We start from the raw sequence: 57,671 nt of genomic DNA on the forward strand, positions 1-57,671 counted from the left end.
CTGATCGACTACGACGAAGTCGAACGCCTGGCTGTCGAGCACAAACCGAAAATGATCATCGCCGGGTTCTCCGCGTATTCGAAGACCCTGGACTTTCCGCGTTTCCGCCAGATCGCCGACAAGGTCGGTGCTTACTTCTTCGTCGACATGGCCCACGTCGCCGGGCTGGTGGCCACCGGTCTGTATCCCAATCCGCTGCCGTATGCCGACGTGGTCACCACCACGACCCACAAGACCCTGCGCGGCCCCCGTGGTGGCCTGATCCTGGCCAAGGCCAATCCTGAACTAGAGAAAAAACTCAACGCGGCCGTATTCCCCGGTGGTCAGGGTGGTCCGTTGATGCACGTGATCGCGGCCAAGGCTGTGTGTTTCAAGGAAGCGCTGGAGCCGGCATTCAAGACGTATCAGGCGCAGGTGATCCGCAACGCCCAGGCCATGGCGCAAGTCTTTATCGACCGCGGTTATGACGTGGTCTCCGGTGGCACCGACAACCACCTGTTCCTGGTCAGCCTGATCCGTCAGGGCCTGACCGGCAAGGACGCCGACGCGGCGCTCGGTCGTGCAGGCATCACCGTGAACAAGAACGCCGTGCCCAACGATCCGCAATCGCCATTCGTGACCTCCGGGCTGCGCATTGGTACGCCGGCGATCACCAGCCGTGGTTTCAAGGAAGCCCAGAGCATCGAGTTGGCAGGCTGGATTTGCGACATCCTCGATCACCTTGGCGATGCCGATGTCGAGGCGCAGGTTGCCCGGCAGGCTGCCGCGATGTGCAGCGACTTCCCGGTCTACCGCGACTGACCTGCACCACACAGCCCCCCTGTGGGAGCTAGCCTGCTAGCGATGGCGGCACGTCAGTCGACATTAATATCGACTGAGACGGCCTCATCGCTGGCAAGCCAGCTCCCACAGGTTCTGCGCTATTGCACAAGGAAAGCATCATGAATGCCATTGTCGAATCGCCCGGCACCCTCCCGGCCAAAATAGAAGTCGGCACCAAACTGCGCGGCGCAGAAAAAGTTGCGCGGATTCCGGTCAAGATCATTCCCACCGAAGAATTCCCGCGCAAACCGGACTGGATCCGGGTGCGCATGCCGATCTCTCCCGAAGTCGACCGTATCAAGCAACTGCTGCGCAAACACAAGCTGCACAGTGTGTGCGAGGAAGCGTCCTGCCCCAATCTGGGGGAGTGTTTTTCCGGTGGCACCGCGACCTTCATGATCATGGGCGACATCTGCACCCGCCGCTGCCCGTTCTGTGACGTGGGCCACGGGCGACCGAAACCGCTGGACGTCAATGAACCGACCAATTTGGCCGTGGCCATTGCCGAGTTGCGTTTGAAGTACGTGGTGATCACCTCGGTGGATCGCGACGACTTGCGCGATGGCGGTGCACAGCACTTTGTCGATTGCCTGCGAGAAATCCGCAAACTGTCGCCGGGCATTCAACTGGAAACCCTGGTGCCGGACTATCGCGGGCGCATGGACGTCGCCCTGGCAATCACGGCATCCGAGCCGCCTGATGTGTTCAACCACAACCTCGAAACCGTGCCGCGTTTGTATAAGGCCGCACGGCCCGGCTCGGATTTCGAGTGGTCGCTGGATCTGCTGCAGAACTTCAAGCAACGTGTGCCACAGGTACCGACCAAATCCGGCCTGATGCTGGGCCTGGGTGAAACCGACGAGGAAGTCATCGCCGTCATGCAACGCATGCGCGAGCACGATATCGACATGCTCACCCTCGGTCAGTACCTGCAACCGTCGCGCAGCCACTTGCCGGTGCAGCGTTTCGTGCATCCGGACACCTTTGCCTGGTTCGCCGAAGAAGGCACACGCATGGGCTTCAAGAATGTCGCCTCAGGCCCGCTGGTGCGCTCGTCCTACCATGCCGATCAACAACTTCATGGAGGTGCAGAGGGTTTCAAGCCATAGTGGGATGACTTGTCATGCCCTGCCGAGGCCCATTGCGATGTTCTTTGCCGCTCGATCCCGCTTCATGCTCCCGTGCATCCTCGTGTCATGTGGCGCCAGCGCCGAACCGCCGCCTGAGCACATGGTGTACTTGCGCACGATCGATCCCGGTATCGAGCAAGATATTCGCTATGCCAGCGTCCATAACTTCACCGGCCATCCGCTGGACGGTTACGAAGCCGCCGAATGTCTGCTGTCACGGGATGCCGCCCAGGCCCTTGCCCGGGTACAAACGGCGCTGAGTGCGCAAGGCTATGGCTTGAAGGTATTCGACTGCTATCGCCCGACCCGCGCGGTGGCGGACATGGGCCGATTCGCCAGCCAACCCGGCGACCCGCTCAAGACCGAGTTCTATCCACGGGTCGACAAGCAGGACTTCTGGCGCCTGGGTTATGTGGCCCGGGTGTCCAATCACTCCCGGGGCAACACCGTCGACCTGACCCTGAACAGTTCCGACGCCCTGCCCGCCGACACCTGGATACCTTCGGCCACTCCTACGGATTGCACCGCCCCTTACGGCCAACGCTGGCGCGACGGTGCCCTCGACATGGGCACCGGTTTCGATTGCTTCGACGAGCGGGCGCACACCGACTCGACGCTGATCAACGCCACGGCCAAAGCCAATCGCCAGCGGCTGACCAGTGCCATGGCCAAGGAAGGCTTTGTGGGTTATTCGGCCGAGTGGTGGCACTTCACGTACAGCGGGAATGCGCAGAAGCCGGACGTCATGGACTTCCCCATTACACCGTTAGCGCCATGAATCGTTTGATCAGAGCCGTGACGTTGCTGGTGCTGTCGCTGCCCGGCGCAACAACTATGGCGCAAGGACTGGACGACAGCCGCCAGCTGATTGTGGTCACCAGCAAAAACTGGGATGACATCCAGGGCATCGCCCAGCGTTATGAACGGCATGGCGACAGCTTCGAGAAATTCGAACCGCCGTTTGCGGTGGTGCTTGGCAAGAACGGAATGGGCTGGGGCAAGGGACTCGACAATCCTGGGCAACAACAAGGTCCGGTCAAACAGGAAGGCGATGGAAAGGCGCCGGCCGGGATCTTCAAACTGGGCACCGCGTTTGGTTATGACGCCAAAGCCGACACCCGCCTGCCCTACCTTGAGCTGACGCCCAACATCGAATGCGTGGATGACGGCCCGAACGCACGCTACAACCAACTGGTCGACAGCGCCGTGATCGTCAAGGACTGGAACAGCGCCGAACAGATGCGGCGCAAGGATGATTTATACCGTCAGGGCATTTTCATCGAACACAACACCCCCGCATCCCCCGCCGCCGGTTCCTGCATCTTCTTCCACATCTGGCGAGGCCCCACGACGCCAACCCGTGGCTGTACCGCCATGGCCCCGGCGGACATCGCACGCTTGCTCAGCTGGCTTGACCCGCGCCAGTCCCCGCGGCTGGTGCAGTTGCCCGAGGCGCAATACGAGCAGTTGCGTGAGCGCTGGCAACTCCCCGAGCGCTGATCAACGCCTTTGCCTTGGCCTGCGGGCGCTTCAGCTGACGCAGCTTGCGGGCGGTCTCCACAAAGGGCGTCACAATCAGGCTAGAGAGGGTCAAATAACGCTCATGGTCAGCTTCACCGGTGCCGAACCGGATGGCTTCGGGTTTCGATTGCGTGACGTACAGCGTGCCGAACATCCAGTCCCAGAGTGACAGGTTGACGCCAAAATTCTTGTTGTAGTGCCGGACAGCGTCGCTGTGGTGAATCTGGTGCTGCGCCGGGCTGTTCAGCACATGCTCGACCACAGGGCCAAACGACAGCCAGACATGGCTGTGCCGTAGATTGGCCGCCAGCGCGTTGAGGATGAACACGATGTAGGTCACGCCGAATAGCGTATAGCGGCTGATTTCCCCACCGCAGGCGTACCAGAAGATGCCGGCAAAGGCGCTGATGAAGACCAGGTCGATCAACCGCTCGACCATTTTCTCGAGGAAATGCACGCGACTGGCCGTCGCCGGAACGAGCACCGGTGCCGAATGATGGACTTTGTGGAACGCCCACAGGTAGCGCGAATGGTAGGCGCGGTGGGCCCAGTAATGGATGAAATCCTGCACCAGGAACACGCCAAGCCCGTAGACCAAGGTCAGCACCAGGTGCTCTTCCACCTGCACCCGCGCACCCCAGAGCTGGGTGAAAAAGCGGATGTAGTCGCCCGAGCCCAGCACGTAGGGATCCACCAGGCCGACGATGGGCACCACCAGCATGACCTTGAGAATGGCGCGCACAAAGTAATAGCGATAGTCGAGCAGCGCCGAGGGATGCAAATGCACGCCGCTGCCGCCGATGAACTGCCAGAACGATTGTGCGTCGGTCAGCCCCCGGGCTTGCCTGAATCGGAACAAGCCATAGGCAACGCCATAGGACGTCAAAAGGAAGGCCACGCAGAGGCGGCCATTGAAGTCGAACAAACCCAGGAACTGCTCGCTGACAGGTGCAATCACCCACCGGAACAGGTACTGGTAGAACAAAACGAGAACATCCATGAACGGCTGCCCCCTCTCGAAGGTAGAGCGTTGTCGGCCAGTTGGGAAACGGGTGAAACCATGGGGAGGGACCAGTCCATTTCCGACCAACATCCGTTCAGCACACCCAAGTGCACAGTTAAAGGAACTGTGCACTCACGCCTTCTCGGTTTCCGCCGTACCACCGAGTGCAGACGCTATTGCGGATGTATCTTATTCAGGTCTTTGAACTTCGACAACTGGCGAAACCCGTGCCGACGTCCTGGCCAGCAGGAAATACAGAAGCCCTGGCACCACCAAGCCCACGATCCAGGAGATGTCCACGCCGCCGAGCTGCGCAACCATTGCTCCGGAATAGAAATGGGTGTCGACGAACGGCAGCTGGACCAGCACGCCGACGACGTAGACGCCGATCCCCAGCAGGTTCCAGCGACCATAGCGCCCCGCCGGATCAGACAACGCCGGGATGTCGTAACGCTCCTTGTTGACGAAGTAGTAATCCACCAGGTTGATCGCACTCCAGGGCGTGAAGAACGTCAGCAGAAACAGGATGAAGTACTTGAAGCTGTTGAGGAACGAATGCTGCCCCAACAGCGCCAGCGTGGTGGACGCCGCGACAATCACCAGCACAAACAGCATGCGCTGGGCTGCAGTGATTTCCAGGCGACGGCGAAAACCGCTGATGATGGTGGCGATGCACATGAAGCTGCCATAGGCATTGAGGGTCGACACCGTGACCTTGCCGAACACTATGCTCAGGTACAGCAACGAGGCCATGACCCCGGTACTGCCCAGGCCAACGATGGTCGCCACTTCATGACCACGGAAATTCACCCCCGCCAATGCTGCGGCAAACACCCCCAGTACCATCGAAGCCTGAGCCCCCAGCACCGTGCCAAGACCGACGGCGGCGAAGGTTTTCCACGATGACGTCTTGCTCGGCAGGTAGCGCGAATAGTCCGCCACATAGGGGCCGAAGGCGATCTGCCAGGAAGCGGAAAGCGAGACCGCCAGCAGGAACGTGCTCCAGGCAAAGTGGCGATTTTCCAGTAACAGGCCGATGTCGTTGAGCTCGATCAGCCGGGCAAACAAATACACGAAGGCGATGACGCCGAGCACGCTGGCCACCCGCCCGACCAGGTGGATCACCCGGTAACCGAACATCGTCAGCAAGGCGATGCAGGCGGCGAAAATCATAATACCGACGCTGTCGCTGACACTGATCAACTGGGCAATCGCCTGCCCCGACAGTACCGCGCCGGTGGCGCTGAAGCCGAGGTACATCAGGCACACCAGCACAATCGGGATGGCCGCGCCGTACACCCCGAACTGCACGCGGCTGGAGATCATCTGCGGCAAGCCGAGTTTCGGCCCTTGCGCCGCGTGCAGCGCCACCACCGCGCCGCCCAGTACCTGGCCGATCAGCAAACCGATGAGTGACCAGAACACATCGCCACCGAGCACCACGGCCAGGGCGCCGGTGACGATCGCGGTGATCTGCAGGTTGGCGCCCAGCCACAGGGTGAACTGGCTATAGAGGCTGCCATGACGCTCGGCCTCAGGGATGAAATCGATCGAGCGGGACTCGATCAGGGAACTTCGTTGTGGACTATCGGTGATCTTGGTCATTGTTTTTGTTCTCTTGGAAAATATCAGACATCACCCATCTCCATTGTGGGAGCTAGCCTGCTAGCGATGGCGTCGTGTCAGTCGATATCAATGTTGACTGTCATGCCGTCATCGCTAGCAGGCTAGCTCCCACATGGACTGCGTCTATCCGGTTTTTATTGTTTGTTCGAGGCCACCTGCCCCACAAACGGCGCCTTGGCCCACACCACCTTGCCGCCGACCACCGTCATCAACACGCTGTTGCGGCCCAACTCGTCCTCCGGCACCTGCATGAAGTTCTTCTCCAGCACAATCAGGTCGGCGAACTTGCCCACTTCTACCGAGCCGACCACCGCATCCAGCTTCAACTGCTCGGCGGCATTGAGGGTAATGGTGCGCAGCACATCGGCACGGGACAGCGCCGGATCGGCGTTGAGCCTGCCTGCATAGTTGGGACCATAGCTGTGCGGGTTCTGCGGATCGCCCGAACGGGTGACGCCGATCTTCAGCGCCAAAAACTCATCCAGCGGGTCGACCGGCCAATCGCTGCCATAAGCAACGCGGCCGCCAGCACGGGCGATGCTGCCCGACGGCTCCATTCGGGCAAAACGCGCGACACCCAGGTGATCGCTGGTGCCGTCGATCGTGGACGGTGCCTGCTGTGCCCACTGGAAAGACATGTTGGCGGTCACGTCCAGGGCCTTGAAGCGCCCGTAGTCGGCGGGGTCCACCGATTCGGCGTGGGTGATGGTTGGGCGGAATGCGTTGCCCGGCAATTGCTTGCGCACGTACTCGATGCCATCGAGGGAATCACGCACCGCGCGGTCACCGGTGGCATGCAGGTGCGGATCGAAACCGGCCTGCACGGCTTTCAACAGCAGTGGATCAAGTACTTGCGGCGGAAAATACAACTCGCCGCGATTCTTGCCCGGCGTCCATTTCGGCGTCTTTTCGGTTCCGGCGTTGTGCAGGTACGGCGTCAGCATGGCGCCGGTGTCGGCCGGTGCGTTGATGATGCCGTCCATGAACAGCTTGACGTGGCGCATGTTCACACCTGGTGCGACTTTGGCCTCGCCTTGGTCGTAAAGGCTGGCCAGCGCCTTGGCCTCGGCGATGGTTTTGTCCGGGTCGGCGGCTGCGGCGGCTGGGTCGAGCTTGATGGCCAACAAGGCCCGGGCGGTCAACTCACCCGATTGCGCAAGCGTGGTGAACGCCTTGCCATTCTCCGGCCCCGACATGGCATCGAAGAAACTGGTGATGCCTTGCTGGCGCATGGCGTCGAGGGCGGCGCGGCTCTGAATCAATTTCTCGGCATCGGTAGCCGGCGGCACCACGGCGGCCATGGTATCGGCCGCGCCGTCCTCGCAGATCCCGGTTGGGTTGCCGGCACTGTCGCGCGCGTATTTGCCATCGCCGGGGTCAGCCGTGTGCTTGTTGATCCCCGCCACCGCCAGGCCACGGGAGTTGACCAGCACAGTGTGGAAGTCGGTGGAACGTACCTGGATCGGACGCTGGGTCTTGAGCGCATCGAGGGTCGACTTGTCCGGATCGCCGTCCAGGCCGTGCATGCCCATGCGATCCCAGCTGCCGACTTCCAGCCAGACGTCAGGCCCCTTGTCCTTTTCGGCATCCAGGCAGGCCTGGATGGTTTCCTGGAAGACTTTGCGGGTCATGGTCTGGTATTTCAGGTCGCACAAGGTCATGGCACGGCCGCCATCCCCCGGATGCATGTGCGCATCGATAAAGCCTGGCATCAACATGCGCCCTGCCAGATCGATCAGTTGCGTCTGCGTGCCAATGTACGAGGCTGCACCTTCGTCGCTGCCGACATACACAATCCTGCCGTCCTTGACCGCCACCGCCTGCTGCACCGAATTTTTGCCGTCGACGGTGTACACGTAGCCGTTTCGCATGACCGTGTCAGCGCCTGTAGTCCCCTGGGACTGACACCCCACCAGCCCCACGCAGGAAACGGCCGTTGCACCGGCAACGGCGATAAACAACCTGGACAATTTCAATTGCCTCACCTCTGTTTTTATAGTTTTGAAGTGGCCCGAACACACTGTCGCGCAAGCCCTTGATATGCAGGGCATACCCTATAGAGCGCGGCGTTCCGATGGACCTCTGCAGATGAGGAGGGTGAGGCAATGAGTGGGCAGCTTCGATCGGGATATCGAATGACGTTTAAGCAACAGCTATTCGGCGTTTAGACACGTTGAAAACCTGCCGAAAAACCCGGAAGCATCCGACGTGTTTTTAAGGTTGGCCGTCGGAAGCGCGAGGGTTAGCGTGGCAGCTCAAAACATTCGACGGAGATTCACCATGTCCAAGCTCACCGACCTCCACTGCGGATCAGAAGTAGAAAGCACGGCGCCCTACGTCTCCACCCCATCACGAAAACTGCACCACGCAGTCAATCGTGCCCTGGATCATTATCTGAAACCGTCCGCTCCCGACATGACCGACACCCACGCGCCCGGCACCCTCTTTGTCGTTGCGCCTGGCATCAACAATGAAACGTTGCTGGCCTACGCCTGTGAGTCGCTGGCATCGGCGAGCGTGTTGGCCAACGAATTTTCCAGCACCCTGGAAGGCACACACCGCAAGACGATGCTGGCCCTGCAACAGGTGATCATGCTGGGAGAACTGGCGGTGAGTCGGGCGCTGGACAATCTGGGCGCGCCACAACGGATATAGGCCTGGTTTCACTCAATGGCGTCGTTCGGTCTGTGCCAACGGATGCGGCGAGCGCAGGAGCGAACCCAGTTCCACCTTGCTCTTCACGCCAAGCTGCAAATAACAGTTGCGCAGATAAGTGCGCACGGTGGCCGGGCTCAGGGACAGGATTCTGGCGATCTCCTTGTAGGAGTGACCCTGCGCGAACAGCATGGCGACCGTCCGTTCCCGAGGCGCCAGCACCGCGCCGCGCGGTTGGGTTTGCAGCGACAGGATCACGTGTTCGGCGTTCGGTGTCAGGGTCAGAGCCGAGCGCCCCAGGCGCATGACGCAAGGTGCCTTGGATAACTGTGCGATGACTTCGGCGGGCAGGGTGGAACCGTTCCAGCCGGGCAGTTCTCGCTGGATCACGGCACACAACCCGGCACCGACGTAGAGCAGCCCGCCATCCTGGCGCGCAACGCCGAAGTCGCAGGCTTCGTTGCCGGTGTCGACACGGATCATGTCTTGCACCTGAAACCGCCACAGCTGCAACAGGTGATCGCAGAACGCCGAAAACAGCGCTGCCTCGCCGTCGCTGAACCCCGATACCTGGGCACCACGGTAGAGACAGACGAAAAACATCAAGCCGCTTTCCGGCAGCTCGAAGGTGATACACATGGGATGGTAGAGATCGTAGCGCCGGGCGAACGCGTCCACTTCGGCATCGGGGTCGGTGAAACCGCTGTCGCGGATGACCTCGCCGGGTTGGCTCAGGGTGTCGTGGGAAAACCTGTCGCCACCGGCGCTTTTCTGCCAATCGGCGGCGAAGGCATCCGGCAGGTCGATACGCCCGTGCATCCAGCTCTGCGGAGGCGCGCTGGCGACCGAGGCGGACATCTCGCCCCACCACGCCGATGCGAAAGGCACCAGTTGGCGCAATGCATGCAGACCGTCAGCGATGAACTCGGCAGCGCCCCGCTCCCGCGCCAGACGTCCCAGCTGCAACACGCAACGGTTGAACGCTTGCAGCGTGGCCAACGACGTTGCGTCGCCGACCTTGTTACCCTCCACCATCGTATCGATCCTGTTCGCTGCACGGTTATCGGGCGGACGATGCCACAGGCGCTGCGATGGCGTCCACAGGGCCATGGCAATGGCTGCTTGCCTGCAATGCGCGGCTTTTAGATCGTGATCAATCAGCGCCCCGCCCCATCCGCGCAGCCAGCCGCGCCACTCGCTCTCCCAGCTGTGCAGCGGTACGGCAATCCTCGGCGGGCGGCGCCTGTTGCGGGGACTGTTCGACATTCGACTGGGCCATGGCGCCCAGCGAGCTGCCGAGGCGATTGAGCTGCCCATCGAACTCCCCGGTAGCGGAGCGCGCGGGCAGTACGTCGAGCCCGACCCAGATCATCGAATGCTGGGCGGCGAACACGGCCATTTGCAGCAAGGTGTTGAGCTTGTCACCGCACAGGCAACCGGAATTGGTGAAACCGGCCGCGAGCTTGTCGCGCCACGGTTGCGCCAGGTAGAACGATGCCGTAGCGTCCATGAACCCCTTGAAGTCCGCTGAGGCGCTGCCCATGTAGGTCGGTGCGCCGAAAATGATCGCGTCGGCCTGGTGCAGGCGGTCCCAGTGTTCGTCGACGTCCTGGACCGCTATCAGGCGACAGGTGCTGCCGGGGTAGCGTTGTACACCGTCGGCCACGGCTTCGGCCATGACCCGGGTATGCCCGTAGCCACTGTGATAGACCACCACCACGTTGCTCATTCTGGTGTCCTTCAGACGAGTTAACTCCTTTAGCTGCCGCGGACGATCTCTCGATCAAAAGATCGCAGCCTGCGGCAGCTCCTACAAAGCTGGAGTTTTGGTGTATAGAGAACGCAGGACGAGTTAAACGTTGTTAATTTTTCAGGGTGCGCTAAAAGCCTCTGCAGCGCCCTTCTCTGCGCCGCGCCCAGTAAACACGGGAGCGTCAACGGGTCGCGAAACGCCGCAGTCGAGACCGGCACCGCGAAGTCATCCGGCCAGCACATTGCGCAGACGAAAAAACCTGAGGAATATGCTCGGAAAACGCGAACTAGACGGATGCAGGCAGGAGTGAAGCGTTGACCTTTCCACCCGAACAGGCTGTGCATTTCGGCCCCTACAGGATCTACCCCGGACAGCGCCTGGTCATGGAGGCCGACCAGCCTCTGCGCCTGGGTCGACGGGCCATGGACATCCTGTTGATCCTGTTGAAACACGCGGGAAACGTGGTCAGCAAACAGCACCTGATCGCCCAAATCTGGCCCGACAGCGTGGTGGAAGAAATCAATCTGCGGGTGCACATGGCGGCACTGCGCAAAGCCCTCGGCGATGGTCAGGCCGGCCAGCGCTACATCGTCACCGTCGCTCAGCGCGGGTACAGCTTCGTCGCGCCCTACTCGCTGGAGCACGTCGAGCAACATCCGGCCTGCGACCCGAAGGTTTCTAGCGGCCACAACCTGCCCTTGCGCCACACGCGCCTGATCGGCCGCCAGACATTGGTCGACAATCTGGTGGCGCAACTGCCGCGCCAGCGCTTCATCACCCTGCTCGGCCCCGGCGGCATCGGCAAGACCACCGTTGCCCTGCGCGTTGCCGAGCAACTGATCGGCCACTACCGCGATGGCATTCGTCTGCTCGACCTGGCGCCCATTAATGACCCGTTGATGATTACCGGTCATCTGGCGACGTTGCTTGATCTGTCCCTGCATGACAACGAGCCAATGAGCAGCCTCTCGACCTTCCTGCGCGAGCGGCAGATGCTGCTGGTGATCGACAACTGTGAACACCTGATCGACACCGTTGCCCTGCTGTGTGAAAGCCTGTTGCGTGCCGCGCCGCAAGTGCACATCCTGGCCACCAGCCGCGAAAGCCTGAGGGCCGAAGGCGAATTCGTGCAGCGCCTGGATTCGCTGGACTGCCCTCCCCCCATTGCCGTGCTGGACCGCGCCCAGTCCCTGAGCTTTTCCGCGTTGCAATTGTTCGTCGAGCGCGCCATGGCCAGCCACGACAGCTTCGAATTGAACGATGCCGAACTACCACTGGTGATCGACATCTGCCGTCGCCTCGACGGCATCCCACTGGCCCTGGAACTGGCGGCGGCGCAGGTCGCCAACCTTGGTCTCGACGGTTTGCTCACACAACTGCAAGACAGTTTTCGCCTGCTCACCCACGAGAGCCAGACGACACTCGGCCGACATCACACGCTGCACGCCACGCTGGACTGGAGCTTCAAACTGCTCAGCACCTGCGAACAAACCTGCTTGCGTCGACTGGGTGTATTCCGTGGTGGCTTCACCCTGGCGTCGGCGGCGGCGGTGATTGTCGGCGAACACATCGAACCCCGGGAGGTGTTTGGCTCGATCACGCAGCTGGTGGCCAAATCGCTGCTCAACGTGGACGTCGGCGACGAAGAGGTGTTCTACCGTTTGCTCGACACCACCCGCAGCTATGCGCTGGAAAAACTGGAACAGTCCAACGAGTTGCCTGGCACCCGCGAACGCCACGTCGAACGCTGCCTGACGGTGATGCAGCAGGCGCAGAGCGACTGGGAGCACATCCCGACCCGCCTGTGGATCGAACGTTATGCCCGCAGCCTGGAAGATATTCGCGCAGCCCTCGATTGGGGATTGTCAACACGGGGGCCGCGGATGTTGGCGATCCGCCTGACCGCGGCGTCCACACCGCTCTGGCAGGAACTGTCGTTGCTCAAGGAGCACGGCGGTTATGTGCGCAAGGCCCTGGCCTTGCTTGATGCCGCCCCCGAGCCCTGCACACAGCTGAAAATGTCCCTGAAGCTGGCCCTTGGCAGCGCCTGTTACCACGCCCAGGGTGGCAGCGCTGAAACCATTGGCGCGTTTGTCACCGCCCGAGCCCTGGCCAGAGATTGCAAAGACGTCATCGGAGAGCTGCGCGCCGTCTCCGGCCACCTGGCCGTCAACCTCAGTTGCGGCAACTATCAAATGGCCCTGGAGCAAAGTCAGCAATTTGACCGGCTGGGGTTGGACGGCGAACCGGTCCTGTCGCTGAGCATGCATCGCTTGCGGGTGTTGACCCTGCATTTTGCAGGGGATCAGCAACGGGCCAGGATGAGTGCCGAAGAAGTGATCCAGCGCATGGCGCATAACGGCCATCTCAACCGTTTCACCCATGGCTTTGGCGTGCAATACGATCAGAGCGTGGCCGCCCTGACCATCCTGGCGCGCATCCTCTGGATGCAGGGGCAACCGGAACAGGCCTGGCGCACGGCGCGGCAAGCACTGGACATCGCGCTGCAGATCAATCACGGCACGTCCATTTGCTACACCTTGGCACTCTCCGGTTGCCTGATCGCCCATTACAACGGCAACACCCGCACCGCTCGGGATTTGTTGCGACTGCTGCTGGAACAGGCACAGAAACACTCGGTTCAGTTATTCCACACCTGGGCGCAACACTATGCGCAAGTCATCGACAGCGCCGACGCGCAGCCGGCACCACGGCCGGCGGTCGGCCTGATCAAGGAAATCATGGTCACCCTGGATCCCGCGTTCGTCGATGACGATTTGCTGCGACGCGCCGACACCGGTGCAGCAGGCTGGAGCACGGCGGAGATTCTGCGAGCCCGCGCCGATGCGCTGCTGACGGCCAATTGCCCGGTGAAAGACTGCACCGCCGAAAACGTATTGATCAAAGCAATCAACGTGGCGAAGTCCCAGGGCGCGTTGACCTTCGAGCTGCGCAGCGCCACTTCGCTGGCGCGGCTTTGGCAACGCCAGGGGCGCGTGCGTCAAGCGCATACGTTGCTGGCGCCGATCTATCAGCGCTTCACCGAAGGTCACGCCACGCCGGACCTGAGGACTGTTCGGCGCTTGCTCGACGAGCTACAGGGCCACCTGTCGACCTGAAGATCGAGGCGTATGGCTGATGTAACCGGCATATCGCATTTCAAACGTGCGCAACGCGCCACTGTGCTCAAGTTTTTCCAAGGCATAGCTGCGCGTGGTGTTGAGGAAGCGGAAGCGACTCACGCCATTGGACTGTTCCAGCGACAACAGTGACTTGAGCACAAGACTGTCCATCACGCTGGTAAAGCTCGCGGGTTGCAGCGTGGCGCAACTGACCACGCCCCTGGCCGCGTCCAGGGTGAACGCCGATTTGAACACCGCCAGACGCTGCAACACGGTTTGCTCCTGCGGGCTCAGCCGTTCATAACTCCAGTCGAGCGCAGCCTTGAGGGTCTGGTGCCGGGGCACGGCAGTGCGCCGGCCCTGGGTCAGCAGTTGAAAACAATTGTCCAATTGAGACTGTAACCCCACCAGCGCCAGCGCATCGATCTGCGCCGCCGCCAGCTCGATCGCCAACGGCAAGCCATCCAGCCGACGACAGATTTCACGCACGACCTTGAGGTCCTGTTCGCGCAAGGCAAAACCTTGCTGGCACCCCCGGGCACGATTGACAAACAATTGCACCGCCGAATAGCCCATGAACTCGTCGATGCTGCGCAGCGCCGACGCGGGCGGGACCACCAGCGGCGGCAATGGCAGCAGGGTTTCACCGGTAGCCAACAGCGGTTCTCGGCTGGTCACCAGAATCGACAAGCGAGGCGCCGAGATCAGCAGCGTTTCAATCAACGCCCGGCAGCGCTCCAACAGGTGTTCGCAATTATCGAGCACCAACAGCGCATGCCATGACCCCAACGCATCCAGAGTCGTACCGACTTCCAGCCCAAGGGTGCGCGTCAGGTGATCAACCACCTGCGCCGGGTCGTCGATCATCGCCAGGTCCACCAGCCACACGCCATCGCGATAGTGCTGCAGTAACAGCTCGGCCACCCGCAAGGCCACCGTGGTCTTGCCGATACCGCACGGCCCAACCAGGGTCATGAAACGCCGCACCGGCAGCTGTCGCACCAGACTGCCCACCACCGCATCGCGTCCGGTGACCGGGGTCAACCGCGCCGGCAAATTGTGTTGGGTTTTGCGCAGACTCTCGAACGGGATCGGTGCCCCCTGCGATGCCGTCTGCACCGAAGCGACAAAACTGTAGCCGCGCTGGGGAATGGTGGTGATATAGCAATGCCCGTCCTGCCCGTCACGAAGCGCTCGCCGCAGGGCGGCAACGTGCACGCGCAGATTGATTTCCTCGACGACGGTTTTTGGCCAGACCTGGGCTATCAGGTTTTCCTTGCTGACCACCGAGCCTGCGTGCTCGACCAACACCTGCAAGATATCCAACGCCCGCCCGCCCAAGCGCAGCGGCTGATCGCCTTCCAGGACCAGTCGCTGATTGAGGTGGAACGCATAGGGACCAAAACGCAGCACCGTGTCGCTGTTTAATTCTCTTAGGCTATTCATGCTTTACCCACCGGGAGTCTGCTCGGCACGCGAGTCCGTCCAGGCTCCGTACCTTCCATGCAATGAATTCACGGCTATCTTGGCAGGCCTTGGCGACGGTACAACTGCCACAGGGGGAGCGTCACGGCCATAACGATGCGCGTGACGGACATGGGTTAGGTGGGTTTCTTCAAATGGAGCCACACCAGGCCACCATCGCTGGCAAGCCAGCTCCACAGGATTGCGGATGCTTGTTGATGATGGATACGTCACAAATCCGTAGGAGCCGGCTTACTGACGATAGCGGTTAAACAGTCACTGCACAGGTGTCTATCAGGCCGCCATCGCTGGCAAGCCAGCTCCCACAGGATTGCGGGATTTTGGTAATGATGAGTACGACACAAATCCGTAGGAGCCGGCTTACTGGCGATAGCGGTTAAACAGTCACTGCACAGGTGTCTGTCAGGCCGCCATCGCCGGCAAGCCAGCTCCCACAGGGTTGCGGGTGCTTGGAGATGATGGGCACGACACAAATCCGTAGGGGCCGGCTTGCTGGCGATAGCGGTTAGGCAGCCACTGCACAGGTGTCTGTCAGGCCGCCATCGCTGCGATGCGGCGACCCGACAAGCCAGCTCCTACAGGTGATCTTCATTGCTTAACTGATCGGCATTAACTCACAGCCTTCTAAACATTCAATATTTAGAAAGATATTCCTCAAAACGATTAACTGAACTGCTCACGATACTGAACCGGCGTCAGCCCAAGCTTCTCCCCAAACAGAAAGCGCATGTGCCGCACGCTGCCGAAGCCGCTTTTGAAGGCCACGGTCTTGAGCGGCAGCTCCGTGGTTTCCAGCAGGTTCCTGGCGCAGTCGATGCGTGCGTTTTGCAGGAACTCCATGGGGGTCATGTTCACTTCCCGGGCGAAAACCCTGGCGAAGTGACGGGCACTCATGGTTGCCAGGCTGGCCATGCGTTCGATGGTGAAGGGTTCGTCGAGGTGTTCGAGCACGTGGTTCTGCACGCGAGTGATGGCGGTTTCGTGGGGGGCAACCGCCGCCATCAGCGGGCTGAACTGTGCTTGGCCGCCCTGGCGCTTCATCACCACCAGCAACACCTTGGCCACATCCTGGGCGACTTTTTTGCCATGGTCCTGCGCCACGATCGCCAGCGCCAGATCGATCCCGGCGGTGACGCCGCCGGAAGTGATCAGGTTGCGGTCCTGAATGAAGATCTGGTCGGTCTCGACCATTGCCTTTGGAAACCCCTTGATGAGGCGCTCGGTGTAGTGCCAGTGGGTCGTGACGCGATAACCGTCGAGCAAACCCGCGTGCCCGAGTACAAACGCGCCGGTGCAGATCGAGCCATAACTGGCGGACCGACCAACGTTGTGTTTGAGCCAGGCGAGCAACGACGGATGTTTTTCGTTGTAGGCCCCAGGTCCGCCAGGCACCAGCAGCAGGTCATAACCGTCACAGGCCTGATCGATGTGCAGATCGGCGTGCACGCTCACGCCGTTGGATGCCCGCAGCGCGCCGGGCTCGGTGCCGATGGTCGTCAACACATAGTGGTTATCGGGTTTGAGGTACCGATTGGCGATGGAAAACACCTCCATGGGCCCGGCCATGTCGAGCAGGAGAAAGTCGGGGAACAGCACCATTGCCACGGTTTTCATGGGTTGGATATCACTGTGATCAAAAGGAGATTGCTGACTGACATCGAATCTTTTGTAGGAGCGAAGCTTGCTCGCGAAAAACGTTTGGACAACGCGTTTATTCAGGCAGACCGTGTAATCGTTTACCTCCTTCGCGAGCGAGCTTCGCTCCTACAGGGGTTGTGCATTATGCAGGAGTGTTGTGGCAGCGTGGCAGAGATTACTGTCAACCTGAGTGAGACAGTGATTCAATTTTCACCTACTTATTGCACCAGCAAGTAACCATTAACCTTCTCCTCACTCGGACGAATCAACGTCCCCACAGGAGATTCCATCATGCTGACCCTTCGCAAAGCTTCTGATCGTGGCATGGCTAACCATGGCTGGTTGAAGTCGTTCCACACCTTTTCCTTCGCCAATTACCGCAACCCGAAAGAACAGGGTTTTTCCGACCTGTTGGTGATCAACGATGACCGTGTCGCGGCCGGTAAAGGCTTCGGCCAGCACCCCCATCGCGACATGGAGATTTTTTCCTATGTGCTCGAAGGCGCGCTGGAACACAAGGACACCCTGGGCACCGGTTCGGTCATTCGCCCCGGCGACGTACAACTGATGAGCGCCGGCAGCGGCGTGGCCCACAGCGAATACAACCACTCGGATTCCCGGCCGGTGCACTTTCTGCAAATCTGGATCGTGCCTGAAGTCAGCGGCGCCAAGCCGCGCTATCAGCAAGAGCACTTCAGCCCGCAGAAAAAACGCGGTCACTTGCAGCTGATCATCTCCCCCGACGGCGCCAAGGGGTCGTTGAAGGTGCGCCAGGATGCACGGGTGTATGCCGGCCTGATCGACGGCAAGGAAAGCGCGACCCTTGAGCTGGCTGCCGACCGCTACGCCTATGTGCATGTGGCCCGGGGCAGCGTTGAACTCAACGGCATGCAATTGCAGGAAGGTGACGGTGTGCGGGTTCGCAAGGAACAGGTGCTGACCTTGAGCAACGGCGTCGATGCCGAAGTGTTGGTGTTCGACTTGCGGGCGCAAGAGTTGCCTGAAATGCCATAACCGTCGATATAAAAAAACTGTGGGAGCAAACGCGCTCCCACAAGTCGTAATTTTCCCCACTCCGGGGGCGCATCTGCTAAAACGCGAACTTCATGTTTGTCTGCGCGGATGCCCCCGATGCGCTCTACCCTTCTTATTCGACTGCACCGACGCTGGCTGCCGCTGCTGTGCATGGCCACGTTGGTCGTCGGCCTGCCGGTGGGTTGCGGCGCACTCCAGTACAAAGAGCGCGAACTGCTGTTTCGCATCGAACCGGGCACTGCCGGCTGGTATCGCGGTTTGCCGCAGGACGTTCATGAGTTCGACATCAAGCCTGCAAGTTTCAAAGCCGGACAAAACCTGCATGCTTGGTGGTGGCCGGCGGCCCGGCGCGATGCACCCTCGATCCTCTACCTGCACGGCGTGCGCTGGAACCTTACCGGCCAGGCATTCCGCATCGAGCAATTGCGCGCCATGGGCTATTCGGTGTTGGCAATCGATTACCGAGGATTTGGCCAAAGCAAAGGCGAATTACCCTCTGAAGCGAGCGTTTACGAAGACGCCCGAGCAGCTTGGGAGCGCTTCACAGTGATGCAACCGGATGCCGGCAAGCGCTTGATCTACGGGCACTCACTGGGTGGCGCGGTGGCCATCGATCTGGCAGCAGACCTGGCCGCGCAGGCAAAAAAGAACCATGAGGCGGTTCCGGTACGCGGCCTGGTCATCGAGTCCACTTTCACCTCACTTGGCGACGCGGTGGCGGAAGTCGCCGACAACAACCTGCCGGTAACCTGGCTGCCGGTACGCTGGCTGCTGTCACAGAAGTTCGACTCCATCGACAAGATCGTCGACATCGACATGCCGCTGTTGGTGGTGCATGGCCTGGCCGATCAGTTCATGCCGTCGCGATTCAGCCAGCAGTTGTTCAATGCGGCCAACCCGCCCAAGCGCCTGTTGCTGATACCGGGTGGTACGCATAACAACAGCATGAGCCTGGGCGGCAACCAGTATCGCCAGGCAATCGAGGGTTTGATGAAAGCCAAGCCGCCACAGATGGCCGGCCCGGCGATGGTTCGTGGACCGCGGGATTCTTGAGAAAGCGAAGAAGATCCCTGTAGGAGCTGCCGCAGGCTGCGATCTTTTGATGTTGCCTTTCAAGATCAAAAGATCGCAGCCTCGTTGCACTCGTCAGCTCCTACAAATGTGCGACAACCCACGATCCAGGGATGGCATTAGCCTTGGTGGGTATTTCAATTTGTCGCGGCGATTTCCGCTGTTTTCAGCTCGCGTGGGCACTCATCGATACCCGTCACGCTGGGGCGAGGTACAAATTGCACCGCTTTGTCCTCTGACCGCCAGGGCCGCACGATGTACATGCCATCGGCTTCAGCAAGAAGTCGCAATCGAATACTCACTCCAGAATTGTCTGGATCTTTGATCGTCGCCAACAGTTGGGCGTCTGGTGCCCATGTCATGACCGTGCAATTGCGAGCACCGGAAGAGGGTATTTGCAAAGTGACTCCCGCCAGCTTTGCACTTGCCTGAGGGATAAGTCCCACTGCGAAAATCACCGCCATCCCGACTAGCGCAGCGTGCGCGACCGGGTGCTCATGACGACGCATGACCACAACAAAATACGCGCCCGCCATCTGGATCAGCCACAGCACAACCAGCTCCAGAAACATGAGCGGCATAAACCACCAGACATCATTCACAAACTCGCTGACGCTACGCGACACAACCACCGTGACATTGAGGATCGCCAGCCACTGGACGAGTGCAGACATCCCGCAGGCAAACCAGAATTCGCTTGAGACTTTGGTTTTCACTACGCGCGTGATGATCCAGGCATGACCGAACAGCGTGAGTATCCCCAGCGCCACTTGGAGAACGATCCACCATCCATGGTTCAGGTCGTACGAAGCGAGGGCGCCGATCAGCCATACGAAGGCGCCCAACAACAGAAGCCCGTAGCCCCAATGCAACACCAGGCGCCGATGAAGAGTAGTCAGCTCAGGCTTGCCCTGATCAAAGTTCAAGTGATCACTCAGTCGCTCGCCGGACTTATTCAATCGATGAAAGATGATGAATACCGGCATTACGATTAACGCCCCCAACATCGCAATCACGAACACCAGCATTGCAAACATCGCCGGTAAAGCAGCGATGACGGCGGAAGAAGTAATACTCAAAGGTATTTTTTCTACCTGGATGTACTGGAACAAATAAATCCCGGCGATAAGCAAAATACTTCCGCCCAATGGCCAGGCGCGGTCATTCAGCCAGGACAGGCCGCGGCTCAACTGTTCATAGTGGTTTGGTGTGGAAGGGGTTGCTGTTTTTTTCAGATCGGCCACGTCGAGGGGTTCCATTTCCATGCACAGAGTCCTTGTTCCAACGGCATTGAACAGAGAATGCGAATGCCGAATGTACAGCCCGACCGTGCCAAAAACATCAGACCAGCCAAGAATCAGTCGCATCTGACAGACCCTTCCTACTGCCCTCCCTGATACCGCGCCCGATACCGCCCCGGGCTCTCCCCCGTCCACTTCTTGAACGCCCGGTGAAACGCACTGGGCTCCTGAAAGCCCAAGTGTTCGGCAATGTCGCTGATGCTTGCCCGGCTCTCGCGAAGTTGCTCGAAGGCCACTGCGCGACGCACTTCGTCCTTGATTTCCTGATAGGAACAGCCTTCTCGCTCCAGCTTGCGGCGGAAGGTGCTGGGGCTAAGGTGCTGTTCAAGGGCAAAGGCCTGCAACGTTGGCCATAGGCTGTAATGGCTGTTGCGCAAGCGCTGGTGCACTTGCGAGGCCAGGCCGTGCTGGTTGCGAAAACGGATCACCAGCCATTGCGGCGCGGTGCGCAGGAACACTTTAAGCGAGGCCAGGTCCTGGACCACCGGCAATCGAAGGAAGTGGCTGGCGAACTCGATTTCAGTACGCTCGGCACCAAAGGTCAGGTTGGGCCCCCAAAGCAGACGGTCATCGCTCAGGGACAGTCGTTCATGGCGAAAATCCGCTCGGTCGATGGGGATACGCCGACCGCCCAGCCAACACAGCAAACTGATCATCAGCACCAAAAACGTTTCTTCGCCGTAACGACTGGCATCGGTGTCGTGCGAATGAGTGTCCAGGCTGATCACCGCCCGTTTGCCGCGTACGGTCAGCGTGCCGCGAAAGTCGCGCAGGAACAGGGCGAAGTTGGCCAGGCATTGGCGCATGGCTTTATGCAGATCGGGTTCCTGGATCAATGCCCGGCAAATCAGGGCAAAGGCGCCCTGTGGCATGCCGTGGGAATCCAGGCCGAAGAACTCGTCGTCCAGTTCACGGATCTGAATCAGCCACAACGCTGCGAAGGCATTGGCCGGCACCCGCGCTGTCGGCTGCCCGATCACCGCAGGATCGACGCCAGCCTGTTCCAGCACCGCACGCACACGCTGCGGATCGTCCCCCAGCCCGTGGATCATTGCCTGCACGAAGTAGGCGGCCACTGAATCCTTTTCCCGCATGTGAACGCTTCTCTCCCAATCACCCGAAATGGCAAAAAACATCAGTCCCGTTGAACAGTTTCGGCATAGGACAACCGCCCTGCCAGTTCTAGACTCGCCGGCAATAGTACGCTTTCGGCCGCCACGGCGGCGAAGGTATCGCAGGGATTATCGGAAGGACGGCTACATGAATCTGCAAAACATTGGCGTGATCGGCGCCGGCACCATGGGCAACGGCATCGCGCAGGTCTGTGCGCTGGCCGGCTTTAACGTGACCTTGATCGACATCTCCGAAAGCGCTTTGCAAAAAGCCCTCGCAACGGTCGGCAAGAATCTCGACCGGCAGATCGCCAAGCAAACCCTGACGCCTGAGCAAAAGAACATCGCGCTCGACAAAATCCGCATCAGCACCGATTACAGCAGCCTTCAAGACGCGCAGTTGGTGATCGAAGCCGCCACCGAAAATCTCGAACTGAAATTGCGAGTGCTGCAACAGATTGCCGCGCAGGTCAGCGGCGAGTGCGTGATCGCTTCCAATACGTCGTCGCTGTCGATCACGCAACTGGCCGCCAGTGTCAGCCAGCCTGAGCGCTTTATCGGCCTGCACTTCTTCAACCCGGTGCCGGTGATGGGCCTGATCGAAGTCATTCGCGGCCTGCAAACCAACGATGCCACCCACGCCCTGGCGCTGGACATGGCGACCAAACTGGGCAAAACCGCGATCACCGCCGGCAACCGTCCTGGGTTTGTGGTCAACCGGATCCTGGTGCCGATGATCAATGAAGCGATCCTGGTGTTCCAGGAAGGTCTGGCGAGCGCCGAAGACATTGACGCCGGCATGCGCCTGGGCTGCAACCAGCCCATTGGCCCGTTGGCACTGGCGGACCTGATCGGTCTCGATACGCTGCTGGCGATCCTGGAAGCGTTCTACGACGGCTTCAATGACAGCAAATATCGCCCGGCGCCGCTACTCAAGGAAATGGTCGCTGCCGGGTACCTGGGGCGCAAAACGGGGCGCGGCTTCCATGCCTATGCCTGAGCGTTGTTCACGTTTCGCCGAATACCGGGACAAGGTGCTGGAGCTGTTCGCCTGCAAGGGTTTCGGTCAGGTCGGCATGCGTGAACTCGCGACGTGCCTGGGGCTATCCCCGGGCTCGTTGTATCACCACTACCCGAGCAAACAGCACCTGTTGCTGGATCTGATCGAAGAGTTCTACGAAGAGCTGCTGGCGACACTGGGGCGCATCCAGCAAAAGGCCCCGGCAAAACGCGATCGCCTTAACAGCCTGATCCGTGCGCACCTCAATCTGCATCGCGAAATGCCGTGGCATTTTCGCCTGGTGGAACGCGACAGCGGCTGCCTGAATGAAGAGCAGCAGGCACGGGTTCAACAGTTGCGCGAACAATACGAGCGCACGCTGCTGAAAGTGCTTGGCGCCCGCTCGCGCTTCAGTGATTCGGGGCAACTGGCGGCGGGTCATGCCATTGCCTCACTGCTCAATAACGCGCCGAGTTGGCTGACGACCCATTCGCTGGATGAACACGAGCACAATGAATTGCTGGAGAGCCTGGTGAGCGGCGCTATCGAGCGTTTGCTCGCGCCACGGCGTACACCTGAGGCAATAAGCATCGCTCGATCTATCGAAAAAACATCTAACAACACTCAGGCAGCCTCTGTGTTTTAGCGCTTTGCTTGCCCGGTCAGCCTCATCAGAATTCATCGCCCAAAACGATGTCGGAATAGATGTGCACCTTCACAGACCGGGAGCAGCACCATGAAAATCAATCCCTACCTCATCTTCAACGGCGACTGCCGCGCCGCCTTCACCTTCTATGAGCAATGCCTGCAAGGCAAACTCGAAGCGATGATGACGTTCGGCGAAACACCCGCCGCCGAGCACGTACCGAAAGAACATCACCCTCTAATCATCCATACCTGCCTGAAAGTGGGCGATCAAATGCTCATGGCTTCGGACACCACGCCGGACCGTCCGACGCCAGGCATGAGCGGCTGCTCGATTTCGCTGAATGTCGACAGCATCGCTGAAGCCGAACGGGTATTTAACGCGCTGGCTGCTGGCGGCAAAGTCGAGATGCCACTGGAGGCTACTTTCTGGGCGGCGCGCTTTGGCATGCTGGTTGACCGCTTTGGGGTGGCGTGGATGGTCAACTGCGAAAAAGACCTGTAGGAGCGAGCTTGCTCGCGAAGGTGGTTAACGATACCGCGTATTTACTTTGATAAACGCGGCGCTCTTGCGTCTTTCGCGAGCAAGCTCGCGCCTACAGGGGGTTATTCATCGTTCAACAAGAAGCCGTCCTGTTCGACGATGTTAAGCGCATGAAACAGGCCCAATTTGAATGATTGGGCTTTCTGGCAACTCCGGATCCGTCTGCTACCGTCAAGATGGCAGCCACCCGGAGGAACCCACCATGCCTGCCCATGCCGCGTCCTGGTCTACCCGTTTCAAGTTGTCGCTATTGGCTGGCGGGCTTGCCGTCACTTTACTGACGCTTGGCGGTTGCACGAGTATCGATGCCCAGACCACCGCCTACGTTGGCGTGGAGCACCCTGCCCCAACGCTGCCCAGTGAAGTCGTGGTCCTGCGCAGCGAACCCTTGCGTCCACATGTTCGCCTGGGTGAAATATTGATCGACGCCAGCGTCGACCCTGCCCCGCCCATCACAGAGGTCGAAGCGAAACTGCGAGATGAAGCCGCCAAACTCGGTGGCGATGCGGTGGTGGTGGTTTATGACCATATCCAACCGGTGGGCGCCTATCTGAACGGGCCGCTGTGGGCGCGCGATGTGCAGACCGTTAACGGCCGCAAACTCAAAGGGATCGTCATCAAATACCAGTGAGCTGCTCCCGTCGCGCCTCATCGCACAACCTTTCGTCGCAAACCGAAACCTGGGGTGCGATACACAGCGATGTCTGGCTTACGGCTTGCACAGGCGGGGCGTAGCGGCCACAGAACGACATAATTCTGACACGGTTGCACTTCAAACTAACGCTTAAGGACTCCAGCGCAACGCTTGGTCAGTCACCGGAGATGTAACGTGTCAACGCTCAATGAAATCGCAGCAAATCACGCGAGAATGGCCAAGGCAAAAGAACTGGAGGCGATCGGGTTGAAAGAGCGACAACTTCAGATCGTGGGTGGTTTCGAGATCCCGTCCCTGGAGAATCAACACCAGGTTCCGCTGCACCTTGTTGCTGTAGCGCAGGAAAACACTCATGGACAAGCGGGTAGCTATCTTCTCTGACAGCCGCTGCACACGGAATCGATACCAAGCTGGCCAACAGCTATCTCAGAGCTGAGCCGGCACGGGGTAGCTCGGTGATCGCCTTTCAGGCTCATGGTCCTGCCCCAACCTCTCGACGGCACTGGCGTAATGCCTGGTCGCCTGCAAGATCAAGTCGTTGCGTTCACCTACGCTGATAAGTCCGGCTCGTTGGTACTTGTCGGCAACACTCAGCAATTGCTCATACTGCTCCTGAGCACTGGCTGTGACTTCCCATTTCATCAGTAGCTCATGCCAGGCAGCCAACGCCTGCCCCCTCGTATCGCTGTTCATGATCAGCACTCATAGGCCGTGTTACGGTAGAGGTCGCTTAAGTTCACAGGGTTCGTCGAAACAGACATACGGTATGCAAGTCGCCGCCTTGAATGCCTGTGCGGGTTGCTACGTTTTGCTCATTCAAAGGAGGATCTTTCAATGGCCAACAAAGACCTGCTCCCATCGATGCTGTTCAACCTGGAGTTCATCACGCAAGGGGTTGCGCAGTTGATGAATGATTGAGGTCGGGGTACGACTTGATCGCAAATGAACGCATTCTTTGTGTAGGAGCTGCCGAAGGCTGCGATCTTTTGATCTTGCCTTTTATATAATCAAAAAATCGCAGCCTCGTTGCACTCGACAGCTCCTACACGGCTCCACTTACACCCGCTTTGCCAAAGCCACTCTCCCGGAATTCGAACAGTCCAATAGCTCCCGCCTCCAGCCATTAGCGCTACACAATTTTTGTGACTACGCTTCTGTTCGGGGAGACTGTTACGGAGCATGGGAATGGGGGCAAAAACATTTGTTATCGGGCCACGCATGGGCGTTCCCATGGCTGTCCTGTTGGGACTTTCGAGCCTGTTGGGGGGCTGTGGAAAAGAGCCTGTTGCCCCAACCCGCCAAGCACCGGATGTGACCGTCATGACGGTCACTTCAAGCGATACACCCGTCACCTTCGAATTCGTTGCCCAGACCCAGAGTTCCCGGGAAGTGGAGATACGCGCACGCGTCGCCGGCTTCCTGGAAAAGCGGCAGTACACCGAAGGCGATCTGGTGAAAACCGGGCAAGTCCTGTTCCAGATGGATCGAAAACCTTTCGAGGCCGCGCTGGCCTCGGCTCAGGGTCAGATGGCCCAGCAACAGGCACGCTGGGAAGTGGCCAAGGCCACCCTCGCCCGCGTCCGGCCACTGGCGGCGCAAAATGCGGTCAGTAAAATGGACCTGGACAATGCCGTCGGCTCAGAGCGCGAGACCAAGGCCGCCGTATTTGCCGCAGAGGCTGGAGTTCGCACTGCGCAACTGAACTTGAGTTACACCACGATCGCCTCGCCCCTTAACGGCCTTTCCAGTGATGCCAAAAAACAGGAAGGCAGTTACATCACGCCCGGTGAATCAGGACTGCTGACGTCCGTGTCCCAAATGGACCCGATGTACGTCAACTTCAGTCTTTCGGAAAACGAAACCCTCAAATACCGCGACGAGATTGCCGCCGGACGCCTCAAATTCCCCTCTCGCAGCGATTTTGTCGTAGAGGTGGTGTTGGCTGACGGTACGGTGGTGCCTGAGCGCGGCAAGGTGAATTTCCAGGCACCGTCCTATAGCCAGGACACCGGCACCTTCCTGGTCAGGGCCGTGCTCGCCAATCCCAATGGCTTGCTCCGTCCGGGCCAGTTCGTGCGCGCCCTGGCCAAGGGCGCCAGCCGGCCGAACGCCATTCTGGTGCCGCAGAAGGCCGTGCTCGAAGGTGCCAAGAGCCACTTCGTCTGGGTCGTCAATGGCGAAGGCAAACCAGAGCAACGGGTTGTAGAAGTGGGTGAATGGCAAGGCGACAACTGGTTTATCAGCAAAGGATTGCGTGCTGGCGAGCGCATCGTGGTCGATGGCGCACTCAGGGTCACGCCTGGAGGGCCGCTGAAAATCGTCGAGGCCTCCGTCCCTGCCCCGACCGCCCCTGAAACCGGACAAACGATAAAAGCCGGCCCGGCGAGCGCACCCAGCGGAAAAACCCCATGAGCATTTCCCACTATTGCATTGACCGACCGATCTTCGCGTCGGTGATTTCGATCATCATCACCCTGGCCGGTGCGGTGGCGATGCTTGCGCTCCCCGTCGCCCAGTACCCGGATATCACGCCACCGCAGATCACGGTGGCGGCGACCTATCCGGGCGCCGATGCCCAGGTCGTGGCCAATAACGTCGCGGCGCCCATCGAGCAGCAGGTCAATGGCGCCGACAACATGATCTACATGAACTCGTCGAGCTCGGCGACGGGCAACATGACCCTCAACGTATTCTTCGAGATCGGCACCGACCCATCCCTGGCCCAGGTGGACGTGCAGAACCGGGTCAACCTGGCGTTGCCGCAACTGCCCTCGGCGGTGCAGAGCCAGGGTATTCAGGTGCAGAAGAAGTCCTCGGCATTCATGATGGTGCTCGCCGTGTACTCCGCCGGCGAGCGCTATGACAGCACCTACGTCGCCAACTACGCCAACCTTTATATTCTGGATGCGATCAAGCGCATCCCCGGCGCCAACCAGGCCAGCATCTTCGGCACGCCAGACTACGCCATGCGGATCTGGCTCAAACCTGATCGAATGGCTCAGTTGGGCATCACCGCCGCCGATGTGCAGAAAGCGGTGGCCAACCAGAACCAGCAATTCGCGGTGGGCCGCGTCGGCCAGTCGCCCACGGGTGCGCCGGTGGAGCAGTCGTTTGCCGTGACCACCAAGGGGCGCCTGACCGAACCTGCGGAGTTCGAGAACATCATCCTGCGCGCCAGCAATGAAGGCGCGGCCATCGTTCGACTCAAGGACATCGGCCGCGCCGAACTCGGGCAGAAGGACTACTCGCTGCGCAGTACCTACCAGGGCAAACCGGCGACGCTGATTGCGGTGTATCAACAGCCCGGCGCCAATGCCCTCGACGTTTCGGCGGCGGTTACCAAGACCCTGGCCGACATGAAGGCCACCTTCCCCGAGGGCATCGAATACAAGATCGTGATGGACACCACCGCGTTCACCCGTGCGTCGATTTCCGAGGTAATCCACACCTTCTTCGAAGCGCTGGTGCTGGTGGTCATAGTGGTGTTCATCTTCCTGCAGAGCCTGCGGGCCACGTTGATCCCGGTGATTGCGGTGCCGGTGTCGATCGTCGGCACCTTCATCGGCATGTCGGCCCTGGGGTTTTCCGTGAACATGCTGACGCTGTTCGGCATGGTGCTGGCCATCGGTATCGTGGTGGACGACGCGATCGTGGTGATCGAAAACGTCGAGCGCAACATGCACGTGCACAAGATGAATGCCAAGGACGCCGCCAAACGCGCGATGGACGAAGTGGCAGGCCCGGTGGTGGCCATCGTTCTGGTGCTGTGCGCGGTGTTTATCCCGGTGGCGTTCATGGGCGGGATCACCGGCCAGCTCTATAAACAGTTTGCGATCACCATCGCCATTTCCGTGGTGATTTCCGGCCTGGTGGCCCTGACCCTGTCACCGGCCCTGGCGGCGATTCTGCTCAAGCCGCAGCACGGCGAAAAAAACGCTTTCTTCCGCTGGTTCGAACGCAGCTTCGAACGGATGACCGAGGGTTACTCGCGTTCGGTGGCGTTCATGATCAAGCGTTTTGTGCTGGCACTGTTGTTGTTTGCGGGCATGATCGTGCTGATCCTGTTGATGGCGCAGCGCATACCCAGCGCCTTCCTGCCACCGGAAGACCAGGGCTATCTACTCGGCGCGATCATCATGCCCGACGCCGCCAGCCTCGATCGCACGGGAGCGGTCGGCAGCGTAGCCAGCGATTTCTTCATGAACGACGAGGCCGTCGAAGGTGTGGCCATCGTCAACGGCTACAGCCTGTTGGACGGCCAGAACAAGAACAACGCCGGTGCGTTTTTCGTCGGTTTCAAGGATTTCGAAGAGCGCTACAAAAACTCCGACACCATCGCACAACAAAGCGCCCCGGCGGTGATCCAGAAGGCATTCCACGCCTTTTCCACCGTGCAGGAAGGCATCATTCTGCCGGTCAACCCGCCGTCCATTCCCGGCCTGGGCACCACCGGCGGCATGGAGGTGTGGGTGCAGAGCAAGGGCGACGGCAACGTCGAACAACTGGCGGAAATGGTCGGCACCTTGATTGCCAAAGCCAAGGAACGCCCTGAACTCGGCGCCATCACTTCGACCTTCAACGTTCATTCCCGACAATTGATGGTCGATGTGGATCGGGAAAAGGCAGAGTCACTGGGCGTGCCGGTGGAGGACGTCTACAGCGCCATGCAGACCATGTTCGGCTCGCTGTACGTTTCACAATTCAACAAGTTCAGCCGGTTGTGGCAGGTGATCCTGCAGGCGGAACCGTCCTACCGACTCAAGGCCGAAGATCTGCAAGAGATCTACGTGCGCAGCAAAAACCTCGGCATGGTGCCGCTCAAGTCCGTGCTCACCACCCGCTACGTCACCGGCCCCGACCTGCTGACCCGTTTCAACAATTTCCCGGCGGTCAAGCTCACCGCCAACGCCGCCCCCGGCTACAGCTCCGGGCAGGCGCTGGCGGCCCTGGAAGAGATCAGCGCCGAGATCATGACCAACGACTATGCACTGGCGTTGAGCGGCGAGGCATTCGAGGAGAAGAAGAGCGGCGGCGCCTCGTCCCAGGTGTTCATTTTCGGCCTGGTGATGGTGTTCCTGATTCTGGCGGCTCAATACGAGAAATGGTCCCTGCCCGTTGGCGTGCTGCTGGCGGTGCCCTTTGCGTTGTTTGGCGCCCTGCTCGCGGTACTGATCCGTGGCCTGAGCAATGACGTGTACTTCCAGATCGGCTTGACCATGCTGGTGGCCCTCGCCGCCAAGAATGCCATCCTGATTTTCGAGTTTGCGGTGCTCAACCGGGAAACCGGCATGTCGGCCTACGACGCTGCGATGACCGCCGCCAAGGAGCGACTGCGCCCCATCGTGATGACCTCGCTGGCATTCATCCTGGGCTGTGTACCGCTGGCCATTGCCGTCGGCGCCTCTGAAAACAGTCGCCACTCCATCGGTACGGGGGTGATCGGCGGGATGTTGGCGGCAACGGTGATCGCGATCTTCTTTATTCCCTTGTTCTACTACCTGGTGGAACGGATATTCGGGGGCAAAGACGACGCGAAAACCGCTGCTACGCCTGCACAGGCGCAGATTCCCGACGGTGCGGCGCAGCAACGACATGAGGGGGATTAACATGCGTGAGCCCTCTCTTGCGTTGCTACTGGCTCTGGGTTTGGGTGTGGGCTTGGCCGGCTGCATGGTCGGCCCGGATTACCAGGCGCCGAAGATTGATACCCCGGCGGCCTATCGCTATGCGGACAAGGAAACGAAGGACCTGTCCAACACGCTGTGGTGGGAGCAGTTCCAGGATCCCGTACTCAATGAGCTGATCCGCAGCGCCTTGCTTGAAAACAAAGACATCAAGATTGCTGCCGCACGGGTAGAGGAATTTCTCGGTCGCTACGGTGTAGCCCGCTCGCTGTACTACCCCCAGGTTGGGCTGGACTCCCAGGGTCAACGCAGCCGCTCACCACGGGACAACGGCCCGGTGCCTCTGGATTCGTCGGTCGATCCAGTGTTCAACAATTATCAGGCCATCCTCAGCGTCAATTGGGAGCTGGACATATGGGGCCGTTTACGGCGCCTCAACGAATCCGCTCGCGCCGATCTGCTGGCATCTGAAGAGGGGCGCCGTAGCGTCATCCTCAGCCTGGTGTCTTCGGTGGCGACCAGTTATGTGACGTTGCGTGATCTTGACCGGGAACTGGAAATTGCCCGCACGACCGCCAAGGTCAGGGGTGATTCCTACGAGATCTTCAAGCTGCGCTTTGGTGCCGGGACCATCTCCGAAATGGAACTGGCGCAGAACCTGTCCGAGTACCAGCGAACCCTGGCGTCGGTCGCGCAATTCGAACCCCTGGTTGCGCAACAGGAAAACGCGCTGGCCGTGCTGCTCGGACGCAACCCCGGGCCGATCCTGCGCGGGCGTGACCTGGCTCACTTGACGCTGCCGTCGGTGCCCGCCGGGTTACCTTCGGATTTGCTGGAACGACGCCCCGATCTACGTCAGGCCGAGTTGAACCTGATCTCGGCCAATGCGCAGATCGGCGCTGCCAAGGCCCAGTATTTTCCTACCATTTCCCTGACCGGGTTGCTGGGTTCGGTCAGCAATCAACTCTCGGACCTGTTCACCGGGCCTGCCGCCGCCTGGTCTTATGGCGTCGCCGCGAGCATGCCGATTTTTACCGGCGGCGCTATTGCAGGCCAGGTTCAACAGGCAGAAGCCGTCCAGCAACAGACCCTGTTCACTTACCAGAAAGCCATTCAATCGGCCTTCAGCGACGTGGAAAATGCCCTGGTCGCGTCCAGCAAATCCCGCGAACAAATGGCTTATCAAGCCGGCCAGGTCGAGGCACTGCGCACCTATGCTCACTTTGCGCGGCTGCGTTATGACAATGGCTACACCAGCTACATCGAGGTGTTGGATGCAGAACGCAGCCTCTTTGACGCCGAACTGAACTACACCCGCACACGGGGCTCGGTGTTCACGTCCATGGTTGATCTGTACAAGGCAACCGGCGGCGGCTGGGTGACCAAGGCTGACGAACTGACAGCCACCGGGCCTTGAAGGAGAAAGGAACGTTTGAGGGTCAACTTACTGCGGGCGCAACAGCCTGAGCATAGTTGTCGATGAGGGTTTGTACTATTTCCAGCACTCCATTGATGGCGAACTGGACGCCCATGCAGACGAGCAAGAAACCCATCAGGCGTGCCGTTGCATCAACCCCCGATTCGCCGATTGCTTTCATGATGATTCCTGAACTGCGCAAACATAACCAGAGTATGAGGGCCGTCAATAAAAAGATTAAAGGAGGCGCTGTCAGTAAAACCCACTGCGGAAAATTCGTGCTGTGTTTAATACTGGAAGAAGAGCTAATGATCATTGCAATCGTACCGGGCCCCGCCGTGCTGGGCATGGCCAATGGCATGAATGCAAAGTCGGCTTTTTCTTGAATGGACGAGGCCTGAACCGGTTTGGGAAACAGCATCTTCAGGCCAATGATCACGAGAATCCCGCCACCGGCAATACGCAAGCCTGGAATGGAAATATTAAAAGCTCCCATCACAAGCTCGCCGATGTAATAGGCACAAGCCATGATTATAAAAACGTAGATCGATGTTAAGAGCGCCTGCCGGTTTTTTTCCTTTTCATTAAGTCCCTTGGACAGGCCAAGAAACAGAGCCACGGTCGTGGGAGGATTAATCAATGGCAGCAACGCCAATAGTCCTAACACGATAGCGTTGAATAAAGCTGTCATTGCGCACTCCCTGAATTTACGCCACTCGATAGCTTAGCCCACCGCGGCGTGGAGTAAATGCGCTCACCAGCCGCCAGGTTCAATCGGCGAAGACTATTTGTGCTTCACGCGAACGGCGAGTCAGCCGAGACACCGATGGACGTCATACGCCGGGAAATTCCTTTGCTACCATTAACGAGCGGCATGTCTGTGGCACTGACTCACTCACTTCAAGCCTGCCTGACCACATAGGGGGTGCAATGCGCATTCCATTTACTTACGCGTTGTCAGCCGTACTGTTCCTGAGCGGTTCTTCCTGCCTGACACAGGCAATGGATACTGCCCCCGCCGCACCCGCACCGTTTGCCCAGGCGGCGCCCGTCACTGCGCCGGCCAAAGATCCCGTGTTCACGCAGGAGCAGCTGGATCAAATGCTGGCGCCCATCGCGCTTTACCCGGACCCGCTGCTGGCACAGGTGCTGATGGCGACCACGTACCCCGGTGAAATCGCTGAGGCGGTCACCTGGTCCAAGGCCAATCCAAAAGCCAAGGGTGATGATGCGGTAAAACAAGTGGCGAACCAGACCTGGGATCCGAGCGTTCAGGCGCTGGTCGCTTTCCCTCAAGTGCTGGCCACGCTGGGGCAGGACCCCGTCTGGGTACAACGCCTGGGGGATGCCTTCCTCGCGCAACCTGACGACCTCATGAATGCCGTGCAACGCTTGCGTCATCAGGCGCAAGCGGCAGGCAACCTGCAGAGCAACCAATACCAGAACGTCACGGTGCAGGCGGCACCGGCACCCGCTCCTGCGCAAGGCGCCGCCCCTGCCCCAGCCAGCAGCACGTCCACGATCATCATTCAGCCCGCCGATCCGCAGGTGGTGTACGTGCCCACCTACAACCCGACGACCACCTACGGCACCTGGGCCTATCCGGCGTCGCCTCCGGTTTACTACCCACCGCCACCCGCCTATTACCCAGGTTCGGCATTGATGGCGGGCCTGGCGTTCGGGACCGGCGTCGCGATCGTCGCCTCATTGTGGGGGGATTGTGACTGGGGCAATAACGACATCGACATCGACGTCGATCGCTACAACAACATCAATCGCAACAACCAGATCAATCGCAACAACCAGTTCAACAACAATCAGAACAAGTGGCAGCACAACTCCGCTCACCGCGATGGCGTTCCCTATCGAGACAACCGAAGCCGCGAACAGTACGGCCGACAACTCAATGGTGCCACTCAACGTGATGCTTACCGCGGGGACACTGCCCAACGCGCCCAGGCACGGGAAAACGCCCGCAGCTCAATGGACAGGCACGGTATCGAACGCCCGGCCACCAGTAACCGCCAGGCTCAGGATCAGGCACGCAGAGCGCAATCCGATACGTCAGCAGGCAATCGGATGCAAGCAGGCGCAGACAGACCGAGGACGGCAGACAGGAGCCAGGGCACTGCCAGAAATACTCGGGAAAACCAGCAGCCCAGAAGAGAAAACGCTCAGGTGAACCAGCGCAGCCAGGACCGTTCCCAGGCACGCCAGACCGCGCAACAACGGCCGACCGCCGCCAAGGGCAGCGCGCGCAACAACGCCTTCGCCGGCGCGCGCTCACCCTCCCAGACCAACGCACAAGCCGCTCGCGGCCGGGCCAGCCAGGCATCCGCCATGCGCCCCAGTGCCGCACGATCTTCCGGCCAGCAGATCAGTCGGCCATCCGCACCAGCGCGTCAAAGAGGGGGGGGCCGCCGTTGAAAAACCATCTTCGAGTGAAGACACTCCTGGGTTTACTCCCTCAGGCCCTGGCGATCACCGTCAGCCTGGCATGGTCGTGCATGGCGCTGGCTCAAGAGGCATTTCCCACTCCAGAGAAGGCCGCGCAAGCGCTCGTCGAGGCGCTGGGTACGGAGCACGCCGACCAGGAGCGCCTGACAAAACTGCTGGGTGATGACTGGCGCACCTACATCCCCCGTGAAGGTGTGCAGCGCAGTGATGTGGATGCATTTTTGAAGCAATACCACGCGCAGCACAGCATTGAAAAACCCAACGACCGCAAGGCAATCCTGTCGGTCGGCAGTGACCAGTGGACGTTGCCGATCCCCATGACTAAAAGTGCGAACGGTTGGCGCTTCGACCTCAAGGCCGGCAGCGTGGAGATCCGTGCCCGTCGAATTGGCCGCAATGAACTGGCGGCGGTCCAAGCAGTGCTGACCTATCACGACGCGCAGATGGACTATGCCTCAGTGGATCGTGACGGTGACGGCGCACTCGAATATGCGCAGAAAATCTTCAGCACTCCCGGCAAACACGACGGACTGTATTGGGCTGACGACGATAGCGGCCAGATCAGTCCGTTGGGGCCGTTTTTTGGCGAACCCGCTGACGGCGAGGATTGGCATGGCTACCACTTCCGCATTCTCGATGGCCAAGGCCCTTCGGCACCAGGTGGCGCTTACAGCTACCTCATCGGCGACAAGATGAACCGTGGTTTTGCACTGATCGCCTGGCCATCGAAATACGATGACACCGGGGTAATGAGTTTCATGATCAGCCATGACGGACAAGTGTTCGAGAAGGACCTGGGACCCGAAAGTGAAAAACGGGCCAAAGCGATGAAACGCTTTGACCCGGATGATAGCTGGCAAGAGGTGAATGAAGATCAACCGCAATCCCAACCCTGATACGAATATTTGTAGGAGCAAGCCGGGCGGTCCATTGATAGCCAATCAGGGTGAGCCAAGGAGGTCGCTCAGGCAGACTTCAGGGCAAACCGCGAAACCGGACGACTCAACCCATAATGCTCGCGCAGCGTACTCCCCGCATATTCACTGCGGAACAAACCACGCTTGCGCAAAATTGGCAGCACTTCATCGAGAAACACCTCAAAGCCCTCGGGGAACGCTGGCGGCATCACATTGAAACCATCGGCAGCCCCACTGCGGAACCACTGCTCGATCAGGTCGGCAATCTGCACCGGCGTACCCACCGGCACCCAATGCCCGCGAGCACCAGCCAGCCGATTGATCAGCTGACGCAGCGTCGGCTTCTCCCGGTCGACGATATCAATGATCAGCTTGAAGCGACTGGACTGACTCTCGGTGCCGTCAAAGTTGACCAGGTGACGCGGGAATGGCGCATCCAGATCCTGATCGGACAGGTCGACACCCAACAGGCGACGTAGCTGGCCCAGTGAGACGTGCGGCAGCACCAGATCGTTGAGTTCATCGAACTTGCGCTGGGCTTCGGCTTCGGTGCTGCCGATGTAAGGGCTGATGCCCGGGAGAATTTTCAACTGGCGCGGATCGCGTCCCACCGCCCTCGCCCGCCCACGAATATCGTTGGCGAATTCAGTCGCGCTTTGCAGGGTCTGGTGCGCGGTGAAGATCGCTTCGGCATGCCGGGAAGCGAAGTCACGGCCATCCTCGGAAGAGCCCGCCTGCACCTGAACGGGTCGACCCTGCGGGGAGCGCGGCGAGTTGAATGGGCCTTTGACCCGGTAGTGAGTGCCCACGTGGTTGATCGAATGCACCTTGTCACCGTTGGCGAACACCCCGGCTGTCTTGTCCAGCACCAGCGCATCATCTTCCCAACTGTCCCACAGGTCACCGATCACCTTCACGAATTCTTCGGCCTGGGCATAACGGTCATGGGCAGAGGGATGTTGGTCCAGGCCAAAATTGGCGGCTGCAGCCGCCATGGACGTGGTGACGATGTTCCAACCGGCGCGGCCCTTGCTGAGGTGGTCCAGCGCACTGAACGAACGAGCCAGGTTGTAGGGTTCGCTGTAGGTGGTGCTGGCCGTGGCGATCAGGCCGATGCGTTGGGTGACCGCGGCAATGGCCGCCAGCCAGGTGATGGGTTCGAAACGAATGCGCAGGCCTTCACGGTCGTTTTCGGCCAACGACGGCGAATCCGCGAAGAAAATCGCATCCAGCTTCTCCCGTTCAGCCCGTAGCGCCAGTTGCTGGTAATAGCCGATGTCCATGGACGCTTCCGGCACCGACTGCGGGTGACGCCAGGCGGCTTCGTGATGACCATTGGGATAAATGAAGAGGTTGAGGCTCAGTTGGCGTTCGGACATTTTTCGGTTCCCTGAAAAGCGTGAGTTTGAAAAACAGGCTTAATGCAACTCGGCAAAATCGCTCAACACATCGTCGCGCAGGGCAATGAAGCGGCTGTCGCTGCGGTTGCGCGGACGCGGCAAATCGATGTCGAGAATGCGCCGGATGCGGCCGGGATTGGGCTGCATCACCACCACCCGGTCGCCCAGGAAGACCGCCTCATCCACGTCGTGGGTGACCAGGATCATGGTGATTTTTTCCTTGGCCCAGATGTTTTGCAGCTCGCCTTGCAAGCGCGCACGGGTCAAGGCATCGAGGGCACCCAGCGGTTCATCCAGCAGCAGCACGCTCGGTCGATTGACCAGGCCGCGGGCGATGGCCACGCGTTGCGCCATGCCGCCGGATATCTGATGCGGATAGGCGTCGATGAAATCCTGCAGGCCTACCAGCTCAATGTGCTCGCGCACGGTATCGCGCTTCTGAGCGGCGCTCAGAGGCGAGTTCTTGAGGCCAACAGCGACGTTCTGCTCGACGTTGAGCCAGGGGAACAATCGGTGGTCCTGAAACACGATGCCGCGCTCAAGGCCTGTGCCTTTGATGGGTTTGCCATCGAGCAGGATGTGCCCGTCGAACTCTTCGTCCAGGCCGAGGATCAACCGCAGCAACGTGGACTTGCCGCACCCGCTGGCACCGACGATGCTGATGAACTCGCCAGGGGCGATGTCCAGATGAATATTGTCGAGTACCTGCAATTGCGTCGAACTGCCCGGTCGGGAGGCGAAGCGCTTGCTGATGTTTTGCAGGGAGAGGCTGTTGTTGTGCATGTCGCGATCCTTTTCAAATTTTGTCGATCAACAAGGGCATCAACGAAGAGCATCAACGAGCAGCGATGCCGTACAAACGCTGCATCCGCCGCTCAAGTGAACGCGCCAATGCGTTGAGGCCCCAGCCCACCAGGCCGATGATCACCATTCCAAACAACACCAGGTCCATCATGAAATGCTCGCTGCCATCGATCAGCGTGTTGCCGATCCCCTCCCCCGATACCAGCAGGTATTCAGCACCGATGGTCGCCAGCCAGCTGTAGACCAGCGCCAGGTAAATCCCGGTGAAAATCGACGGCAAGGCGGCGGGCAGCATCACCCCGACGATGGTTTGCCAGCGGCTGAAGCCATACACCCGCGCCACTTCCAACAGGTTGGGCGGGACGTTGCGCAAACCGTCGCAGGTGTTGACCACCACCGGCACCAGTGCCGCCAATGACAGGAACACCACCTTGGCCACATCGCCCAGGCCGAACCACACCGAGATCAAGGGGATCCAGGCGAACAGCGAGATTTGCTTGAAGGTATTGAAGCTCGGGCCTACCAACCGCTCGAAATGCCGTGAAAGGCCCAGCAGACAACCCAACACCAGGCCCAGCGTGGTCCCGATGAAAAAACCACTGAGGTTGCGCGCCAGGCTGGCCGAAATGGCCCGCCAGAATTTGTCCGAGGTGATCTGATCCCAGGCCGTGGCTGCGACTTTTTCCGGCGTAACCAACAGCCCCGATTCGCCCCAGCCCAGATTTGAAGCCAGCCACCACAGGGCAATCACCGAGAGGGGCAAGACCCAACCGCGATACCGGTGGCTCCGATTACTTAATGACAGAGTCGCACTCATCACCGCTGCCCTCCGACCGTTGGCCGACCACGATTGAGGCGCTTCTCGGCGTAATCGAAACCGCGATCGATCAGCAGACCGAGCGTCCCCACCACCACTACGGCGGCCATCACCAGATCCAGTTGAAACAGCTGGCGCCCATAGACGATCAGGTAACCCAGCCCCTCACTGGAGGCCACCAACTCCACCACCACCAGCGACAGCCAGGCCTTGGTGAAGCCCAGGCGAAACCCGGTGAACAGCGTCGGGATAGCCGCCGGCAACACGATCGAAACAACGCTTTGCCGAGGGCTGAAACCATAGGCCCGGCCGACTTCCAACAGGTTTTTCGGTGCCTGACGGAAAGCCTGCAAGGTGCACAGGGTAATCGGCACCAGAGCGGCCTTGGCAATCAGTACGTACTTGAGCGTCTCGCCGATGCCAAACAGCAGCAAGGCGAACGGCAGCCAGCCCAGTACCGGAATTTGCACCAGTGCGTTGAAGGTCGGCAGCAGATAATCCTCCACCGTCCGGGAAAGCCCCATGGCCAGGCCCAGCGCCACACCGAGCAATGCACCGAGACCGAATCCGACGACCACCCGCTGCAGGCTGGCAGACGCGTTCAGCCACAGATCCCCACTGGAGACCAGATCCGACAGGGACTGATAAACGTAGGCCGGCGGTGGCAGCACCTGCTCTGAAAGCCAGCCGCGTTCCACCCCCAAATACCACAAGCCCAGCAACAGCAGCGGCAACAGCCAGGGCAAGGCCTTGTCACCCAGGTTCAGGGACCAGGCCGAGGCGCGTTGCACCTCGACCTTGCGAACCGGGCGAACGGGTGACGGTGGAAGACGTTTGACGTTGTCGCTCGGCAGCGCCGGCGCCCCATACTTCTCGAGTCTTGCAGTCTGTGCCCTGGCCATGTGCCTAGCTCCCTTGCTTGCTGGTCGTCGTGGCCGCTACCGCATTACCGGCAGGCTGCTTGCCATCCGGGCCATAGGGCGTCCAGTAGTTTTCCAGTCCTTTGGCCTTGAGGGACTTCTGCAAGTAACTGGTCTCGAACCAACCATCGATACTCACGGGGCGACGGATGAGTTTTTCTTCCTTGGCTTGTTCCGCCACGGCCTGATAGCGGCTGATCAGGAAGTTGTCGACCAGAGGCGAAGCCCGGTCCCTGAGGGGAACTCCGGTAAAGTCGGCACGCAGTGAGTCCGCGGGGTCATTGCTCTTGGCCCATTCGGCGAAGACTTCATCGCGGTGGCTGTCGTCCGACGTCCACTTCGCCGCATCCACCAGCGTATCGACGACCTTTTGCACGTTGGCCGGGTGTTCCTTTTCATAGGCCCCGCGAACCACCAAGGCCGTCTGCCGGGTGTAGCGCACGTTCTGCTCGGGGTTGTCGTAAACGATGTCGATCAAGCCCTTGTCGCGCAGTTTGAACAACTCGCGACCGCCGAATGCGGCGTCCACGCCGTTGGAAATCAGGGCCGCCTGGGAGCTGCCGGTATCGAGGTTGATGACCTTGATATCGCGCTCGGTCAGCCCGTGTTCCGCCAGCAGATTGATCATCACCAGGTGGCCGTTGGTGCCACGGAAGATCGCGACCTTCTTGCCTTTCAGGTCCTCGATACTTTTGAGATCGGAGCCCTTGGGCACCGCCAGGTAGAGGTTGGCGCGTACCCCCAGTGCCGCCAGCAACTTGGTGTCCAGTCCGTTGGACCGCCCGACAACCGCGGGCAGATCGCCCTGGTAGGCGAAATCCAGTTGCTGATTGGACAAGGCTTCGTTGACCGCAGGCCCAGCGCCCTTGAAGAAGAACCACTGCACTTCGGTGCCGGTTCCGGCGAAGGCTTTTTCCAGCAGCTGCTGATTACGCACGATGCCCAGAGGCGAACCGCTGAAGGTCACCGGATCACCGCCACCGGCTGTCGCGACACCGATGCGCAACACATCTGCTTCAGCCACGGGAACCGCCAGAACCGCAGCCAGTGCTGCAGCGATGCTGCCTTTTTTAAACAGACGAATGCCATTGAGCTTCATGTCAGCCTTCCTTGTACCAGTGAGATTCGCTTGTCAGGCAGCGAGGTGTTTTTTGTCGGCTTCGGTTTTCGGTGAACGCGCATCCGGGCTTGGTTTGAGCGCTTCACTCAAGCGACCATCCACCCCCACCGGCACGTCACCGTCGATGGTGGTGCGGCGCACAATGCGCTGGGCATCGCCGTAATCGTTGATCGCGATGTGCTGTGTGGCGCGGTTGTCCCAGATCACCACATCACCCTCTTGCCAGCGCCAGCGCACAGTGTTGTCAACATGGGTAATGCGGTCGTGGAACAGGCGAATCAGTTGTTTGGAATCGTTTGTGCTTACGCCCTGGATTTGTTTGACGAAGTGCCCCAACAACAAACTTCTTTCACCGGACTCCGGATGTACTCGCACTAATGGATGTTCGGTTTCGTAGACTTCAGCGGTGAATTGTTCGCGATAACGCTTGAGTCCCGATTCGTCGGTATTACGCGGTGCCGCATAGTCATATAAGTTGGTATGAAGAACACGCAGGTTATCGGCCAGTTGCTTTATAGGCTCAGGCAAGTCGGCGTAGGCCGTTGCAGTATTAGCCCATACGGTGTCACCGCCGAAAGGTGGAATCACCACACCGCGCAAGATGGATACTTTTGGGTAATTGGCAACGAAGGTCACATCGGTGTGCCAGGAATTGGCCCGCGTTTCCTTGGCGTCCAGATGCAGAATGGCAGCGCTCTGTTCTGCGGATCTTACGGTGGGATGGGGTACCTGATCACCGAAACGGCGGGAGAAAGCCTCGTGCTCGGCGTCGTCCAGATGCTGGTCGCGAAAGAACAGCACTTTATATTTCAGCAGTGCATGATTAATGAATTCGAATTGCTCGGCGCTGATATCACCGCCCAACTTCACACCTTCCAATTGCGCCCCAATTCGACCTGCAACCGGTTTGATTTGAATAGTCATCGAGTTACCCCCTGTCTCACGAGATGTTGTGGGACAGATCATAAAGTCATAAAAGTAGTGATGACTAATCACAAATTAGTCTAAAGATAGAAGAGGCGATGTATAACTGATTCATTACCCGAAGCAGAAAAAAGCTATAAGCGGGCAGTTATTAGCTAATAACTTCTTTCGACTTAAATAACATCGATGGGAATTGGACTAACGTACAAACTTTTGCAAGACGGCCCGCCCTCTCGCAGGACAAATGCCGCAGGAGGACGCGCCTATGAAGAAAAAGCGCCAAACAACATCACGACAGCCAGTTGTTAACTGTCTGAACTCAACTATAAACGCGCGTCGGGGTGTGATCTGACGTCACCCTCCTGCGATGTGTTCGGCTTCTGCCGATCTGCTCGACAGCTTCTGCACAATACCGGCAAAGGCGTCCAGCTGTAGTGATATCTGAATAACCTATGACAAGCCTGACACGTTGCCTCCGGCCATTCCCTATCCCTGCGATCCTTGGCCAGCGAAGCTTTAAGCTTGCGCAACGAGTCGTGCGTATTTGAGCTCATGGGGCGCTCCAGTGTGTTCCCTTATCGTTTGATACGCCCACATGGAAGAGGTTCAGGCCCGTTTGCTTTCGAGTACATCTCTTGACGCCAGTAACCCTTGACGCAAATAACCTGAATGGCCTGCCCCTGCGTACGGATCTTGATGCTTTGAATCAAGCCCCGACAATCCGTGCAGCACCCTTTTAGTGCCCACGATCTACACAGGCCTCGTGAAGCCGTTAGATGCTGCCGTGTCAGTCCTCTTGATCTATCTGATCAAGAAAATCAACGTCATCATCTTCTTCAGCTTCTTCGTCAAAAAATCCTTGAGCGTCTTCTTCGGCCCATGACTCGTCATCATGGAATTCATGATCAAGCAGGTGGTCGTGCTCGGGCTCGGGGACATCTCGTTCTTCGCTCATGATTTACCGAAACAGAAATGGAAAGAACGGACTGTATATGCAGATCCTTTCCCTCAGTCAACGATCACGAAATAACGACGTGCTCACCTTGATTAAGCAGCAGACGCGATAATTGACGAGGGCATTCAAAGAATGCTCGGGAGAGCGGTGTTCTGCTCTACGAGAGTCCAGTAACGATGGCGTGGCCATGCTCGGATCGCCGATTGTTCGTTCAACCAGATGACGCGCCGCTGTCATAGATTTCACCTGACGCGTTCTTCCTGCATCCATTTGCTCTTGAAAAATCCTAGAGGTATCGCGAAGCGATGAACTGTGCGCCATTGAGCGTCACTTCTTCTCATGTCGAAATCCCATCCGCTGCACACCTTCTGATGTCATCAAGCTGTCGCGTTCGATTCGGTCAAATGGACTTCAGTGGCACTACGACCCGCTAGCCAGGCGAGTAAAGAAGCTGCGACCAACACGGCTGCGCTTAGCTCGAAAGTGGCTTTGTAACCACTTAGATCAAATGCCAGGCCGCCGATAATTGCGCCTCCTGCAATAGCCAGTTGGACAATGGCCACCAGCAAGCCTCCACCGGCTTCGGCATCATCAGGGAGCGTCTGCGCCAGCCATGTCCACCAGCCAACGGGAGCAGCTGTAGCGACCAGCCCCCATAGACCGAGCAGCACTGCGGTCAGCAACGGCGATGCGCCGAAGTTCACCAGCGCCAGCGCGATGACCGCCATTATCAGAGGGATCACCGTCAGCGTGCGGTAGAGGCCATTGCCGATGAATTTTTCAATCAGAAAGGTCCCGATAAAACCTGCAAGGCCCAGACCCAGCAGCATGAAAGACAACGTCGAAACGCTGACGCCGGTGACGACCTCAAGAAATGGGCGCAGGTAAGTGAACAACATGAACTGCCCCATGAAGAATACGCTGACGGCGACCATTCCCAATGCGACGGGCGACTGTTTCATCAGACGCAGGGCGTTGCCGCTCCCCGCCTGGCGCTCGGACTTGAAGGACGGAAGGCTTATCAGCAGCCACACGGCCGCAAGCGCTGCGACTGGAACAATACAGAAGAATGCGCCGCGCCAGCCAATCAGCGAGCCAAGGAAGCTGCCAGCTGGCGCGGCGATTACCGTAGCCAGAGCGTTACCTCCGTTGACGATGGCCAGCGCTCGGGAAACTTGATCAGGCGGCACCAGGCGCATTGCTGTCGCCGCCGACAATGACCAGAAACCGCCGATGGCGATGCCGATCAAGGCACGCCCGAACATGAATGAGGGGTAGCCCGGCGCGAATGCGACGACCGTACCAGACACGATCATCAGCAAGGTCAGACACAGCAGCAGCTTCTTGCGTTCAACGCGAGCGGCAACCGCGGCAATGACCAGACTGGTGAGCAAGGCGAATGCACCGGAGACGGAAATCCCCTGCCCGGCCTGGCCTTGCGTGATGTGCAGTTCTGCCGCAATGGGCGTCAGCAGGCTGACAGGCATGAATTCTGAAGCGACCAGGGCGAATGCGGCCAACGACATGGCCAGCACGGCGCTCCAGCCGCGTTTTTCTGAAGAACGAGAAGTCATTGGACCTACCTGTGGTGCGAAAAGCGTGATGGTTTTGCTGGCTGAAAAAAGAAGGAACGAGTCGTTCGCTTCGTTTACGCGAATTGCCGAAATCGGTAGGCGTCCGGACAAGCACCCGGACGCGCTGTCTTTCACTGCGCCAGTGTCGCGTTGTCGATCACGAAACGGTATTTGACGTCGCCCTTGAGCATGCGCTCGTACGCCTCATTGATTTGCTCGGCGCGTACCAGCTCGATATCCGAAACGATGCCGTGTTCGGCGCAGAAATCGAGCATCTCCTGGGTCTGCGCGATGCCACCGATCATCGATCCCGCCAGGGTGCGACGTTTCATGATCAGGTTGAACACGTTGGGCGATGGATGCGGCGAGGCCGGCGCTCCGACCAGTGTCATCGCGCCGTCGCGCTTGAGCAGTACCAGCAAGGCATCGAGGTCGTGCGGGGCGGCGACGGTGTTGATGATCAGGTCGAAGCTTTTCAGGTGCGCGGCCATTTGCTGCGCATCGCTTGAAACCACCACTTCATCGGCGCCAAGGCTTTTGGCAGCCTCACGTTTCGACTCGGACGTGGTGAAAGCCACCACATGTGCGCCCAGCGCATGGGCCAGTTTGATCCCCATATGTCCCAGGCCACCGATGCCCACCACGCCGACTTTCTTCCCGGGCCCCGCATTCCAGTGGCGCAGCGGCGACCAGGTGGTGATGCCCGCGCACAGCAGCGGCGCCACGGCGGCCAACTGTGCCTCGGGGTGACGAATACGCAGTGCGTAGCGCTGGTGCACAACGATCGCCTGCGAGTAGCCACCGAGGGTCCAGCCGGGTGCGTCCGGCGTCGGAAAGTTGTAGGTGCCGATCATGCCGTCGCAGTAGTTCTCGAGGCCTTCAGCACACTCCTCGCAATGCTTGCAGCTGTCGACGATGCAGCCCACGCCGACCAGATCGCCCGGGGCGAACCCGCTGACCTTTTGGCCTACCGCAGTGACACGACCGACGATTTCGTGACCGGGCACACAAGGATATTTTGTACCTTCCCATTCTGCGCGCACCTGGTGCAGGTCCGAGTGGCAGATACCGCAATAGGCGATCTCGATCTGCACATCTTCCGGGCCTGGATCGCGGCGAGTGATGCGCAGAGGTTCAAGCGGTTTATCGCCCGCATGGGCGCCATAAGCGAAGACTTGCATAGTGGCTCTCCTGTAACAGTTCGACACATTCTCCCGGTCGATCCGCCTCTGCCCTAGTGCATTCCTCTTGAATGCTTGCCTGATCCTCTGAGGATGCAGGGTGGTGGATAGGAAACGCCTCTGCAGCGGATTAGAGTTCGGTCAACAGGAGCGACCCCACATGATCCCTAACCCCCTGCGCCATGAATCGCCTCTGGCGTTGAACATTGACCCGCGCGTGAGCGTACCGGGCGACTTCGCCACGTCTATTCCCGGCCTGTCACTGTTTCGTCGCGATCAGCCGGCGCCCCCCGCCGTGTGCATGATTGAACCGAGCCTGATTCTGGTGGGCCGTGGTGAAAAGCGCTTGTGGGTCGGTGGTGAAGGCTACAGCTACGACCCGTCGCGGTTTCTGGTCACGTCACTGGATCTGCCCGCCAACTCCGAGGTGATGCTTGCCAGTCCCGAACAGCCCTGCGTCGGGCTGGTGTTGAAACTGGATGTCGGCATGCTCGCCGAGGTCCTCAGCAAGGGTGGTTTACCTGCGAAGCGCCATCCCTCCATGAGCACAGGCGCTGGCATTGGCAGCATGTCGCCTGCCCTCGAAGGCGCCCTTGATCGCCTGCTGGCCTTGCTCGATGAGCCCGAAGCGATCCCGGTGCTGGCGCCGCTGATCCTGCGGGAAATCCACTATCGGCTGCTCAATACCGATCAGGGGGCGCGGCTGCGACAGATCATTGCCGTGGATGGCCAGGGTTATCGCATCGCCAAAGCCATCGACTGGCTCAAGGTCAACTACACCACTGCGTTGCGCATCGATGAGCTGGCGGCGCGGGTGCAGATGAGCACTCCCACCTTCCACCATCATTTCCGCCAGCTCACCGGCATGAGCCCGCTGCAATACCAGAAATGGCTGCGGCTGAACGAGGCCCGCCGGCTGATGTTGACCGAGCGCCTGGACGTCTCGCGGGCGGCGTTTGCGGTCGGGTATGAAAGCCCTTCGCAGTTCAGCCGTGAATATGGTCGCCTGTTCGGCACCGCGCCCAGTCGTGACATGGCGCTGCTGCGTGGACAGCCATTCGAGGCAGAAGCGCTCGGCCACGCGGCCAGTTAAGTAAAAGACAAGGTTTACCAGTGAGGCGCCTCGCTGCGTGTCACCGCTTATAAAAATGCACGTCAACCGATGATCAAACGGGTGAGCCATGGAACTACGAATCAACCAGAAGACCTATCAGGTCGATGCCGACGCCGATACGCCCCTGCTGTGGGTGATCCGCGATGATCTGGGCATGACCGGGACCAAGTACGGCTGCGGGCTTGCGCAGTGCGGCGCCTGCTCGGTGCTGGTGGACGGCAATGTGGTGCGCTCGTGCGTCACGCCGGTGGCTGGCGTGGTCGGTCGGGAGGTCACCACCATTGAGGCCATCGAAACCGATGAAGTGGGCAAGCGGGTCGTCTCGACCTGGGTCGATCTTCAGGTCGCCCAGTGCGGCTACTGCCAGTCCGGGCAGGTGATGGCTGCCACGGCACTGCTCAAACAAAACCCCAAGCCGAGCGACGCGCAGATCGAGACGGCGATGGTCAATCTGTGCCGCTGCGGCACTTACAACGCCATTCATGCCGCCGTGCATGAGCTTGCCGGCAAGGGAGAGGCATGATGAACGTTCCTATCGACCCTTCTCTGCAAGCATCAGCGCTGGCTCTGCACGATCCAGTCAATCTATCGCGCAGACGTTTCCTGACCGGTACCGCCGTGGGCGCACTGGTGCTCGGCTTCGGACTGCCGCTCGGTGCGACACGCGTGCAAGCTGCAGCAGCGACTGCGACTGCGACTGCCGAGCGCGGCACGCAGGTCCCGGCGTTTCTGGAAATCCGCCCGGACAATCGCGTGCGCCTGCTCTGCCCGTTCATGGAAGGCGGACAAGGTACGTTCACCGCCATGGCACAGATCGTCGGTGAAGAGCTGGATGCCGACCCGGCGACCTTCCTGGTTGAAGCCGCCCCGCCTGGCGAGGCCTATGTGGTCATGGACAACGGCATGCGCATCACAGGCGGCAGCATGTCGGTACGCATGAGTTACCCGGTCATGCGCCGCCTCGGCGCCCTTGCCCGCGCCATGCTGCTGCAGGCGGGCGCGCAGAAGCTCGGGGTGCCGGTGAGTGAATTGAGCACCGAGCCTGGCAAAGTGCTGCATGCCGTGTCGGGCCGCTCGCTGACGTATGGGGAGTTGGCCGAGCGTGCGATGGATCTGCCGGTTCCCGATCCTGCCTCTGTGCAACTGCGTGATCCGAGCCAGTTCCGCTGGATCGGCAAACCGGTCAAGCGCGTCGATGCCTACGACAAGTCCACGGGCAAGGCGCTCTACAGCATCGATCTGAAGGTCGACGGTATGCTGCACGCAGCCGTTCAACATGCCCCGCGCCTGGGTATGACAGTGGGCAACCTGCGCAACGAGGACCAGGTCAAGGCGATGAAAGGCGTGCATTCCGTGCATCGTCTTGCGGGTGCCGTGGCCGTGGTCGCCGAGCGCTGGTGGCACGCAAAACGTGCCGTCGAGGCGATTCAGGTCGACTGGCAAGAGCCAACGGGCAACAGCAACGTGCGGACGATGCCGGCCGACTTTTCCAGCGATGCCTGGCTCAAGCGACTCGCTGAAGAAAAAGCGCCCGCCAGAGATGATGAAAAACAAGGGGACGTTGCTTCGATTCTGGCGGGTGCCAAGACCCGAATCGACGCCACTTACCACAATCAATACCTGAACCACGGGCAACTGGAGCCGCCTTCTGCGCTGGCCAGATTCAATCCGGACGGCTCGCTGGAGGTCTGGCTGCCTAATCAGGCGCCGGACATGTTCCGTGCCGACATCGCCAAACGCACGGGCCTGGATCCGTCGCGCATCACCTTGCATTCACCGCTGCTGGGTGGATTCTTCGGTCGGCATTTCCTCTACGACTCAGCCAGTCCCTATCCGCAGGCGATCGCGCTGTCCAAGGCGGTTGGCCGCCCGGTCAAACTGATCTGGAGTCGAGAGGAAGAGTTCCTGCGTGACGTGCTCCGTCCCGTTGCAGCGGTGAATTTCCGCGCCGCGCTGGACAACGATGGCTGGCCGCTGGCAATCGAAGCAATCAGCGCCACCGAAGGACCGACCGAGGCCATCGCCGGCAAGCAGGGGGAAAAGCTCGACCCTACGGCGCTTGAAGGGTTGTCGGGCAAGTCCTACGCGATCCCCAACAAGCGCATCGCGCAGATCTACGTCAAAGGTCCGGCCATGTTGGGTTACTGGCGTTCGGTGGGCAATTCCCTCAACGATTTTTTCTATGAATCGTTCCTTGACGAACTCGCCGACAAGGGCGGCAAGGACCCGTTCGAACTGCGCCTGCATTTGCTGCGTGACAACAAACGGCTGACCACGCTGTTGCAGGCGGTAGGGGAACTGTCCGGAGGCTGGCAGCGCGGGCCGTTTACCGCTGAGGACGGCACCAAACGTGCCCGAGGCGTGGCAATGGCTTCGCCGTTCGGTACCCAGACGGCCGTGATCGCCGAGGTGTCCATCGAAAACGGCCAGGTCAAGGTGCACGACATCTGGCAGGCGATTGACCCGGGCAGCATCGTCAATCCGGCGATTGTCGAAGCTCAGGTCAATGGCGCCGTGGCGCTGGGGCTGTCGCAGACCCTGGTGGAGGAATCAGTGTGGGTGGATGGCAAGCCTCGGGCGCGCAACTACGACTTGTATCCGATCCTGCCACCTGCGCGGATGGCACGGGTGCACGTTCGTGTCGTCGAGAGCGGGGAAAAAATGGGCGGCATTGGCGAACCGCCGTTGCCCGCCGTTGCACCCGCCGTCGCCAATGCGGTGGCAACGCTAACCGGCCAGCGCGTTCGCAGCCTGCCCATGAGCCGACACACCTTCACCTGATCAGCGCCGGAGCGTCCATGAATGACAGCCGATTCGCAAGAACCGCTGGCTGGCTGGCAGTGCCGCGCCTGGATTCTCCTGGCGCCCACACCTACGTGACGCGCTGTGCCTCGTGCCACGGCCTGGACGGCAAGGGGCAATCGCAATGGATGCCGCCGCTGGCGGGGGCCACCTCTGCACTGGCCAAGGAGAGCGCCTCGGCGATCAACATCACCCTGAATGGCTCACAGCGTGTGGTGGCGGCCGGTGTGCCGACGATCTGGCACTGCTCGAAGCCCTCCACAGCCCGGCTTTCTATATCGGAGCCATCGGCTCACGGCGCAACAGCCAGCTACGCCGCGAACGCCTAATCGAACATTTTGGTGAGACTCAAGCGTCGCTTGAGCGTTTGCACGGACCGATCGGCCTCTACATTGGCAGCAAGACGCCTGCGGAAATCGCCGTCAGCGTGATGGCCGAGATCCTTGCCGCCAAGAATGGCGCCAGCCTTCCAAAAGCGTTTTCAATCGCCAGGGCCAAAGCGCGCGCTGAATGAGCCGCCCTTCTACACCGCGTCCACGTCATCGACCGGCAACGAAGCCAACATTTCAGCGCGGCACACCTCAAGGATCTCGTCTGCCAGCGCGCAATCATCCGGGCAGGCACGCGACAGGATAATCGCGCCGACGGCCCGCGACAGCAGGTCGATCATCTTCTTTCGCCCCTCACCCGCCTCGGCATCCGATCCCGCAGGATATTTTTCTCCCAGGGTTTGCAGGGTGTGTTCAATGCCTTCGGCAAACGTCGCTTTCACATCGTCCGACTGACGCGCTGCATCGCCACACAACGCGGCCATGGTGCAACCGCTGCCGCGTCCGTCCCGGTGCTCTCTCGTCACATAGACCTCGATGAAGCCCGGAACATCGAGTGCCTGGGCGCCTGTCAGCGATTTGCCAAGACTGCAGGCCGAGGCTTCGGCCATCAGGTCGGCCTTCGACCCGAAATGTTTGTAGAACCCTCCATGGGTGAAACCGGCAGCCGCCATGAGATCCGCCACACCGACGCCGTCAAAGCCGCGCTCACGGAACAGCTCAGAGGCCGTTTCAACGATGTGCTCTCGATTGGCCTGCGCCTGGGCCTTGGTCACTCTCACGTGCAATACCTCGTGTCCACTGGGAAATCCTGCGTCCAATCATACATAGATGCTGATCATAATCAAAACCGTTGACAGTTTAGATTTCGATCATCATCCTAATTGTACGCATCATCGATCTCCATCAACGGGCACGGAAGAAATACCAGATGAGCAACCAGAACCTGTTCACCCCCTACACCCTTGGCAGCCTCACGCTGTCGAACCGAGTCGTCCTCGCGCCGCTGACACGCAACCGCGCACGCCAAGACTTTGTCCCCAGCGAGTTCGCGGCCACCTACTACAGCCAACGCGCCAGCGCCGGCTTGCTGATCAGCGAAGCCACGCAGATTTCCCGGCAGGGCCAGGGCTATCAGGACACCCCCGGGATCTACACGCAGGCGCAGATAGACGGCTGGCGCGCAGTGACCGATGCCGTCCATGCCAAGGGCGGAAAAATCTTTCTGCAACTTTGGCATGTCGGCCGCGTGTCGCACGTTGATGTGCAAGAAAACGGCGTTGCGCCCGTGGCTCCTTCTGCGCTGCGCGCCGCCACCAAAGTGTTCGTCAACAACCGTTTTGAAGACGTCTCCGAGCCGCGCGCACTGGACATCAGCGAACTGCCGGGGATTGTTTCCGATTTCCGCCAGGCCGCGGCCAACGCGATCGCCGCCGGGTTCGATGGCGTGGAGATTCACGGTGCAAACGGCTACTTGCTGGATCAATTCCTCAAGGACAGCGCCAACGTACGCACCGATGCTTACGGCGGTTCGATTGAAAATCGTGCGCGCCTGCTGCTCGAAGTGACGACGGCCGTCATCAATGAAATCGGCGCGGATCGCACCGGTGTGCGCCTGTCGCCGGTGTCACCCGCCAATGGTGTTTCCAGCAGTGATCCGCAGGCGCAATTCGATTACGTCGTCGAGCAACTCGACGCCCTCGGCGTGGTTTACCTGCACGTGGTCGAAGGCGCGACCGGTGGCCCGCGCGATGTGGCGCCTTTCGATTTCGGCGCCCTGCGCCAGCGCTTCAAAAACACCTACATCGCCAACAACGGCTATGACCTGGACCTGGCGACTGCGAAGCTCGCCGAAGACCAGGCCGACCTGATCGCGTTCGGTCGCCCGTTTATTGGCAATCCGGATCTGGTGGAGCGCCTCAAACGTGGCGCGCCGCTGTCCGCCTTCAATCCCGCCACTCTCTATGGCGGCGGTGCGGCTGGCTACATCGACTACCCGACGCTGGCTGAATCGGGCGCCACAGCGAGCTGAACCCTCAGTGATCGCGCGTTCTGTTTCACACATCCTGAAAGAGAGTTAACCCATGAGCACTCACCCTACTGTTCTCATCACTGGCGCCTCCACCGGCATTGGTGCCATCTACGCCGAGCGCTTCGCGCAACGGGGCCACGATCTGGTACTGGTCGCTCGAGACCAGGCACGCCTGGACGCACTTGCGGCCCGCTTGCGCAGCGAACACGACGTCGCCGTCGATGTCATTGCGGCGGACCTGACCCAACTCGGCGATCTGACCACCGTTGAAAGCCGCCTGCGCGACGACGCCCGTATCGGCATCCTCGTCAATAACGCCGGCGCCGCGCTGTCCGGTCACTTCGTCGATCAAAGCACCGACAGCGTTGCGCAACTGGTCGCCCTCAACACCACGGCACTGGTACGGCTCGCCAGCGCCATCGCCCCACGCCTGGCCAAAGCAGGCGACGGTGCGATCATCAACATCGGCTCGGTGGTGGGCCTGGCGCCGGAGTTCGGCATGTCGGTCTACGGTGCGACCAAGGCATTTGTGCTGTTCCTTTCCCAGGGCCTGAGCCTGGAACTGTCGCCTCAGGGCGTCTACGTGCAGGCCGTGTTGCCCGCCGCCACCCGCACGGAGATCTGGGATCGCTCCGGCGTCGACATCAACACCTTGAACGACATCATGGAAGTGGACGATCTGGTGGATGCCGCACTGGTCGGTTTCGATCGTCGCGAACCCGTGACCATCCCGCCGCTGCAAGAAGCTGAACGCTGGGATGAACTGCAGGGCGCACGTCAGGGCCTGCTGGGACAAATCCGCCAGTCTGCGGTTGCCCAGCGCTACCAGACCCCACAGTGATCTTTTGGTAGCGAGCATTCGCGCCGGATTCGATGCAGGCGCAAGGCACTGCATCTAATCCGACCGCTGTCCGGAGTAGCAATGAATCCAACGCAGACAAATCCCCCTTCGGGTTCGCCGACGTCGTTCATCAACGCGGCGAACCAGTCGATCACGGCCAATGGCGTTCGCTTTGCCTATCGCGACACTGGCCCCGCAACTGGTGTACCTCTCGTACTGTTCAACCATTGGGGCGCAGTGCTGGACAACTTCGACCCCGCGATCATCGATGGCCTGGCACAAACCAGACGCGTCATTACCACCGACTATCGCGGCATCGGCGGCTCGGGTGGAACCGCACCACTGACCGTCGGCGAAATGGCTGACGATGCCATCCAGCTGATCCAGGCGCTGGGGTTGGAAACCGTTGATGTGCTCGGTTTCTCCCTCGGCGGCTTCGTCGCTCAGGACATCGCCCTGAAAGCGCCGGGCCTGGTGCGCCGGTTGATTCTGACCGGCACCGGGCCGGCCGGCGGCACCGGTATCGACAAGGTAGGCTCGGTGTCGTGGCCATTGATCCTCAAAGGCTTGCTGACCCTGCGCGATCCCAAGTTCTACCTGTTCTTCACTTCGACGCCCAATGGCCGGCGAGCCGCTTCGCAATATCTTCAGCGTCTGCAAGCACGCAAAAGAAATCGCGACAAAGGCCCGACGCCCAACGCTTTCCTGCGGCAGTTGAAAGCCATCACCGCGTGGGGCAAACAGGCGCCGCAAGCCCTCGGGCGCTTATGGACGCCGACACTGATCATCAACGGCGACAACGACATCATGGTGCCCAGCGTTAACTCGCTTGAGCTGGCCAAGCGTATCCCCAACGCACAACTGGTGATTTATGAGGATGCCGGGCACGGCGGCATTTTCCAGCATCACGCTGACTTTGTGGCCAAGGCACAGACGTTCCTCGATGCCTGACCACGCCACGCAGCAACACCGCAACGCGCTACCGGGCGTCTGGATCGCTACAGCGGGCTCCAGGCTGCCGAGTTGTCAGTAGACCTGACTGGTCGGCAACGGACGAAACGTTGATGATGTGGCCGCTCTTCTGCTGCTTCGTCACTGGCAGGGCCGCACCAATGCCGTAGAGGACCCCGCCAGCGGGTGATGCCTGACCGTTCAACAAGTTGCCTATGGAGGGGAACCATGCAAAGGGAAATTTGTTTCATCGCGTTGGCGGCTCTGCTCACGGCAGGCTGGCCAAATGCGTTTTCAGCGATGGCGTTTTTCAAGGACGTCTTTGCCAAGCGCAACGGGTTGGTCAGCAACACTAACTTGCCAGACTGATCGCCCATGACCTGAAGAAATGAACAGGATCGTGTGTCAGTTCAGCTGCGGGATGAGAAGTATGGGGCCGACGCCCAAGAGGTGTTTCGGCGCGAGCGGTACATGAAGAACCAGTACGGTGCGCCATGTACCAAGCTGCTCAAGCGCAGATTGCTCGACACATGGAAACATTCCGGGCAATCCGCCAAGACTTCCCGGATCAGTTCGAGGGGCTGTGCCGGATCCAGGACGACTTGGGCGAAGGCTCCTACCTGTTCCGCAACCGAACTACCAATGTGCGTTTCTCCCTGCGCGACCTCGGCGACGGCCCAGTGCGGTGAAACGAGAAGATCCCGGCCTGTTCGTTCTTTTGCGAGATGGCCGAAGCCGACATCGCAGACAACGCCTAACCCCTACCCCACACAAGAGCCTGCCGGTGTACGGCGGGCGGCAACATCAATTGTTCCTCTGCATCCATCCAATCAGCAACATAGTGCACCCTGAGACAAAAACACCAAAAGCCAAGTAACCGACACTCCGACCCCACAGTAGTTGGTTCAGGCAAACGCCGAGTCCAACTATTGCCATTGGAAGCCCGACGACGAACACGGTGTTTCGAAAAGCCCTTCGCATCACCACCCCCACTCAAAATCTGTTTGTTTAAACCATAGACCTGGTTGTAAACGGCGGGGAAGAATTCCTATGTCCAATCGCCGCGCGGCCCAGGTCGCGCCAATCCTCCCACGCTTCATTCGCGCCGGCGAGGCTTACGGTTACCTCGGCATGTGCCGGGATGATTCACCGCCTGGAAAAGCTCAGGCAGGAAAAGGTCTATGGTGTGCGTCAGGTGCGAACCTGGCGTGAGGCCGCCACCCGATTTTTGGTGGAGTTCAAGGACCAAGCCTCAATCGGCCTGTCCGCCTCGCACATCGAGCAGTTGGACCCGTACATCGGGGATCTGCCGATCACCCATATAGATGATGGAACCCTGGCTGCTTTCAAGCGGGACAGGCAGAAGCCGACGATGAACGAAAAGGGGAAGGTCAAACCAGGCGTCTCAAAACGGACGGTGAGCATCGCGTTACAGCGTGTCGTGCGGATCTTGAACCTGTGCCACAGGAAGTGGCGAGACGCACAGAAGCGGCCGTGGCTGGATAGCGTGCCGATGATCTCGATGCTGGAGGAAAAGAAGTCGAGCAGGAAGCCCTACCCCATGTCATGGGCGGAGCAGTCGATGCTGTTTTCGGAGATTCCTGATCACCTGTTGAGAATGTCGCTCTACAAGGTGAACACGGGTTGCCGGGAGCAGGAAGTCTGCAAGCTTCAATGGGATTGGGAAATCCGAGTGCCGGAGCTTGGAGCAAGTGTGTTCCTAATCCCGGCTGACTTCGGCGGGAGAAATGAAAAATCTGGTGTGAAGAACGGTGACGAAAGGTTGGTGGTGCTGAACAAGGTGGCGATGTCTGTCATCGATGGTCAGCGCGGCCTGCATTCGAAGTATGTCTTCCCGTACAAGCAGCCGGACGAGCGCGGTCCGCCCCCAATGCACCGGATGAATGACACAGCGTGGAAGAAGGCCAGGGTGAGAGCGGCGGCGAAGTGGGAAATGGAACACAAATCACCGGCACACCATGGGTTCAGATCGATCAGAGTTCACGACCTCAAGCACACCTTCGGCAGAAGGCTTCGTGCAGCGGGCGTGACACTGGAAGATCGGAAGGCGCTCTTGGGGTACAAGAATGGCAGCGTTACGAGCCACTATTCTACAGCAGAGCTTGAGCAGTTGATTGTGGAGGCAAACAAAGTGTCAGCGACGGATTCACGCGGGCCGGCTCTGACCATTCTGAGGAGGAAAACAGGATGAACCCCCGCAAAACTCCCTGCGCATGAAAAAGCCCAACCTGAAAAGATTGGGCTAAGTCATTGAAAAATATGGTCGGGACGGAGTGATTCGAACACTCGACCCCTAGCCCCCCATCTCCTTTTTCATACTTCTTGAAAGACTCCGAAATTTCACTCTGGATTTTTCTAAGCTAGTATTTACTTGAGCTCCAGCGGTGTTCTGCTCTACGAGAGTCCAGTAACGTCCATCAAGAGCCGACGTTTTTGTGGGGGTAAAAGTAGGGGGAGTCCATTTCATGGCCAAAATCACCATCAAAGAACTCGAGTCGCTGACCGCCAATGATGCCGGCCGGATCCTCCGGGAGGATGGCAATCTCGCGGGTCGAATTTCCCTGCGTAAGGACGGCGTGTCGGTCAGCTTTTTCTATCGCTATCGGTGGGGCGACCAGAACAAAGAATACGCCTGCGGGTCCTGGCCACGCAAATCCCTGACGGACATCCGCAAGGCCCGCAACCAGGCTAGGGCGCTCATCGATGAGCAGATCAATCCCAACGAGCAGAAGAAAACCGCCAAGGCACAGGCATACGCCGCAGCTAACGTAGAGGCCGAACATGCAATAACGACGAAGGTGCAAACGCTGACCGTCCAGGATCTGGCCAGCGCCTGGCTGTTGGATGGCGTCGCGCGCAAAGACGGCAATGCCGAGTTGCAGCGCCGTTTTAACAAGGACCTATTCCCGGCACTTGGCAGGACCGCGGTGAACAATGTTTCCGAACACGATGTTCGGGCGCTGATCCGGGCCGTGATCAACCGCGGCGCTCACCGGCAAGCCATCAGTTTCTTCGCCGACCTCACTCAGATGTTCAGCTGGGCTAGAAAGCGCCAACCTTGGCGGGCGTTACTGGTTGAGGGTGATCCGACTGAGCTGGTCGACATCTCCCCCCTGATCCCTGCCGACTACGAAGCGGAAAGAAGCCGGATCCTTTCCCCGGCTGAGCTGTTGGAACTGCACACCCGCTTCCAGCAAATGACTGCCGATTACGACGCCCTCCCCGCGGGCCAAAAATACGACGGCATTCGACCGCTAAAGAAGGAAACACAGCTTGCGCTCTGGATCAGCCTGGGCACCTTGTGCCGGATTGGCGAGTTGCTGCAGGCCGAATGGAAAAATGTCGATCTAGACCAGCAGACCTGGTTCCTCCCCAGCGAAAATGTCAAAGGCACCCGTGGCAAAAAACAAGACCACCATGTCTTCCTCTCCCCCTTCGCCCTGCATTTCTTTCAGGAACTCAAAATCCTGACGGGCGACTCGCAATGGTGCTTTCCCAGCAAGCAGGATGATGGGCATGTGGACGTAAAGGTGGTGAGTAAACAGGTCGGTGATCGCCAGGCTCGGTTCAAAAACCGCAAGGCCCTCTCCAGACGGTGCCATGACGATACCCTGGTCCTTGCCGACGGCCAAAACGGCGACTGGACTCCGCATGACCTGCGCCGTACGGGGGCGACCATGATGCAAGCCTTAGGCGTTAGCTTGGATGTCATCGATCGCTGCCAAAACCATGTGCTGGCCGGCTCTCGGGTGAGGCGCCATTACCTGCATCACGACTATGCCGACGAGAAGAAAAACGCCTGGAACCTGCTGGGCGATCGACTCAGTGCGGTGCTGTCCTCGACCTACGAGCACACGCCAAACGAGTCGAAGTTGTCTTTTCCAGCGTACGCGGCGACATAGACGCGAACACCCTCATAGGGTTGTTGCACCCAGCGCTCTCAGGAACTTAACATCCGCGACAACCGGCGTTGTGACCTTAAATTCGCGATGAGCAAAGGTGACCGACTGCATGTACACATTCGTGAGCTTCACCGTTGCGGAACTGTTCGAAAAAGTATGGCAAACACCCATGAGCTTTCATTCTGCTTTTCCTAGGGAAACCTTCGAACCTCGAACTCTCCGCACTCAGTATGTTGGCGCTGATGCGATATTGACCCAGGGGGCCGGAAATAATTGACCCTACCGAATACTTAGTAAACGATGTCTTTGCGCGGGATCTCAGAGACCGAATTTAGGTCAGTCAAAATCAGCAGCCGGAACTCATTAACCCACCGAGTACTCAGCAGACAATGGTCATGCGTGGGATTTCAGAACCGCCATATGGGTCAGTCAAAATCAGCAGCCTGGGTCAAAGTCATGTCAGCGCCAACAGCTTGCCGCCAGCCAGCTTTGCGAAGGCCTACCCATTCATCTTGTTATGGTTAGTGTTGACTCGGAAGGAAATCGAGAGGCGCTGGAAAAAGCCAGAAGCATGCTTCTCTCATCAGGCTTCGTAGTCCATGCAGAGATCCGACAAGGAGACGTTGAGTCGGCTCTGCACGGTTATCAAGCAGAGCACGGCATTGATTTGCTGGTCATGGGTGCCTATGGGCACTCACGCATCAGGCAGTTTTTGGTAGGCAGTACGACCACAACGATGCTGCGAACAGCCACTCTACCCGTATTGCTGCTTCGCTGAGCCAGTTCCACTGGCCACGGTATTTCCAGAACTGCGGAAATGCCATGGCCACCCTGGACGATGACTAGCTGATCTTGCCGTAACGAGACCACATGCAACTCATAACCGAAATTGTTCACCCCGAGCTGAAATCCAAACAGGGCAGAGTATTCCGTCGACATGCAGCACGCGGCATCGTGATGCGGGATGAACAGATCCTGTTGCTGTTCACCGAGCGCTATAACGATTTCAGCTTTCCTGGAGGCGGCCTTGATGGTGACGAGGACATTGTCACAGGCCTGAAGCGTGAGCTTGAGGAAGAGACTGGTGCTCGTGAAATACAGGTGCTCCAGCACTACGGTTACATCGAGGAGTACCGGCCCTACTGGAAACCAGAATATGACCTGATGCACATGACCTCGCATTTTTATCAATGCGAAGTAGCGCCCGAACTAAAGTCCGTGAGAATGGAAAGCCACGAGATCGCTAATGGTATGCGGCCTGTCTGGATCAACCTGTATGAGGCCATATCGCACAACGAAGCAGTGATGCAGCGTCAGGAGTCATCGATGGGGCAGTCAATTCAGCGCGAAACGTTCATGCTGAAAAAAGTCGCGTCCGAGTTGATGCCGCCAATCAGCCTTTGAGGGGCTATCTCAGCAGCTTGTGGCGTAAAGCACGATGACCTCACTTC

Annotated in this window: 49 protein-coding genes and 4 pseudogenes; 32 read left to right on the forward strand and 21 right to left on the reverse strand. The window is 59.5% G+C overall.

All coding sequences use genetic code 11. The annotated features are described in order from the left end of the window. The 4 genes from glyA to ACRESJ_RS28880 form a co-directional block, all read left to right on the forward strand. The coding region (gene glyA, locus ACRESJ_RS28865) for a serine hydroxymethyltransferase (RefSeq protein WP_431760917.1) at positions 1–801 on the forward strand (801 nt) is incomplete at its 5' end. Positions 802–941: 140 nt separating this feature from the next. Beyond that, positions 942–1,931, forward strand: coding sequence for a lipoyl synthase (lipA, locus tag ACRESJ_RS28870; protein ID WP_431760918.1), 990 nt, complete (start codon positions 942–944; stop codon positions 1,929–1,931). 64 nt (positions 1,932–1,995) lie between these two features. Further along, positions 1,996–2,730, forward strand: coding sequence for a M15 family metallopeptidase (locus ACRESJ_RS28875; protein ID WP_431760919.1), 735 nt, complete (start codon positions 1,996–1,998; stop codon positions 2,728–2,730). Continuing rightward, positions 2,727–3,452: a L,D-transpeptidase family protein gene (locus tag ACRESJ_RS28880; RefSeq protein ID WP_431760920.1), complete on the forward strand. Its 726-nt coding sequence runs from the start codon at positions 2,727–2,729 to the stop codon at positions 3,450–3,452. Before ACRESJ_RS28875 ends, ACRESJ_RS28880 begins: the two co-directional genes overlap by 4 nt. Here ACRESJ_RS28880 and ACRESJ_RS28885 read toward each other — a convergent pair. The 3 genes from ACRESJ_RS28885 to ACRESJ_RS28895 all read right to left on the reverse strand — a co-directional run bounded on the left by ACRESJ_RS28885 (position 3,355) and on the right by ACRESJ_RS28895 (position 8,078). Continuing rightward, positions 3,355–4,473 carry a sterol desaturase family protein gene (locus ACRESJ_RS28885; protein WP_431760921.1) on the reverse strand — a complete coding sequence of 373 codons (1,119 nt, stop codon included), beginning with the start codon at positions 4,471–4,473 and terminating at the stop codon, positions 3,355–3,357. The genes ACRESJ_RS28880 and ACRESJ_RS28885 overlap by 98 nt on opposite strands. 192 nt (positions 4,474–4,665) lie before the next feature. Then, entirely contained in the window at positions 4,666–6,081 is a 1,416-nt protein-coding gene (locus ACRESJ_RS28890; RefSeq protein WP_431760922.1) for a purine-cytosine permease family protein, read from the reverse strand. 155 nt (positions 6,082–6,236) lie between these two features. After that, positions 6,237–8,078, reverse strand: coding sequence for an amidohydrolase (locus ACRESJ_RS28895; protein ID WP_431760923.1), 1,842 nt, complete (start codon positions 8,076–8,078; stop codon positions 6,237–6,239). A 304-nt stretch (positions 8,079–8,382) separates the two neighbouring features. On the opposite strand from ACRESJ_RS28895, the gene ACRESJ_RS28900 reads away from it, so the two are divergent. Next, positions 8,383–8,757 (forward strand): DUF6124 family protein, encoded by a 375-nt coding sequence (locus ACRESJ_RS28900; protein WP_431760924.1) that lies wholly within the window; start codon positions 8,383–8,385, stop codon positions 8,755–8,757. A gap of 12 nt (positions 8,758–8,769) precedes the next feature. Here ACRESJ_RS28900 and ACRESJ_RS28905 read toward each other — a convergent pair whose 3' ends face one another. Together ACRESJ_RS28905 and ACRESJ_RS28910 are read right to left on the reverse strand one after the other, a co-directional pair. Next, the gene (locus ACRESJ_RS28905; protein ID WP_431760966.1) at positions 8,770–9,792 is read right to left on the reverse strand and encodes a response regulator transcription factor; all 1,023 of its coding nucleotides are present in this window, start codon (positions 9,790–9,792) and stop codon (positions 8,770–8,772) included. Between the two features lie 118 nt (positions 9,793–9,910). Then, positions 9,911–10,486 carry a flavodoxin family protein gene (locus ACRESJ_RS28910; RefSeq protein ID WP_431760925.1) on the reverse strand — a complete coding sequence of 192 codons (576 nt, stop codon included), beginning with the start codon at positions 10,484–10,486 and terminating at the stop codon, positions 9,911–9,913. A gap of 338 nt (positions 10,487–10,824) precedes the next feature. Here ACRESJ_RS28910 and ACRESJ_RS28915 point away from each other — a divergent pair, with 338 nt between their 5' ends. Further along, positions 10,825–13,629 (forward strand): ATP-binding protein, encoded by a 2,805-nt coding sequence (locus ACRESJ_RS28915; RefSeq protein WP_431760926.1) that lies wholly within the window; start codon positions 10,825–10,827, stop codon positions 13,627–13,629. On the opposite strand, the gene ACRESJ_RS28920 is transcribed toward ACRESJ_RS28915, so the two are convergent. Together ACRESJ_RS28920 and ACRESJ_RS28925 are read right to left on the reverse strand one after the other, a co-directional pair. Next, entirely contained in the window at positions 13,606–15,078 is a 1,473-nt protein-coding gene (locus ACRESJ_RS28920) for an ATP-binding protein (protein ID WP_431760927.1), read from the reverse strand. The genes ACRESJ_RS28915 and ACRESJ_RS28920 overlap by 24 nt on opposite strands. 702 nt (positions 15,079–15,780) lie before the next feature. Continuing rightward, complete coding sequence (locus tag ACRESJ_RS28925; protein ID WP_431760928.1) at positions 15,781–16,731, reverse strand: GlxA family transcriptional regulator; 951 nt, start codon at positions 16,729–16,731, stop codon at positions 15,781–15,783. 315 nt (positions 16,732–17,046) lie between these two features. On the opposite strand from ACRESJ_RS28925, the gene ACRESJ_RS28930 reads away from it, so the two are divergent. Continuing rightward, positions 17,047–17,769, forward strand: coding sequence for a pirin family protein (locus ACRESJ_RS28930; RefSeq protein WP_431760929.1), 723 nt, complete (start codon positions 17,047–17,049; stop codon positions 17,767–17,769). Between the two features lie 117 nt (positions 17,770–17,886). Then, entirely contained in the window at positions 17,887–18,843 is a 957-nt protein-coding gene (locus tag ACRESJ_RS28935; protein ID WP_431760930.1) for an alpha/beta hydrolase, read from the forward strand. Between the two features lie 155 nt (positions 18,844–18,998). Here the strand turns inward: ACRESJ_RS28935 and ACRESJ_RS28940 are convergent, their stop codons facing one another. Both ACRESJ_RS28940 and ACRESJ_RS28945 read right to left on the reverse strand, forming a co-directional pair. Next, complete coding sequence (locus ACRESJ_RS28940) at positions 18,999–20,126, reverse strand: hypothetical protein (RefSeq protein WP_431760931.1); 1,128 nt, start codon at positions 20,124–20,126, stop codon at positions 18,999–19,001. Positions 20,127–20,242: 116 nt separating this feature from the next. Continuing rightward, positions 20,243–21,256 carry an AraC family transcriptional regulator gene (locus tag ACRESJ_RS28945; RefSeq protein ID WP_431760932.1) on the reverse strand — a complete coding sequence of 338 codons (1,014 nt, stop codon included), beginning with the start codon at positions 21,254–21,256 and terminating at the stop codon, positions 20,243–20,245. Positions 21,257–21,422: 166 nt separating this feature from the next. Between ACRESJ_RS28945 and ACRESJ_RS28950 the strand changes: the two genes are divergently transcribed. From ACRESJ_RS28950 to ACRESJ_RS28970, 5 genes are all read left to right on the forward strand, one after another. After that, a complete protein-coding gene (locus ACRESJ_RS28950; protein ID WP_431760933.1) occupies positions 21,423–22,274 on the forward strand; it encodes a 3-hydroxybutyryl-CoA dehydrogenase in 852 nt (283 codons plus the stop codon). Continuing rightward, complete coding sequence (locus ACRESJ_RS28955) at positions 22,261–22,920, forward strand: TetR/AcrR family transcriptional regulator (protein ID WP_431760934.1); 660 nt, start codon at positions 22,261–22,263, stop codon at positions 22,918–22,920. Before ACRESJ_RS28950 ends, ACRESJ_RS28955 begins: the two co-directional genes overlap by 14 nt. A gap of 90 nt (positions 22,921–23,010) precedes the next feature. Further along, a complete protein-coding gene (locus ACRESJ_RS28960) occupies positions 23,011–23,424 on the forward strand; it encodes a VOC family protein (RefSeq protein ID WP_431760935.1) in 414 nt (137 codons plus the stop codon). A 241-nt stretch (positions 23,425–23,665) separates the two neighbouring features. After that, the gene (locus ACRESJ_RS28965; RefSeq protein WP_431760936.1) at positions 23,666–24,094 is read left to right on the forward strand and encodes a hypothetical protein; all 429 of its coding nucleotides are present in this window, start codon (positions 23,666–23,668) and stop codon (positions 24,092–24,094) included. 198 nt (positions 24,095–24,292) lie between these two features. After that, on the forward strand, positions 24,293–24,499 hold the full coding sequence (locus ACRESJ_RS28970; protein WP_431760937.1) for a hypothetical protein: 207 nt from the start codon (positions 24,293–24,295) through the stop codon (positions 24,497–24,499). Between the two features lie 45 nt (positions 24,500–24,544). On the opposite strand, the gene ACRESJ_RS28975 is transcribed toward ACRESJ_RS28970, so the two are convergent. Next, positions 24,545–24,811: a hypothetical protein gene (locus tag ACRESJ_RS28975; RefSeq protein WP_431760938.1), complete on the reverse strand. Its 267-nt coding sequence runs from the start codon at positions 24,809–24,811 to the stop codon at positions 24,545–24,547. Between the two features lie 627 nt (positions 24,812–25,438). On the opposite strand from ACRESJ_RS28975, the gene ACRESJ_RS28980 reads away from it, so the two are divergent. Genes ACRESJ_RS28980 through ACRESJ_RS28990 form a run of 3 tightly spaced genes read left to right on the forward strand, consistent with a single transcriptional unit; the run spans position 25,439 to position 31,159 of the window. After that, positions 25,439–26,530: an efflux RND transporter periplasmic adaptor subunit gene (locus ACRESJ_RS28980; RefSeq protein ID WP_431760939.1), complete on the forward strand. Its 1,092-nt coding sequence runs from the start codon at positions 25,439–25,441 to the stop codon at positions 26,528–26,530. Further along, a complete protein-coding gene (locus tag ACRESJ_RS28985) occupies positions 26,527–29,724 on the forward strand; it encodes an efflux RND transporter permease subunit (protein ID WP_431760940.1) in 3,198 nt (1,065 codons plus the stop codon). Before ACRESJ_RS28980 ends, ACRESJ_RS28985 begins: the two co-directional genes overlap by 4 nt. Position 29,725: 1 nt before the next feature. After that, positions 29,726–31,159: an efflux transporter outer membrane subunit gene (locus ACRESJ_RS28990; RefSeq protein ID WP_431760941.1), complete on the forward strand. Its 1,434-nt coding sequence runs from the start codon at positions 29,726–29,728 to the stop codon at positions 31,157–31,159. 22 nt (positions 31,160–31,181) lie between these two features. On the opposite strand, the gene ACRESJ_RS28995 is transcribed toward ACRESJ_RS28990, so the two are convergent. Continuing rightward, positions 31,182–31,850, reverse strand: coding sequence for a MarC family NAAT transporter (locus tag ACRESJ_RS28995; RefSeq protein WP_431760942.1), 669 nt, complete (start codon positions 31,848–31,850; stop codon positions 31,182–31,184). Positions 31,851–32,089: 239 nt separating this feature from the next. On the opposite strand from ACRESJ_RS28995, the gene ACRESJ_RS29000 reads away from it, so the two are divergent. Both ACRESJ_RS29000 and ACRESJ_RS29005 read left to right on the forward strand, forming a co-directional pair. Beyond that, the gene (locus ACRESJ_RS29000; RefSeq protein WP_431760943.1) at positions 32,090–33,586 is read left to right on the forward strand and encodes a DUF3300 domain-containing protein; all 1,497 of its coding nucleotides are present in this window, start codon (positions 32,090–32,092) and stop codon (positions 33,584–33,586) included. Between the two features lie 26 nt (positions 33,587–33,612). Beyond that, positions 33,613–34,512 carry a DUF2950 domain-containing protein gene (locus tag ACRESJ_RS29005; protein ID WP_431760967.1) on the forward strand — a complete coding sequence of 300 codons (900 nt, stop codon included), beginning with the start codon at positions 33,613–33,615 and terminating at the stop codon, positions 34,510–34,512. Between the two features lie 68 nt (positions 34,513–34,580). Here ACRESJ_RS29005 and ACRESJ_RS29010 read toward each other — a convergent pair whose 3' ends face one another. The 9 genes from ACRESJ_RS29010 to ACRESJ_RS29050 form a co-directional block, all read right to left on the reverse strand. Beyond that, positions 34,581–35,912, reverse strand: coding sequence for an LLM class flavin-dependent oxidoreductase (locus ACRESJ_RS29010; protein WP_431760944.1), 1,332 nt, complete (start codon positions 35,910–35,912; stop codon positions 34,581–34,583). A gap of 39 nt (positions 35,913–35,951) precedes the next feature. Next, positions 35,952–36,716, reverse strand: a complete 765-nt coding sequence (locus ACRESJ_RS29015; protein ID WP_431760945.1) for an ABC transporter ATP-binding protein — start codon at positions 36,714–36,716, stop codon at positions 35,952–35,954. 52 nt (positions 36,717–36,768) lie between these two features. Continuing rightward, on the reverse strand, positions 36,769–37,554 hold the full coding sequence (locus ACRESJ_RS29020; protein ID WP_431760946.1) for an ABC transporter permease: 786 nt from the start codon (positions 37,552–37,554) through the stop codon (positions 36,769–36,771). Next, a complete protein-coding gene (locus tag ACRESJ_RS29025; RefSeq protein ID WP_431760947.1) occupies positions 37,554–38,456 on the reverse strand; it encodes an ABC transporter permease in 903 nt (300 codons plus the stop codon). The genes ACRESJ_RS29020 and ACRESJ_RS29025 overlap by 1 nt, the downstream gene beginning before the upstream one ends. Before the next feature lie 4 nt (positions 38,457–38,460). After that, positions 38,461–39,573 (reverse strand): ABC transporter substrate-binding protein, encoded by a 1,113-nt coding sequence (locus ACRESJ_RS29030; RefSeq protein ID WP_431760948.1) that lies wholly within the window; start codon positions 39,571–39,573, stop codon positions 38,461–38,463. 33 nt (positions 39,574–39,606) lie between these two features. Continuing rightward, positions 39,607–40,518, reverse strand: coding sequence for a TauD/TfdA dioxygenase family protein (locus ACRESJ_RS29035; protein ID WP_431760949.1), 912 nt, complete (start codon positions 40,516–40,518; stop codon positions 39,607–39,609). A 787-nt stretch (positions 40,519–41,305) separates the two neighbouring features. Next, complete coding sequence (locus ACRESJ_RS29040) at positions 41,306–41,473, reverse strand: hypothetical protein (RefSeq protein ID WP_431760950.1); 168 nt, start codon at positions 41,471–41,473, stop codon at positions 41,306–41,308. Positions 41,474–41,850: 377 nt separating this feature from the next. Further along, positions 41,851–43,047, reverse strand: coding sequence for an MFS transporter (locus tag ACRESJ_RS29045; protein ID WP_431760951.1), 1,197 nt, complete (start codon positions 43,045–43,047; stop codon positions 41,851–41,853). A gap of 131 nt (positions 43,048–43,178) precedes the next feature. Continuing rightward, positions 43,179–44,228, reverse strand: coding sequence for an NAD(P)-dependent alcohol dehydrogenase (locus ACRESJ_RS29050; protein WP_431760952.1), 1,050 nt, complete (start codon positions 44,226–44,228; stop codon positions 43,179–43,181). A gap of 160 nt (positions 44,229–44,388) precedes the next feature. Here ACRESJ_RS29050 and ACRESJ_RS29055 point away from each other — a divergent pair, with 160 nt between their 5' ends. The 5 genes and pseudogenes from ACRESJ_RS29055 to ACRESJ_RS29075 all read left to right on the forward strand — a co-directional run. Continuing rightward, complete coding sequence (locus ACRESJ_RS29055; protein ID WP_431760953.1) at positions 44,389–45,321, forward strand: AraC family transcriptional regulator N-terminal domain-containing protein; 933 nt, start codon at positions 44,389–44,391, stop codon at positions 45,319–45,321. Between the two features lie 88 nt (positions 45,322–45,409). Beyond that, the gene (locus ACRESJ_RS29060; protein WP_431760954.1) at positions 45,410–45,865 is read left to right on the forward strand and encodes a (2Fe-2S)-binding protein; all 456 of its coding nucleotides are present in this window, start codon (positions 45,410–45,412) and stop codon (positions 45,863–45,865) included. After that, positions 45,865–48,123: a molybdopterin cofactor-binding domain-containing protein gene (locus tag ACRESJ_RS29065; RefSeq protein WP_431760955.1), complete on the forward strand. Its 2,259-nt coding sequence runs from the start codon at positions 45,865–45,867 to the stop codon at positions 48,121–48,123. Before ACRESJ_RS29060 ends, ACRESJ_RS29065 begins: the two co-directional genes overlap by 1 nt. 56 nt (positions 48,124–48,179) lie before the next feature. Further along, positions 48,180–48,377 (forward strand): annotated as a pseudogene (locus ACRESJ_RS29070) (c-type cytochrome); the annotation flags it as partial. Then, a pseudogene (locus ACRESJ_RS29075) lies at positions 48,377–48,658 on the forward strand (XdhC family protein); the annotation flags it as partial. The pseudogenes ACRESJ_RS29070 and ACRESJ_RS29075, both read left to right, overlap by 1 nt. Positions 48,659–48,667: 9 nt before the next feature. On the opposite strand, the gene ACRESJ_RS29080 reads toward ACRESJ_RS29075, so the two are convergent. Next, entirely contained in the window at positions 48,668–49,255 is a 588-nt protein-coding gene (locus ACRESJ_RS29080; protein WP_431760956.1) for a TetR/AcrR family transcriptional regulator, read from the reverse strand. 149 nt (positions 49,256–49,404) lie between these two features. Between ACRESJ_RS29080 and ACRESJ_RS29085 the strand changes: the two genes are divergently transcribed. The 9 genes and pseudogenes from ACRESJ_RS29085 to ACRESJ_RS29125 all read left to right on the forward strand — a co-directional run bounded on the left by ACRESJ_RS29085 (position 49,405) and on the right by ACRESJ_RS29125 (position 57,624). Continuing rightward, the gene (locus tag ACRESJ_RS29085) at positions 49,405–50,505 is read left to right on the forward strand and encodes an alkene reductase (protein ID WP_431760957.1); all 1,101 of its coding nucleotides are present in this window, start codon (positions 49,405–49,407) and stop codon (positions 50,503–50,505) included. Between the two features lie 52 nt (positions 50,506–50,557). Beyond that, positions 50,558–51,346, forward strand: a complete 789-nt coding sequence (locus ACRESJ_RS29090; protein WP_431760958.1) for an SDR family NAD(P)-dependent oxidoreductase — start codon at positions 50,558–50,560, stop codon at positions 51,344–51,346. Between the two features lie 81 nt (positions 51,347–51,427). Continuing rightward, positions 51,428–52,297, forward strand: coding sequence for an alpha/beta fold hydrolase (locus tag ACRESJ_RS29095; protein ID WP_431760959.1), 870 nt, complete (start codon positions 51,428–51,430; stop codon positions 52,295–52,297). 228 nt (positions 52,298–52,525) lie between these two features. Then, positions 52,526–52,666 (forward strand): hypothetical protein, encoded by a 141-nt coding sequence (locus ACRESJ_RS29100; RefSeq protein ID WP_431760960.1) that lies wholly within the window; start codon positions 52,526–52,528, stop codon positions 52,664–52,666. A gap of 125 nt (positions 52,667–52,791) precedes the next feature. Next, a complete protein-coding gene (locus ACRESJ_RS29105; RefSeq protein WP_431760961.1) occupies positions 52,792–52,986 on the forward strand; it encodes a hypothetical protein in 195 nt (64 codons plus the stop codon). A gap of 452 nt (positions 52,987–53,438) precedes the next feature. Next, positions 53,439–54,509: pseudogene (locus ACRESJ_RS29110) on the forward strand (tyrosine-type recombinase/integrase); the annotation flags it as partial. Between the two features lie 274 nt (positions 54,510–54,783). Continuing rightward, positions 54,784–56,220, forward strand: a complete 1,437-nt coding sequence (locus ACRESJ_RS29115; RefSeq protein ID WP_431760962.1) for a tyrosine-type recombinase/integrase — start codon at positions 54,784–54,786, stop codon at positions 56,218–56,220. Between the two features lie 466 nt (positions 56,221–56,686). Next, positions 56,687–56,998: pseudogene (locus tag ACRESJ_RS29120) on the forward strand (universal stress protein); the annotation flags it as partial. Positions 56,999–57,090: 92 nt separating this feature from the next. After that, on the forward strand, positions 57,091–57,624 hold the full coding sequence (locus ACRESJ_RS29125) for an NUDIX hydrolase (protein ID WP_431760963.1): 534 nt from the start codon (positions 57,091–57,093) through the stop codon (positions 57,622–57,624). Positions 57,625–57,671 lie beyond the last annotated feature (47 nt).

Origin of the sequence: Pseudomonas sp., from assembly GCF_050739655.1 — a bacterium.
Lineage (GTDB): Bacteria > Pseudomonadota > Gammaproteobacteria > Pseudomonadales > Pseudomonadaceae > Aquipseudomonas.

Excerpts from the sequence above, each read along its gene's own strand:
- lipA (WP_431760918.1), top strand. The coding sequence starts at position 942 with ATGAATGCCATTGTCGAATCGCCCGGCACCCTCCCGGCCAAAATAGAA.
- ACRESJ_RS28875 (WP_431760919.1), top strand. The coding sequence starts at position 1,996 with ATGCTCCCGTGCATCCTCGTGTCATGTGGCGCCAGCGCCGAACCGCCG.
- ACRESJ_RS28880 (WP_431760920.1), top strand. The coding sequence starts at position 2,727 with ATGAATCGTTTGATCAGAGCCGTGACGTTGCTGGTGCTGTCGCTGCCC.
- ACRESJ_RS28885 (WP_431760921.1), bottom strand. The coding sequence starts at position 4,473 with ATGGATGTTCTCGTTTTGTTCTACCAGTACCTGTTCCGGTGGGTGATT.
- ACRESJ_RS28890 (WP_431760922.1), bottom strand. The coding sequence starts at position 6,081 with ATGACCAAGATCACCGATAGTCCACAACGAAGTTCCCTGATCGAGTCC.
- ACRESJ_RS28900 (WP_431760924.1), top strand. The coding sequence starts at position 8,383 with ATGTCCAAGCTCACCGACCTCCACTGCGGATCAGAAGTAGAAAGCACG.
- ACRESJ_RS28905 (WP_431760966.1), bottom strand. The coding sequence starts at position 9,792 with ATGGTGGAGGGTAACAAGGTCGGCGACGCAACGTCGTTGGCCACGCTG.
- ACRESJ_RS28910 (WP_431760925.1), bottom strand. The coding sequence starts at position 10,486 with ATGAGCAACGTGGTGGTGGTCTATCACAGTGGCTACGGGCATACCCGG.
- ACRESJ_RS28920 (WP_431760927.1), bottom strand. The coding sequence starts at position 15,078 with ATGAATAGCCTAAGAGAATTAAACAGCGACACGGTGCTGCGTTTTGGT.
- ACRESJ_RS28925 (WP_431760928.1), bottom strand. The coding sequence starts at position 16,731 with ATGAAAACCGTGGCAATGGTGCTGTTCCCCGACTTTCTCCTGCTCGAC.
- ACRESJ_RS28930 (WP_431760929.1), top strand. The coding sequence starts at position 17,047 with ATGCTGACCCTTCGCAAAGCTTCTGATCGTGGCATGGCTAACCATGGC.
- ACRESJ_RS28935 (WP_431760930.1), top strand. The coding sequence starts at position 17,887 with ATGCGCTCTACCCTTCTTATTCGACTGCACCGACGCTGGCTGCCGCTG.
- ACRESJ_RS28940 (WP_431760931.1), bottom strand. The coding sequence starts at position 20,126 with ATGGAAATGGAACCCCTCGACGTGGCCGATCTGAAAAAAACAGCAACC.
- ACRESJ_RS28945 (WP_431760932.1), bottom strand. The coding sequence starts at position 21,256 with ATGCGGGAAAAGGATTCAGTGGCCGCCTACTTCGTGCAGGCAATGATC.
- ACRESJ_RS28950 (WP_431760933.1), top strand. The coding sequence starts at position 21,423 with ATGAATCTGCAAAACATTGGCGTGATCGGCGCCGGCACCATGGGCAAC.
- ACRESJ_RS28955 (WP_431760934.1), top strand. The coding sequence starts at position 22,261 with ATGCCTATGCCTGAGCGTTGTTCACGTTTCGCCGAATACCGGGACAAG.
- ACRESJ_RS28960 (WP_431760935.1), top strand. The coding sequence starts at position 23,011 with ATGAAAATCAATCCCTACCTCATCTTCAACGGCGACTGCCGCGCCGCC.
- ACRESJ_RS28965 (WP_431760936.1), top strand. The coding sequence starts at position 23,666 with ATGCCTGCCCATGCCGCGTCCTGGTCTACCCGTTTCAAGTTGTCGCTA.
- ACRESJ_RS28975 (WP_431760938.1), bottom strand. The coding sequence starts at position 24,811 with ATGAACAGCGATACGAGGGGGCAGGCGTTGGCTGCCTGGCATGAGCTA.
- ACRESJ_RS28980 (WP_431760939.1), top strand. The coding sequence starts at position 25,439 with ATGACGGTCACTTCAAGCGATACACCCGTCACCTTCGAATTCGTTGCC.
- ACRESJ_RS28985 (WP_431760940.1), top strand. The coding sequence starts at position 26,527 with ATGAGCATTTCCCACTATTGCATTGACCGACCGATCTTCGCGTCGGTG.
- ACRESJ_RS28990 (WP_431760941.1), top strand. The coding sequence starts at position 29,726 with ATGCGTGAGCCCTCTCTTGCGTTGCTACTGGCTCTGGGTTTGGGTGTG.
- ACRESJ_RS28995 (WP_431760942.1), bottom strand. The coding sequence starts at position 31,850 with ATGACAGCTTTATTCAACGCTATCGTGTTAGGACTATTGGCGTTGCTG.
- ACRESJ_RS29000 (WP_431760943.1), top strand. The coding sequence starts at position 32,090 with ATGCGCATTCCATTTACTTACGCGTTGTCAGCCGTACTGTTCCTGAGC.
- ACRESJ_RS29010 (WP_431760944.1), bottom strand. The coding sequence starts at position 35,912 with ATGTCCGAACGCCAACTGAGCCTCAACCTCTTCATTTATCCCAATGGT.
- ACRESJ_RS29015 (WP_431760945.1), bottom strand. The coding sequence starts at position 36,716 with ATGCACAACAACAGCCTCTCCCTGCAAAACATCAGCAAGCGCTTCGCC.
- ACRESJ_RS29020 (WP_431760946.1), bottom strand. The coding sequence starts at position 37,554 with ATGAGTGCGACTCTGTCATTAAGTAATCGGAGCCACCGGTATCGCGGT.
- ACRESJ_RS29025 (WP_431760947.1), bottom strand. The coding sequence starts at position 38,456 with ATGGCCAGGGCACAGACTGCAAGACTCGAGAAGTATGGGGCGCCGGCG.
- ACRESJ_RS29030 (WP_431760948.1), bottom strand. The coding sequence starts at position 39,573 with ATGAAGCTCAATGGCATTCGTCTGTTTAAAAAAGGCAGCATCGCTGCA.
- ACRESJ_RS29035 (WP_431760949.1), bottom strand. The coding sequence starts at position 40,518 with ATGACTATTCAAATCAAACCGGTTGCAGGTCGAATTGGGGCGCAATTG.
- ACRESJ_RS29040 (WP_431760950.1), bottom strand. The coding sequence starts at position 41,473 with ATGAGCGAAGAACGAGATGTCCCCGAGCCCGAGCACGACCACCTGCTT.
- ACRESJ_RS29045 (WP_431760951.1), bottom strand. The coding sequence starts at position 43,047 with ATGACTTCTCGTTCTTCAGAAAAACGCGGCTGGAGCGCCGTGCTGGCC.
- ACRESJ_RS29050 (WP_431760952.1), bottom strand. The coding sequence starts at position 44,228 with ATGCAAGTCTTCGCTTATGGCGCCCATGCGGGCGATAAACCGCTTGAA.
- ACRESJ_RS29055 (WP_431760953.1), top strand. The coding sequence starts at position 44,389 with ATGATCCCTAACCCCCTGCGCCATGAATCGCCTCTGGCGTTGAACATT.
- ACRESJ_RS29060 (WP_431760954.1), top strand. The coding sequence starts at position 45,410 with ATGGAACTACGAATCAACCAGAAGACCTATCAGGTCGATGCCGACGCC.
- ACRESJ_RS29065 (WP_431760955.1), top strand. The coding sequence starts at position 45,865 with ATGAACGTTCCTATCGACCCTTCTCTGCAAGCATCAGCGCTGGCTCTG.
- ACRESJ_RS29085 (WP_431760957.1), top strand. The coding sequence starts at position 49,405 with ATGAGCAACCAGAACCTGTTCACCCCCTACACCCTTGGCAGCCTCACG.
- ACRESJ_RS29090 (WP_431760958.1), top strand. The coding sequence starts at position 50,558 with ATGAGCACTCACCCTACTGTTCTCATCACTGGCGCCTCCACCGGCATT.
- ACRESJ_RS29095 (WP_431760959.1), top strand. The coding sequence starts at position 51,428 with ATGAATCCAACGCAGACAAATCCCCCTTCGGGTTCGCCGACGTCGTTC.
- ACRESJ_RS29100 (WP_431760960.1), top strand. The coding sequence starts at position 52,526 with ATGCAAAGGGAAATTTGTTTCATCGCGTTGGCGGCTCTGCTCACGGCA.
- ACRESJ_RS29105 (WP_431760961.1), top strand. The coding sequence starts at position 52,792 with ATGTACCAAGCTGCTCAAGCGCAGATTGCTCGACACATGGAAACATTC.
- ACRESJ_RS29115 (WP_431760962.1), top strand. The coding sequence starts at position 54,784 with ATGGCCAAAATCACCATCAAAGAACTCGAGTCGCTGACCGCCAATGAT.
- ACRESJ_RS29125 (WP_431760963.1), top strand. The coding sequence starts at position 57,091 with ATGCAACTCATAACCGAAATTGTTCACCCCGAGCTGAAATCCAAACAG.